Below are 47,057 nucleotides of genomic sequence, written 5' to 3' on the forward strand. Positions count from 1 at the left end.
CGGCGACCTTGTCCATACGGACATCGTTGGTCTTGGCCGTCTCGAGCATGCCGCCCAGGCCCGACAGTTCCAGACGGTCCTTCGGCGTGGTCGATTGTGCGGCGGTGGCGGCGTCGGTGGTCGGCGGCTGGATCGCCTGCGAACGGACCTGCTGGACGTTGCGGACTTGCGCGGTGACGGCGTTGTTGATCGGCGTGGTCATGTAGATGAATGTGTCTGAAGGTGTGATGAACGGGCGAGCGGACTTTCGCCGGGATGTCCCGATAAAAACGCCCTCCCAGTACTGTCATCGGCACACCGGCAAGTTTCTCTCCAGTCAAAACCGCTTCCGGCGCGTCCTGTAAACCACCAATCGAACCGACGTTACGACAAACGTCCGAGAAAAACGCGCAAAAAATGCCGATCGCGGGGGCGCAAATGTTGCCGAACGGTTGGGAGGCTGGGGAAAGGCCGCGAACCACAGCCACCGGGTCAATGCACCAGCGCCTCGCCGAGCAGCATCGCCCTGCCGAGCCGGGCCATCATTGCCTGATTGCTATAGATCAGCGGCAGCAGGAACGGCAGGTTCTGCTGCGGGCCGCGCAGGTAGTTACCGAGGGTCGCGCCCCACGTCCCGCGAAATGCTTGGAGCGGTTCCTGCGGATAGTCGGCCGACAGGGCCAGGCGGATCGACTCGGCCGCGAACGTCGCGCTCCACAGTCCGGGGTACAGCGACTCCCCGAACTCGCTCACGAAGCCCCCCGCCGGCCCGATCAGCAACGTCCGGTCGCCGACCATGTCCTGGCCGAGCGCCCCACCGAGCGCGACCTCGGTGCGGGTGATCTTGCCGGGCCGGCCGTCTTCCAACAGGCCGTGCATCCCGAGCCGCTCGCACCACTGGTCCATCATCGCTTCGGCGTCGGGCGTGGGCGTCGGGACGAAAAGCGTCGCTTCGGGCTTGCCGGCCTGGTCCACCAGCAGCCGTGCGACGGAGTTGGGGACCAAATCCAGGCCGGCAACAACCTCGGGCAGGTCCGCCGTCGCGTCGTTGCCGAACGCCCGGTACATCAGCGTGTGGGAAGTCCGCCGCGCGTGCAGGCCCAACGGGGCGAGGATGCGGTCGGGCATCGGGTCGGTCACGACCATCAACGTCGCCCGCCGCTCGGTCGCACCTTCCTTGAACCTCACACCTCCGCGATCGGTGCCGAGGATTTCGATCGGCCGGGTCCGGCTGACCGCGCCGGCCTTGCTCGCATGGTCGTCGATGACCTGCGTGAAAGCCTGTTGGTTTAGCGCCAGCGCCTGAGGCTCGTCGGCGTGCCAGAGGCCGTGCGTTTCGGCGTCCGGTCCGAGCAAACAAACCCCTGCCATCGGAGTGAGGTTCGGCAAATCGCCGAGCAACGGATGGAGCCGGGCAGCCGCGGGATTGAGCACTTCGAGGGTCGGCTGCTCGGCGAAGAACAGGTGTTCGGTCGGCCGAGCTGCCCGCAGCACTTTCGCCTCGCCGGCCAACAGCAACGCCAGAAACGCCGCCGAGGGATGGTCGCCCAGGATCAGAACATCAAAATCGGCATCGGCCATGTTCGGGACTGTACCGACTTCTCGGGGCCGCGCCATGGCGTGATACGGATCGGCCGGGCCTCACACGACCTGCTCCCACACCAGCCGGCCGCCGCCGATGAGCGCGAAAACACCGCCGATGAGCGCGGCGGGGATCGCCCCGGTCGGCACTTTCGCACCGGGGCCGCGGAGAATCACCTGGTACTCCTGGCCGCTGGTCACGCGCTGCCCCTCGGGCGTGACCTGGTCGAGCAGGTCGTTGCCGAAGGTGTCTTCGTCCCACACTTCCACCCGCTCGATCGCGGCGAGCGATAGCGAAGAGTCCAGGTTCCACGTCAAACCGCCGCCGACCGGCGTGTCTTCCATCGTGTCGGTTTGCAACGTTTCTCCGCCGACGATGACCCGCACGTACAAGTCCGGATTGCCCGGCGAGAGCATCGACTTCACGCCGGCCGCGTCGTTGACGATGCCGGGCCGGGTCTTGACGCGGACGCTACTCACACGGTCGCTCTGCACGGGGTTGGTCCATGACCAAAGGCCCCACGCACACGCCGCCCCGCCGATCAATAGCAGCGCGAGCCAAACGACGAAACGCCATTGTCTTGCCCGAAGTTGGACGGGGGGCGTGCTCATCGTGCCTCCGGTTTAGCGTCGAGTTTCACGAAGAACCCCGCGGCAATCGATAAAAGCACCGCGACGCAGAACAACACCGTCCCGCTACGGGCACTCACCTCGGCCATGCCGTCGAGTTTCACCACGACGATCATCACCGCGACCACGAGGATGTCGAGCAGCGAGTACTTGCCGGTAAGCACGGCAGCCTTGTGCAACACCGAACGGCCGCGATCCGACAAAGCCGTGAGTTTGCTCGTCGCGGCCAGGAGCGCGATCAGCTTGGCGAACGGGAACGCGACGCTGAACACCCCGAGCACCACCGCGAGTACGACGTTGTTGCGGCGGAACAACTCGGCGATCGAACCGAGCAAGCTGAACGTCCGTTCGTTGCCTAGCGTGTTCATCGTGATGAACGGCAACACCACCGCGGCGGTGAGGATGGCGATCGCGGCGACCGAGAGTAACGCGGCAACACCGTTGGAACGCAGGTCCCTGACGCGTGCCAGCAGCGACATCGGTGCCGCGCCGCAGTGCGGGCAACCCGCCCCGACCGGTGCCGGCCTCGGCAACGTGTACGCCTTCCCGCAACGGCGACAGTCGACGTTTCGCTCAGCGGACATCGTCCCATGTTACGACCGTCAGCCATCGAACCGGCAATGCTTGCGTAACGCCGTCGCCAGGCGCCGCATGTACACGTCGGCGGCGATGTCGACGCAGCCGAAACGTCGCAGGTGTGGCGTCGATGCCTGCGTGTCGAGCAACTCAAACCCCCGTGACTGCAATCGCTCGACCAACGCGACCAGCGCCACCTTCGACGCGTCGCGGACGTCGTGGTACATCGACTCGCCGAAGAACACCCCGCCGAGGGCGACGCCGTACAGCCCGCCAACCCTGCGACGCTCGACGCCGTCTTTTTGCCAGGCCTCGACGCTGTGCGCGTAGCCGAAGCGGTGCAATGTCGTGTAGCAGGCGATGAGATCGTCGCTGATCCAACTGCCGATCTCGCCCCGCCGACGCGCGAGCATGCAAGCCCGCATGGTGCCCTCGAAGTCGGCATTGATACGGATCTGGAACTTGCCTTGGCGGATCGTCGTCCGCAGCGTTTTGGGTATGTGAAAGCGGTCGAACGGAAGGACGCCCCGTGGGTCAGCCGTATACCAGCGCGTCACCCCGTCGGCGTCGGTCATCGGAAACGCCCCGCGGGTGTACGCCGAGAGGACCGTTTCGGGTTTCAGATCCGCGTCCGACATCTGCCGTACTTTACGCAGGGGTCGAAAGTGGTGAACACCACGTCACTGTCGAAGTGGCTGAAACAAACCGCCGCGATCATGTTCCGCCGTCGGTGTCCTCGTCCTCGTCGTCTTCGCCTTCTTCCTCGAAGTCCCACGGATCAAGCCCGGGCAAAGCCTGACCGTAAGTCGTGAGCGAAACGTGCGCGTCGAAGAAGAGGTAGTTGCTGCCCTGGTTTCGGCCGTGGCGGAACTGTTCGACGACGCGGTCGAACTCGCCTTGCTCCATGTACAGATCGCGCTCGTTGCTCAACTTCTCGCCGGCGACGATCACGTCGGACGAACCTTTCTTACCAAAACGCGTGGTGCTGGCCCGGGCACCCTCGTCGGTGAGATGCTTGTTGAGAATGTAGCTGAGCCCCTCGGCCCGGCCTTCCGGAATCTCCGCGTCTTCCGGGCACCAAAGCACCGGCGATACCCAGGGCAACGGATCAAACGTCACGGGGTCGTAGACAAACTGGTTGTACGCCGCCGGGTCGTACGCGGGCTCATCGGGAAATGCGGTGTCGAACACGTACACCGGCCAGCGCAAGTGTGGCGCGAGCTGACTGCCCAGCGTCGTCGCCTCGAAGCGATCGTCGAGCGGGTCGTACTGGGCCTCGCCCATCGGGAACAGGTAGTACCGGTTCTCGTTCTGGTACATGAACAGGTAGTTCCCCAACTCCTTGAGATTTGCCGCGCATGCGACAGACTTGGCCTGGCGCCGCGCACTTTGCAGGCTCGGCAACAACAGACCGATGAGCAATGCAATGATCCCGATCACCACGAGCAGTTCGACGAGCGAGAAACCGGTGTGACGTTCGTGTTTTCTAGCCATGACGTTGCATCCTCCTGTAATCACCCGAACGGGCGAAGTCGCAACTTCTAAGATCGAACGTTAATGCCCCTGCTGCTCAGCGCCAACGAAAAAGGCACCGCCGAACCACGCTTTTGGGTGTGGCTCATCCCCGCACTGCTCGGGGCGCTGGTCTTCCTCCAAACGCTCGGGGGGTCGGCCATCTACGACGACTCGATGGTCTTCAAGAACGACGACCGCCTGCGCGATGTCGCCGCTTGGGGTCGGTACTGGACCGAGGCCTACCACGACGGGCCCGACAACCTCTACCGCCCACTCGGCAGCATGACCTTCGCCGCCGTCTGGTGGCTCTTCGGTGATGCGTGGCTGCCGCAACACGCGGTCAACGTCGCTCTCCATGGCATATGTGCCGCGCTCACCGCATTGCTCGCACTGCGGATGCTCGGCAACGTCCATCTCGCCACCATCGCCGGCATCGCCTTCGCGCTACACCCGATCCACGTCGAGCCGGTCGCCATGCTCGTGGGCCGGTTCGAGCTGCTCTGCACCGCCGCGACGCTCGCCGGGTTGGGACTTCTCGTCACCGACAAAACCATCGGCTACGGACGCGCGCTGGCCGTCTTCGCTTGCTTTGTCATCGCGATGCTGAGCAAAGAACAAGGGCTGATCTTCCCACTGCTCGCCGGCGTCGTGGCGGTGACCTGTCGACCGATCCGCCGACCGGGGTACGGAGCCGCGCTGCTCATCGCCCTGATCGGCATCGGACTCGCCACGATGGTCGTCGTTCGCGAACAGGTGCTGGACCTGAAGTTCTGGTGGGATCGCAACTTCCTCGACCCGAACGTCCAACCGCTCATCCTCGCCGAGGGGGGCGACCGCTGGCTGATGCCTTTGGAACTGATCGGACGCTACGCATGGCTGCTGATCTGGCCCAACCCGCTCAGCATCGACTACGGAGGCCGCGTCATCGGACACGAGTGGTCGGCCACGAGTCCGTACTTTTGGCTCGGGACGGGGCTACTGCTGGCGTGGTTCGTCGGCATCGCCGCGACGGTGATCAAGCGCCGCTGGGTGCTGCTCGCGTTGCTGCTGCTCGTCGCACTCTCTTACGGCCCGGCGTCCAACATCGCTTCCCTCATCGGCACGATTTTCGGCGAACGGCTGCTCTACATGCCCAGCGCGTTCTTTGCGATTCTGCTGGCGATGGTCGTTGTGAAACTGCCGCGTAAGGCGTTGGTCGTGCCGGTCGTTGTCGCATTGGCGTGGGCCGGGCAGACGCTGCGGTACGCCGACCGCTGGACCGAGCCGTACACGTACTACCAGCAGGCGGTGATCGACCAGCCGTTGGGTATGCGGCTGCACATGCTGCTCGCCCAGGAACACCAGGCCCGCGGCAAGTTCGACGAAGCCCGCGCCAGCGCCACCGCCGGACGCGAGGCCGACCCCGCCTCGCACCTGGCTTGGCGTTGGTCGGCGATCCTCGCGTTGGAGCGTGGCGAACTGGAGGTCGCCGAGCGGTTCGCCCTCGAAGCCAACAGGCGTTTCCCCAACAGCGGCGGCGGCGTGCTCGAAGCGATCCACGAAAAACGCAGCGCCGAGTAATCACTCGGCCAGCACACGCAAGACGCCCCGCTCGCGCATCAGTCGCCGGCGACCCGGCAACTGCATCCGACGCGGGGCGGCCCGGTCGGTCGCCATCTCCGCCACCCGTTCCAGGAGCGCCGGCGACAAACGTCGTCCGGGTACGCCCGCCGCTTGCAACCATCGACGCAACGCGTACTCCGCGACCAACGGCGGCAAGCTCGCGATGACGTCCATCTCCACCACGCTCGGCAACGTCGGTGCATGGGTGGCCAGTTCATCCCGCAAACGCCGTGCGTCCTCCGACAGCCGCACCAGCGCTTCGGCCAGCGGGCGGTCGGCGGTCAACCGTGGGCGATGCCGGTTGCGCCGCTGGCCGGGGTCGGCGTTGCTGGAATCTTCACGCCATGACTGGCCGAGCCGCAGCAGGTAATCACGAAACGCGTCCGGCCAAAGTCTGAGCATCGGCCGCCACAGTTCGACGCCCGACAGCGTCGTGGTCGCCGCCATGCCGACGAGTCCGAGGTGGCTTCCGCCGCGAATAAGCCGAAGCAACACGGTCTCGGCCTGATCGAGCGCGTGGTGCCCGGTCGCCACGGTGCCGACCTCGGCGAAGAGTTTCATGCGTGCGTCCCGATGCCCCGCCGGCGTTGCGGGGAAGTCGCCGAGCTCCGACTTACGCCGACGCAGCAGCGGCAGCCCATGCGCCTGCGCGAGTGCTTCGACGAAGTCCGCATCCTCCGCGCTCGCGCCGGCGCGTGTTTCGTGATCCAGATGCACAACCGTCGGCCGATGCCCGGCGTCGAGTGCGAGCCGCAGCAGTGCAACGCTGTCGGCCCCGCCGCTGACCGCGACGCCGAACGAACCGCTCGGCCAGTTCAACGCGGACGTCACCGCCGGCACGTCCATCACTCCGCCTTGCTCTTTGGCTGGCCCGCGACCGCCGACTTCACGTCCTCCCACGCGCCGGCCCAGTCGTAGTCCTGCGCCGCCTCCCACGTTCGCGGCACCACGCCGGGGTCGTACGCCACGAATCCGCCCAGCCCGATCGCCGCCAGCAGCAGCACCGCCAGTGCAAGCCGTCGCTTGCGCCCGCGCGGACGATCGACCTTCACCGGCCCCGGCGGCTTGGCCGCTGCGGGCACCTCCGCGTTGATCGCTTCGGGCAAGGACCCGTCCGCGCTGACCCGCCAGGTGTTGGGCACCTTCGCCACCGGCCGACGCCGCACCGTTCCCAGCGCGAGCAATGCATCCGGATCGCCGGGGGGTACCTGGTCGGCGTTGCACTCGGGGCAGAGTTCGGCGGTCTTGGCGATGGACTCGCCGCACTGCCAGCAGAGGCCGAAGAGCCGCGACACGCCGCGAGCTTTCGAAGCCGGCACCCAGAGTTGGCCGGTCGTCGGGCCGCGCACGACGCTGCGCGGCTTGACCCGGCCCTGATCGATGAGCTGGCGGAGCGTGGTCCAGTTCATGCCCGGCGCTGCGGGGTTGCGGCGTTGGAAGACGAACCACGGCCCAAGCCGAGCGCTGGTCGCGGTGCGCGTCGCCGGCGTGTCCGGCAGGGAGCAACGCGGGCAGGCTTCGTCAGCCACGGCCGAACGGATCGCCGCGCAGAACGGACAAATGGTCGACGGCGCGACATCGGTGTCGCTGGTCAACCGGTCAGTCGCCGCGGTCCGTTGCGGGAGTGGGGTCATCGGCAGGGGAAAACGTAGCGTCTGTGCCGCCCCGACTCCAATGAGAAACGGCAAAGTGAGCTCGGAGGCGCTCAGGCTTCGGCTTCGGATGCGGCCGACTCGAGCTCGCCGGCGAGCAGTTTGATATGAACCCGCGTGATCCGGTGGGCCTCACCGTCGGTGACGGTGAAGCGGGCTTCCTCGTGGTCGAAGGTCGTGCCCACCTGCGGGATTCGTCCCAGGTGCGTCATGACGAAACCGCCGAGCGTGTCGTAATCCTCTTCCTCGCTCAGCTCCAGGCCGAACATGCGGTTGAGGTCGTCGATGTGGAGGCGTGCGTCGCAGTCGGCTTCGGTGTCGTTGAGCTTGTTGAAGTACGCCAGCTCGGCCGGCTCGTGCTCGTCACTGATCTCGCCGACCAGTTCCTCGAGCACGTCCTCGATACTGCACAGACCGGCGGTCGCGCCGTACTCGTCCTGCACCACGGCGAGGTGAATCTTCTTGAGACGGAAGTCCTGCAACAGGTCGAGCAACGGCTTGCGTTCGAAGACGAACAGCGGCGGCCGCATCGCTTCGGAGATGTTGAAGTCCGCCCCGCTCTTGGCCACCCGACCGATCAGGTCACGGGCGTAGAGAATACCGATGATGTGGTCGAGGTCGTTTTCGTAGACGGGAATGCGGCTGTGGCCGGACTCGATGACCAGATCGCGGATTTCGTTGAGCGTCGCATCGCGACGCAAGGCAACGATGTCGGGGCGGGCGGTCATCGCCTCGGACACTTCGCGGTTGCCGAAGACGATCGCACGCTCGATCATCTCGCGCTCGTGGTTGTCGAAGGCCCCTTCCTTCTCGCCTTCCTCGACGGCACTGAGCAGTTCGGCTTCGTACTCCTCCTCGACCTCGTCGGGATCCTCGTCACGCCCGCCGCCGGAAATGCGATCGACCGTCGCGTTGGTCAGATCCTTCAGGGCCGTGAGGGGTTTGAAGATCGTGGCCACCGCGAGCAGGGGTCGGCCGAAGAACGAGACGACCGACTCGCCGACATGCTCCGCGATGGCGTGCGGCAACAGGACGCTGCAGACCAACGCGATCAAGCCGGTGATGCCCAGCGCGTAGGCGTAATGCACCAACAGGCCGCCGACCCAGCCGGTCGTCAGATCGAACACGGCCATGAGTAACACGAGGTTGCAGAGCAGCCGCCCCACCGCCGCGAGGAACGCCATGTCGTCGCGGGCGTCGTAGATCGGATCAAGCATCGCCTCGCGGTCGCGTTCCTCGAGGACCGCTTCGAGCTTGGCCCGGCTCAGGTCGCGCGTGGCGAAGGCGATCGTCGAGAGCACAAACGTCAACCCCGTCGCGGCGATGGCAACGAGCCAGACCCACCAGACACCCCCGGTCGTCGCGGCAAGCATGGGACTCACGCGACGCCTCCGGTGCTGGATTCGACCGATGATTCGAAGACCGCCCCGACGCCGATCTCCGTGAGCAGCTCGTCTTCTCGCGCGTGCATGGCGCGGAAGTCGTCGGCCGATTGATCGTCGTAGCCGCACAGGTGCAGCGTGCCATGCAACGCATACAGCAGCAGTTCGTCGGCGAGGTCGGTGCCGCGCTCGGCGGCGGTGCGGCGGGCCTGGGCCACGCACACGATCACCTCGCCCTCGGTGCAGCGTTCCTGCTCGTCGTGGTCGAGTTCGAAGGTCAGCACGTCGGTCGGCGTTGGGTCGCCGCTGAACCGTCCGTGCAACTCGGACATCACCTTGTCCCCGACGAGCGCGACCGAAAGCTCGACCAGCACCGACTCACCACGCTCGGCCAGCAACGCCAGGCAGCGGTCGAGGTGCTCACGGACATGTTCGACATGCGCGCGTCCGGCGCGGGCGGTGACGGTCAGGTCGGTCATGAATGACGGGGTCATCAAGGACGAGCTCATCAGCGTCGGCAGTATACACCCGTGCATCGTCAACCCGCCGCCGCGATGGTGGGACCGGTTGTCTGGACCGGCACGACGGGCTCTTCCTTGTCGCTGGGGTACTCGATCCGGCCGTGGTAGATGCTCACCAGCGACTTCACCAGCGAGCGCTTGACCGCGTCGAGATCGCGCATGGTCAGGCCGCTGTCGTCGAACTGGCCGTCGAGCAGCCGTTTCATCGCCAGGTCGCCGACACGCTGCTCGATCTTGTTGGGCGTGTGTTCCTTCATCGCCCGCACCGCCGACTCGCAGGTGTCGGCGAGCATCATGATCGCCGTCTCGCGACTGCGCGGCTTGGGGCCCTGGTAGCGGTACTGGCTCTCGGCGACCGTCTCGTCGGACGCCTCGGACTTCTCCATCGCGTTGCGGTAGAAGTACTCGACGAGCGTCGTGCCGTGGTGCTCGGTGATGAAGGGGACGATCGACCGCGGCAGGTGATGCTGGCGAGCGAGTTCGACGCCGTCCTTGACGTGGCCGATGATCACGAGGATCGACACGCTCGGCGAGAGATTCAGGTGACGCGACTCGCCGCCGGACTGGTTCTCTATGAAGTACTCGCTCTTGTTGATCTTGCCGATGTCGTGGTAGTAGCCGGCGACGCGGCAGAGCAAGGCATCAGCCCCGACGGCGCGGGCGGCTTCCTCGGCAAGAATCGCGACCTGCATCGAGTGGTTGTAGCTGCCGGGCGCACGCAACTGAAGTTGGCGGAGCAGTTCGCTGTTGACGTCGGCCAGTTCGAGCAGCGTCATGCTCGTGGTGATGCGGAAGGCCTTCTCAATGAACGGCAGGATGCCGAGCACGACAAATCCCACGCCCAGCCCCGCCGCCCCGGCATACAACGCGTTACGCAGGATGAACGAGTAGGGATCGAGCTCGGTGAGCCCGACCGCCGTCGCGGTGAGCATCATCACGACCGCCGACGCACCGCCGACCTCGATGAGCTTGGAGCGGTTGCGGACCTCATCGAGCAGGACGACGACAGTCACCACGCCGGCCGCGATGATCAACAGCAGACCAATACCTTGTGACGTTGCCAGCGTGACGAATGCGGCGTGCACGATCGACGCGCCCAAGGCATACCGCCGGTCATACGCGATCGACAGGATCATCGCGACGAGCAGGGTCGGCGCGACGGCAAAGAGATAGAGCGGCGAGGTGCCGGTCGCGGCGAGTTGGGCCACGAGCACGGTACCGATGAACAGGCCGGCCAACCCAATCGCGCGGACATGGTTCTGGATGATCCGCGGCTGATACACCATCGTGTAGACGCCGAGGAACGCGGTGAGCAGCAGCGTCATCCCCGCGAGACCGCCGAGCTTGGCATAGACCGCATCGGCACCGAGCGATCCGCGATAGGCACGGGCTTCGGTGCGCAGCAGGGCCAGGTCGCGGAGGTCGATCTTCTTGCCGGCCGGGACGACGGTATCGCGGGCGGCGAAGCCGAGGTTACCCCGCACGGCCGCCACCAAATCACCGGCGACCTCCCTCGCGCGGGACGTCGCATCCTCGTCGAGCTCGTGTGTCGCCGAGATACGGGCAAGACTCAACAACGCGATCTTCCCGTACAGTTCCGGCGCGAACTCCTGCTCGCCGGTTTTGATCAGCAGTTCCTGTAGCTTGTCCGAACCGAGCGGGTAGACATAACTCAGGTCGAGCCGATCGACGCCCTCGGCACGGATGTCGTTCCGGGAATCGCCGAGGATTTCCTCGGGCCGGAGGATGACCGGGTTACGTGTTCGAAGGCGGCTGACGTATTCGTAGACCTCTTTGTTGTACGTCCGTGGCTGCACCCCGGCGATCGCCTGAAGTCGGACCATCGTCGCATTGTCCAGCACCTCTCGCAGTGCCGGGTCGAGATCTCCGAGATCCTTACCAACCAACTGGTCCGGAAGATCGGTCAGCCATTGCTCAAGATCGTCGAACGGATCGAGCTCGACCCGGTTGAACACGCGCGGCGTCGCCTCCATCTCGACGACTCGCTCCTGCTGATGCTTGGCCTGGTCGTAAAACTCGAACGGAACGCGGGCCACGACATCGTGGCGAACCGTCTGCCCGAGTCGGTACGGCACGACGTCCGGGCGAAGTTGGAGCATCAACCCCAACAGCATCGCGAACACCAAGCCGATGCACACCGACACCCAAGTCGAGTCGCGCGTGAGCCATTCCCGGACCCCGGTCATGTCTTCCTTGCGCAGTCGGCGGACCATGTCCCGGCGTTGCTCGACGGCGACCTTGCGGGGTCGCACCGCCTCGAGCGAGCCGGAGAAGTGGGTAGGCGTTTTGCTGGGTTTCTTGCCGTCAGGCATGAAGGTCGAACTCCGAAAGGGAGCGATCCATCGGGTTGGGGCTACGGCATGTCCTCGTGGCCGTAGGCGGTGATGATATTCTGCACGAGCCGATGTCGTACCACATCACCGCGTAAAAGTTGAACCGTCGCGACACCTTCCACACCTTCTAAGCGGTGAATGGCGTCGACAAGTCCGGAACGTGTTCGGGCATCGAGGTCATTTTGACGCACATCGCCCGTGACGATCATTTTGCTGTTGTGGCCGAGTCGGGTCAGAAACATGAGCATCTGCGACTCGGTGGTGTTCTGGGCCTCGTCCATGATGCAGGCGGCGTCGTTGAGCGTCCGGCCCCGCATGAACGCCAACGGCACCACCTCAATGACGTCGTTGACCATGAACCGCTTGACCTGCTCGAAGTCCATCATGTCGTTGAGCGCGTCGAAGAGCGGGCGGAGATACGGGTTCACCTTCGCCTGCAGGTCGCCGGGGAGGAACCCGAGCCGCTCGCCGGCCTCCACCGCCGGGCGGGCCAGGACCAACTTCTTGATCTGGCCCCGCTTGAGCATCGACACGGCGGCGGCGACGGCCAAGTAGGTTTTTCCCGTACCCGCCGGGCCGCTGCAAAACGTCAGGTCGTGGCTGAAAATCGCGTCCAGGTACGCTTTCTGCCCCGGCGTCTTGGCGAACACCCGCCGGCCCTTGGCGAAGACCTCCACCGCGTCGCCGCTGCGGGCCTGTTCCGCATCGGCCGCTTCGAGCACCGCATTGCCCACATCCTCGGCCGAGAGGTGATCCTTGCGGCGGAGGGTGTGCTGTAGGTTCTTGATCACCGCCGCGGCTTTCTCGACCTTGGCTGAGTCACCGTCGAGGCGGATCGTGTCATCGCGTGCCACGACCTTCACGCCAAGATTGCTGCGCAGCAAACGAAGATTCCGATCGGCGGTGCCGAAAAGGGCCAACTTCTTCGCGGGTTGGTCGATGGGAACGGTGAGCTGCACGGTGAGGGTCGTAGAACGTCGCACGCCTATCGGCGGTTTACCACTTTAGTCAGTCGGAATCGGAATATCGGACGCCCGCCGGAAATCCAAACATTCTACTTACCCGCAGTCCCCGCCACCCTTGCCGAAAGGGTCGCCATCGTCAGGATGATCCCCGTGCCCCGTCCTCAACTCCACGTCATCTGCGGCTTGCCCGGCAGTGGCAAGACCACGCTTGCCAAACGGCTCGAAACGGACCTGCCCGGGGTTCGCCTCAGCCCTGACGAATGGATCACTGCGGTGGTCGAGCCGGAGAAACACCTGCACGTCTCCGACACCTACCGCGATGCGATCGAGACGCTGCAGTGGGACCTCGGCCAACGGATGCTACGGGCCGGCTGCAATGTCATCATCGAATGGGGCACCTGGGGTCGCGGCGAACGGGACAAGCTCCGCGACGAAGGCCGGGCCGCCGGGGCAAGCGTGCATTTGCACTATCTCGAAGTCGATCCCGCCGAGTTGCTCCAACGCCTCCGCGCCCGCAACGCCAACCTCCCCGCCGACGAAATCTTCATGCCGCCCTCGCACTTGGAGGAGCAACTGGGCGCGTGGGCGAACCTGATCGAAAAGCCCAACGCTGCGGAGCTGGCGACGTGGGACAGGGTTTCTCCAAACACGGCGTAGCGGAGCGACGAAGTCGTCCGTAATGCCAACGTCACCGCAACACGGGCGACTTCATCGCCTCGCTAAACGTTGGAACCAAGAACTGACCGACGCAAGTGATGCCAGCACGGTTTTTTTAGCCGCTGGACTTTTCATTTGTTTGAACGTCGAGCAGGACGAGAAGCTCCCGCAACTCCGCTACGCAACCGCCGCGATATTCGCTCGCGAAGACAGAAGCGGCATCGTTGATCAACTCCGTGGCGATGTTTCGAACAACGTCGCTATACCGCTCGGGCAAACCCTCGATCGTCCAAGTATCGATCGCCTGCATGGACGCTTGTTTCGCGATGAACTCGCGGCAGAACGTCGGGTCACCGACCGATCGCCGTTTCAGTTGGTCGATCGGAATCCGATGCGGCGTACGATGCGTTGAGAACCAGATCTCGCCATTCTGCAATGCTATCGCGGGCGCTCCCATCGCTCACACCCCCGCCAGTTCGTCCATGTCGAACGTGCTACCGAGGTAGGTCCTGCGCACCGCTTCATCGTTCTTGATCTCGGCGGGGGTGCCCTCGGCGAAGACTTTGCCGTTGTCGATCACGAGCACACGATCGCAGGTCTTGAGCGTGAAGACCGCGTCGTGGTCGGTGATCAGGACGCTCTTGCCGAACTCATTTTTCAGGCGGATCACCTCGCGGCGCAGGTCGTCCTTGGCGATCGGGTCAACTTCGGCAAAGGGCTCGTCGAGCAGGATCAGCTTGGGGTTGGTGATCAGCGACCGGGCGATTTCGAGCTTGCGTTTTTCGCCGCCGGAGCAGAGGTGGGCTTTCTGATTACGGACCGATTCGAGCCCGAAGCGCCGCAGCAGTTCCTCGCCCTTTTCCCGGCGCTGGCTCCGATTGAACGGCATCGTCTCGAGGATCGCCTGAAGGTTCTGCCAGACGGTGAGCTGGCGGAAGATGGATTGTTCCTGGGAGAGATACCCGATGCCGCGACGGGCGCGTTTGTACATCGGCAGCTTGGTGATGTCGTCGCCGTCGAAGTGGACCACGCCCTGGTCGGGGCGGACCATGCCGAGAATCATGCGGAAGCAGGTGGTTTTGCCGGCCCCGTTGCGGCCGAGCAGGCCGACGATCTCACGCTGGCTGAGGGTGAACGAGACGTCGTCGACGACCCGCCGGCCGGCGTAGCTTTTGACGAGTTGGCTGACGGTGAGCAGGTTCATGGTCGTCGGCCGCCGGTCGGGTGACAGACCGGGCAGCGTGGCCAGCATCGGGCGGGCGTCGCCATTTGCAAGCGCGGTCCTGCCCGGGTGAGACACGGAGCCCCTCACGACCCCCTTCGGCCGATCGCGGACCGGTTGCAGCTTCAACAAGTGCGGCAATGTGGTCACCCCCGCCGGACGCCACCGGTCGACACCGCGTTTCGTCGATCAACCTGGCCGATCCGCCACGACAGGTCATGGGGAAACAATGGGGACAACCCCAAAGTCAACCTCCGCCGACTGTCAGAATGGCGGTTTTCGGCGGGAGCCGAGCCGGCCGGCCAAATCAGATCGTAACGGTTACGCGGACCACCCCGCCGCAACGGCAAATCGTTCCTAAATGCTTTTGAAAAGACTATTTAGGCAGAAATCACCCCGAAATCCTGTTCCGCGACTTGAATCTTTGTTGGCAACGCGCTAGCGACCCGAACGTTATCGGGCGGGAGCCGAAGGGTTGCCGACAACCTCGGGTTTGCTTGTGGATAACTCGTCGACAACTGCCCCGGCGGTTTTGTCGCGGGGCACCGGTTCGACCGGCATTTCAGGCTCGAACACGATGCGACGGATCGCGTGACGCTGCTCGTAGAACGACTCGGGCTTGCGTTCATCCCCGACCGCGAAGATCGGCGCGGGCTCGTCGTAAACGATCGTCGCCCCGGGGCACTCGGCATGCCCGGCCCCCTGCCAGTTCCAATACTGGCTCAGGCCCAAAATCCGGTCGCTCACAAGGATCGCCTCGTTGAGTTCGTGCGTGACGATCAGAATCGTGTGCGGCGGGCGCTTCCCGGCGGCTTTGGCGGCTTGATTCTCGGCGTAAAAGCCCAAAAGCATGTCTTGCAGCTCTTCGCGGGTCGCCTCGTCGAGTGCACCGAAGGGTTCGTCGAGCAAGAGGATGCTCGGACGAAGGATCATGGCCTGGGCGATGGCGACGCGTTGCCGCATGCCGCCCGAGAGTTCGGACGGGTACCGGTCGGCTGCGTCGGCGAGGCCGACCTTCGCGAGCCACTTGTCTGCCTCGCCACGCCACTTGCGTTTCATCTCCCGTGTCCGCAGCGGGTGCAGCAGGCGTTGCCAGAGGTGCGTCGAGTCAAGGATCGGTCCAATCGCAACGTTCTTCCGCGCGGTCAGGTACGGAAACAGCGTGTACCGCTGGTAGACGATCCCACGGTCACGCCCCGGGCCGTCAACCTCGCGACCATCGACTTTGATCGACCCCACGTTTTGCGGCACCGTTCCCAGGATCGCGTTCAGCAACGTCGACTTCCCGCAACCCGACGGCCCGACCAGTGCCGTGATCGACCCGGCCTCGATGTCGAAGTTCAGATCGTGCAGGACGTGCGTGTCGCCGAATGACTTGGAGACGCCGCGGATTTGGAGAAGCGTGTCGGTCAACTTTTCACTCCATACCACGGCGCGACGAGGCCACGTAGCTTGCGGACGACGAAGTCCAACGCGAACCCGACCAGCCCCAGCACCACCGCGTAGACGATCATCACGTTCACGTTCAACGGCCTGATCTGAAACCGCAGCTGGTAGCCGATGCCGACGTCGGCGTTGACGTACTCGGCGGCGATCAGGAACACCATCGCCGGCCCGATCTGCAAACGGGCCGCGTCGATTACGCGCGGCAGCACCGTCGGCACGATCACGTCCCACACGATCTCCGGCTGGCTCGCGCCCATCGTCTGAGCTTTGTGAACCAACTCGGCTGGCACGTCTTCTCTCACCGCGCCGAACACCGTCTGTGCGAGGATCGACACCACGCCGATCCCGATGCTCGCAACGAAGAAGTCAAGGTTTCCGAGTACGTCACGCCCAATCACGCTTGCCAGCCATTTCGGCATCCAGCCAGCGATGTCGAAGTCAAGCACCACGAAGAGAATCGTGAAGATCGCCGGCGGTGGGATTCGCGAGAGGAATGAAATCGGAAAATGTACCACCGCTTGCACCGCCGCATAACACCCCATCGCGATCCCGAGCACCACGCCCAGCGCGATGCCGATGCCAAGCCCCGCAGCGAGTCGGCCAAACGTTGCTTTGCCGTCTTCCCAGATGCGGATTTCGCCGGTCCGCTTGTCAGGCGTAAAGCTAAACCGAACACCGTCAGCGAGTTGCGACCAAGACGGGATAGTCTTGTCCTCGGGGTTCTCGGCTTTACGCTGCAACGACACCCCGGTGTACGCCAGCAGCAGCACGATCACCCCCGCCGCCGCGAGCAGCAGGTAGACGGGGCGTGGTATGGGCTCGCGGAGTCGGAACATGGGCGAAAGAACGCCCACGCCTTCAGGCGTGGGTCGGCGTCGAACACGCTCGCCGACTCACGGCTGAAGCCATGGGCGTTCGGTTCATTGGTTCAAGAAGATCAGATCGGCCGACGATGCCTTGACGCCGTCGAGGTCGCTTACCACTTCGACGCTCGGGTCGCCTTCCTCGATCAGGCCGCGGTCCTTGGCGAACTGTTCGACGAAGTCCATCGTCTGCGTGAGTTTCGCGTCGCCGAAGAATGCTTTTGCCGAGTCGGGCGTCATGAAGATCTGCGTCTGCTCCAGGCACTCGGCCATCTCGCCAGCGTCGAGGTCGCTGAACCGGGCACCGAGCGCGACCAACGTGTCGTCACGCTTGTCGCCTTCGAGCAGATCGGCCACGCCGTAGAACGCCTCGGCAATCGCGGCCACGGCGCGGTCGCCGCCGTCGCGCTCGAGGCTCGCCTTGCTCATCACGACCATGTCGATGATTTCGCCAGGGATCTCCGAGGAGTCGAACAGTCGCTTCGTGCCCGGCGTGTTCTTGAGCGTCTGCAGGACGAACGGGTTCCACACGGCGATCGCGTTGATCTCGTCGTCACCCGATTGCAATGCCGCAGCGGCGATCGCGGGGTCGCGGTTCTTGAAGCTGAAGTCGTCGGGATTCTCGCCGCGTACTTCGAGCACACGACGGAACATGTACTCGCTGACGCTGCGCTCCAGCCCGTAGGTGTCGGTCAGGTTCAACGCCGCGATGTCCGACACGCTCTCGTTCACGATCACCGCATCCGCCCCGACGCTCGTGCTCGTGGGCAACACCGCCACGCTCGGCACCGACAGCGCGATGCCCAACACGTCGATGTTCGTGATGCATACCGCGTCGAGCTGGCCGGCACCGTACTGCTGGAGACACGGGTCGTAGTCGAGCTGCTTGAGCACGATGTCGACGTTGTGTGCGAGCTCGGCGGAGCCCATCTCGCCCTCGGCCCCGTTGATGAAGCCGTTCTCCTCGGCGACGCCGAAGACGCTCCAGGACGGGTACTCCGACCAGGCGAGGGTGAAGACCGGCGCGTCGCCGGACGTGGCGGTGGTCGTGGTTTCGGTCGCGTCGTCGCCGTTGCAGCCGGCCTGCAGGCCGATGAGAAGAGCGAAACCGGCGGTGATTCCGGTGACAGTGGCGATCCAATTCTTGGTGTGCTTCTTCATGGGTCGGTTCCTTACTCCGGCAGTTTGGCGTCGATCTCGTTCTGCTTGGGGGCGGCGACACTGTCGGCTTCATCGGCGAGGCCGATGAGTTGGTCGAACTCGTCGCTGCTCACGCCCGTGCGGGCATACTCAAGGAACTCGCGCTCCTGCGCTGCGGTGTCGGTCCCGGCCATCTCGCGGGAGACGCGGGCCTGGGCCTTGGACTGATCGCGCAGGTCGCGCATCTCCTCGAGCTCCTTGCTCGTGCGGTCGTCGCTGATGCCGCTGAGCATGTCGGCGATCTCTTCTTCTTCCTTGGACGTGATCACGTCGGCCACCGTCGCGGCGGCCTCTTCCTTGATCTTGTCGATCTCGCGGAGCAACTGCTGGAGCTGCACCTTGTGGTTCTTCACGTTGCCGCTGATCTCGGCGACATCCGTTTCGAGCTCGGTGATGTGCTCCTGCTTCTCGGTGAGCGTCGAGGAGAAGTCGTTGAACGCCGCCAGACAACGCATGTAGTCATCGTTGCTCTTGATCTGCTCCATGCTCATGCCCTGGGCCTTGAGCTCTTGGACGGTGATCCGCGCCTTCGCGGCGGCACCTTCCTTGAGCTTCTCAAGGTGATTCACCTCATCGGAAAGACTTCGGAGCTTGGAGAGTTTCTTTTCCTCCTGCGTGATCATCCGCGCGACCGCGTCCTTGTACTGCTGGATGCGGGCCTTCTTTTCGTTGACGATCCGGTCGTAGGTCGCCTGAATCACGGCGGGGTTCTTCGACAGCTCCTTACGCTTCGCGTCAACCTTGCCGGTGAAAAGGTATCCGATGGCGCGGAAGAATTTTCCGATGGCTTTGAACATGGCGGAATGCTCCGGGAAACGAGGGGCGTTGTCTATTGGAAACGTGCCCATTGTTTGTAACCGCTCATCCGACATTTGCCGAACGGCGAATCACTCACGCTCGCGGTCGATTTCGTCGGACATTTTCGCCACGCGTTCCTCGACCCGGCGGGCGATGTCGAGCGTCGCATCGAGCTCCGCTCGGACCTTGCTCAGCCCGGCCGCGTCGCCACGGCTGGTGCGGACATCGTCCAGCGCCCTCTCCAAGGCCGCGACGCTGTGGGCAACTTCGCCGATGACTTCCTCGCGATCCGCAAGCAGCCGGCGATGGGCACCGACGCTGCGTAGCTGTCGGGCCGTGTTGACCATCTCCAACGTCTTGACCAACGACTGGACGCAGCCGTCGAACAATTCGTCGGCCTTGGCCCGGACTTCGTGGGGAACGCCGCGGGTCTCGCGGAGCGTCGTGTACACCGCACGCAGCCGACGCAGCAACCCCTCCGTCCGGCCGTCGCGGTCGGCACGCAACGCTTTGTCCAAACGGTCGAGCCATTTCTCCTGCTCGGCGTGGGCTTCCTTGGTAAGTTGTTCGTAGGACTTCTCGACGTACCCGTCGGCGTTGGCGAGCCACCGAGTCACCGTCAGCCCTGCCCCGGTCGCAAGCGTCGCAACACCGCCGAACGCGAGCAGCGCGCCGGCTCCGATCGACGCCGGCACCGCGACCGCCGCCGCCAACAACGACCCGCCGATCGCCGCCGGCACCAGCGCCCACGGGCTGGTCAGCACGTTCCACGCCGTGCGCTTCCGCAACGCTTCTCGACTAGGCGGGTCCACCCGGGGCATGGCGACACACTACTCCGCCCCGCGTTCGACGACGAGCAGGGCCGGCCACGCGCCCGGTGCTTGCGGCGCCTCGAGATAGTTCGCGCCGGCCGTGCGGAGGTAGCCGGGTATGGCAACGATCAGCGCGTCGTCGGGCGCGTCACCGGCGTACGCATCGAGAGCGTCACCGCTCTGCACATCGAAGATCGTGCGGTAGCGCACATCCCGCGGCGGGTAGAACCACGCCTCGCCATCGCCGACAAGCACGACCGGCCGGCCCAGCGCGTCGGCCGCCGTCACCTGCTCGGCCACCGGGCCACGCACGAGTTGGAGGACATCTTCCGGGTTCGTCACACCGATCAACGGCTGGTAGGTCGTGAGATGTTTCGGGATCGACACGAGCGTCGCCACGAGGCACACGGCCGTCACCGCCCCGCCGACCCACCACCGCGGCAACACACACAAGATCGCCGCGACGGGAATCGCCGCCGTGAAAAAGCGCGACTGCAAATGCGTGGCGAACAGCCAGAAAACACCCCAAAACAAGAGAAAACCGACGGATATCGCCGCGGCACGGCGTTGATCCTCGGTAACCCGAACCGCCTTGCGAAACAACGCGGCTGTGCAGCCTGCAACGAGCGCCACGATCGGCAACACGAACCCGTAACGCACATCCACAACCACCTGTCGTACAAGCTCGCCAAACGCATTCATGTCCGCGGCGGCACTATGGGCCATCTGCCAGCGATCCACTTGCAGATCAGAAAAGTGCCCGACGCCGAACAAGCCCAACGCTTGGGGGAAGACCGGGTTGCCGGTCCATGCGACATTGCGGATGAGCCACGGGCTGAACACGGCGAGGCCGACGAGCACGGCGACCACGCCGCCGAGCTTTGCACGCCGGAACACGACCGCCGCCAACGGCACCGCGAGCAGCAACATCGGCACCGCCGTGTACTTCACCCCGCACGCCAGTCCGATCAGCCCGCCGACGACCGCCCATTCGCGTGTCGTCCTGCTCCGCAACAACCAGCCGAGCGCGAGTGCCGTGTACAGCATCAGCCCGCCCTCGTTGTACGCCACGCCGCCGAGCAGCACCGTCCACGGCACGCACGCGGCAAGAACGCCGGCGACTGCCTTCTGCAATCGCGACCCCGGCACCGCGCCGTACACCGCCAACGGCATCAACGCCATGAACGCAAAGTGCATCAGCTTCGCGAGGTACATGCCCTCGTAAGCCCCGCCGCGCAGGTGCATCGCGAGCAGGCCGTGCATCTCGACCGCAAGCGGGAAGTAGCCGTACACGTTGTGCGTCGGCTCGGTGATCCGACCCGCGTCGTGCCATTCGCGCGGGAGTTGCATGTGGTACCCGGCCACGTCGTAGCCGGCCGGCTCGATGCCCCACGACATCTCCGGCCAGAGCAGCCCGGGATACACCGTCGCTGCGGCCAACGCGATGCCGAGTGGGACGGCCGGGATGAGCAAAACCCAGTGTGACTTCGCCCGGACGTCCAACCGCTTCTGCAACCGTTCGCGGTGGACGTATCCGTGCCCGACGGCCAACACGATCCCGACCGCGAGCAGCGCAAACCCCACGACCTGCGACAACACCCCCGCCAATCCGAGCAGCAACACCGCCAGCGAGATCACGCCCAACCCCAAGCCGATCGCCGTGACCTCGGCGAGCACGTCCGCCCTTTTGACCAACCACCGCCCAAGTCCGTATGCCGCCACCAACACCGCCGCCGCATACGGCGACTCCGCGAGCACCGTCACCAAGAACGCCGCCCACGACGATCCCGCCACGACGCCGCCAACGGCCACAGTCAAGATCGGGAGTGCGAGCAGGACGTACTTCATCCCCCCACGATAAGCATTGCCCGACGAAAACCCACGCGTCCGGCCGTGGGCGCTCACTCATTGTCGAGGTTGAACAACTCCGCCAATGCATGCTGATAAGCATGCCCCTCGCCACGACGCCGCAGGGCTTTCACAGGATCGTGCATGAGCTTGTTCACCAGTTTGCGGCGGAAGTCCTCGAGCCTTGCCCGCTGTGTCTCGTCCAGATCCGGCATCGTCGCCAGCAGTGCGTCAAGCTCCAACTTGCTGCGGTCGTGCTGCTTCTTGTACAGCGCGGCGATCGTCGGGCCGAGCTCGCGTTGGCGGTTCCAGACAGTGAATTGTTCGACGTGACGGGCGACGATCGCCTCGGCGTCGGCGAGCGCTTCCTGTCGCCCGGCGGTGGTCCGACTCACCACGCGTTGCAGGTCGTCGACGTCATAGCGGTACACCGATTCGAGCTCGCCGCAGGCAACCTCGACATTGCGGGGTACGGCCACGTCGATCAGAAACATCGGCCGATACCGACGCCTGCTCATCAACGGCTCGAGCATGTCGACCGTGAGGACCGCCGTGTCGGCTCCGGTGCCGAAGGCGGCGACGTCGGCTTCGACCAAGGCTTGTTCGAGGTTCTCCCATGGCACTGTTTCGCCGCCGTGGGCTTGGCGCAGCGATTCGGCCCGGTCGGCGCTGCGATTGCATAGCAGCATCCGCTTCGGCTTCTGGTCCACGAACGATCGCGCCACGAGCCGAGCCATTTTCCCGGCACCGACGACGAGCACGGTCTGCTTGCCGAAGTCACCGAAAATCTGCCGGGCGTAGTCGACAGCGACCGACGCGATGCTGACCCGCCCCTCGCCGAGCGCGGTCTCGTGGAGCACCTGCTTGCCGACTTGCAACGCGCGTTGGAACAACGGATGCAACCGTTTACCAATGGTGCCCTCGGCTTGCGCGGTGGCGTAGGCGGCCTTGACCTGCCCGAGGATTTGCGTTTCGCCCACGACCATCGACCCCATGCCGGCCGACACACGGAAAAGGTGTTCGGTCGCGGCCCGGCCGGCGAGCTGGTACACGCTCTGGGTCAACGCCGCCGGGTCCGCGCCGCGCATGGCCGCGAGTTCGGCGACGAGCCGGGCGTCGTCCCACGGCTCCTCGGCGGCGTGTACCAACTCCACGCGGTTGCACGTCGAGATCAGCACGAACTCGCCGTCGGGCTTGCGTTGCCGGAGCGTCCGCAACGCCTCGACCTGTTTGACCGGTGGGAACGCCATGCGCTCGCGCACGTCCAGCGCCGCGGTGGTGTGGTTCAGTCCCAGCAGGCGGATCTTGCGCATGAACTACATGAACTGGACGGTGACGAGAACGCCGAGCATGACGACGAAGCCGGCGATGGACAACGACGCCGCCGCCCGGCCACGAAAGCGCGGGTGCAACGGCGCGTGGAGCACGAGCAGATAAACGACCCACGCGGCGACGGCGAGTGTGATCTTCGTGTCGGCCGCCGCCGCATCGCCGAGGTAACGCCAGCGCCAAACACCGGTCAGCAGCCCGACGGTGAGCAACGCGAACCCGGTGACGGCGGCATAGAAGGTGACGCGCTCGAGGTTGCTCAACGACCCAAGTCCGGGCAGTGGATCGGCATGGTCGCGGAGGCGTTGACGGAGTACGAGGTAGGCGGTGCCGCCGGCCGCCGCGAGTGCGAACGCCGCCGCCCCGCCGTAGCTGCTCACGCGATGAACCCAGTGCCATAGCGAGTCCAGGTGATAGTCCTGCGGCCGAGTCGCGCCGAACACGCCCGCCGCGACAAGCAACACCGCCGCGACGACCGGCAGCGTCGCGTCGAGCCAGCCGAAACGTTTGCCGACGAGCCCGACGTGTAGCGGCAGAGCGATGGCGAACAACGCAAGGCACAACAACGCGTCGAAGTTGTCCCGCATCGGCAGCCAGTTGCCCCGCTCGGCCATGTGGGCAACGAGCGCGACGGCCGAGAGCGTCACCGCAACACCCTGCACCCAACGCAGCGGCGCGTCCTTGCCACGCAAACGAGCGAGGCCGGCCCATCCCGCCGACACCGACGCAAGCGCGGCCCCGCCGATGAGCATCAACGGCAGCGGATTGACGTGCGGTGCCGGCATCGAACCGTGACTGTACGCCACACCCCGAAAACTGCACGAATTGTCGCACGCCGCTAACGAATATGTTGGTCGACGAGACGGCGGACGGCGGCGAAGCCCACCGTGGCTGCATCGAGCGCATCGTCACGGACGAGCCGACGGAACAACGCCCGGCGGTCCTGCAAGGGGACATGCTCGATGATCCACGGCCGCAGTTCGGCCATCACCCGCGCCATCGCCGCGATCCGCGGATCGGGTCGCAACTCGTCGAGCAAACGTTTGCTCAGCGCCGGGCTGCCGGTGGTGGCGGTGATGGTGATGTCGCCGTCGGTGCGATGCGGCGGGGTCGAAAAGTCGGCACGGACCTGCCCCTCGCCGGGATCGGCGCGGTTGCAAAGCACGCCGTAGTCGCGGGCCGCCTTGCACACTGCGTCGTTCACGTCGGCCCGGTTGGTCGCGGCGAACACCATCCGCTTGCCGGCAAGGTGGACGGGGTTGAACCGGTCGACGATGCGGATGACTTCGGCCGGCACGTCGCCGAACTCCGGCGAAACCATCGTCACCCGAGCCCCGTGTTCCAACAGCCCCTCGGCCTTTCGAGCCGCGACGGTCCCGCCACCCACGACCAGCACCGGCCAGGTTTCAATGTTCAGAAGCATCGGCAACGGAAACACGCACACCAGTCTAACGTCTCCCATGGCCCTGCAACGACGAACTCTCGGTAAAACCCATCTCGACGTCTCCGTGCTAGGCTGGGGATGTGCTCCGGTGAGCTTTTTGAAGACCGATGCCGACCGCGCGGAAAGGGTCGCCCACACCCTCCTCGACGCAGGCGTCAACCTGATCGACACCGCGACGGCCTACCCCGGCAGTCACCAGTTCATCGGCAAGCATCTGGCCGATCGCCGCGATGAGTTCGTGATCGTGTCCAAGGTCGGCACGCCCGGCGGCGACGGTGATGCGTTCGCGCCGGAGAAACTCAAGAAGCAGGTCGACGCGGCGCTGGCCGGGATGAAAACCGACCGGGTCGATGTCATGCTCATCCACTCGTGCGATCTGCACACCCTTGAGATGGACGAGGCCCTGGGTGCGCTCGTCGAGTGCCGAGATGCGGGGAAAATCTTGCACGTCGGTTACTCCGGCGACAACGAAGCGGCGGCGTTCGCGTGTCGGCTGCCGGATATTGCCGTGCTCGAGACCAGCGTCAACATCGCCGACCAAGCCAACATCGACAGCGCGCTCGCCAAGGCCTCGACTCACAACGTCGGCGTCATCGCCAAGCGGCCCGTCGCCAACGCCGCGTGGAAACATGTTGACGATCGCGAGGGGCTGTACAAGAAGTACGCCGCGACCTACGCCGATCGACTCGACAAGATGAACCTCGACCCCGCTGCCCACGGCTTCGAATGGGCCGAGCTCGCGTTGCGGTTCACCCTCGCCCAGCCGATCACGTGCGCGATCACCGGCACGACCAACCCCGACCACGCGGCGGCGAACCTCGACCTCGCCGCCAAAGGGCCGCTCGATGACGACGTCGTGACCGCCATCCGGCGGGCCTTCGCCGATGCCGCCGACAACTGGACGGCCCAGATGTGACGGGTAAAATCTTGCCCGCCCATACCGGCGGCAACAACCCGGAGAGGTGGCCGAGTGGCTTAAGGCAACGCTTTGCTAAAGCGTCGTAGGGGTCAAACCCTACCGGAGGTTCGAATCCTCTCCTCTCCGCTGAGCAAACGCACCCGTGACCGTAAGGTCGCGGGTGTTTGTGTTTGCACGGTGTCGTTACACCTCAACACCCGATCGACATTCAGCATGGTCGCAATGCCCCGCTACACTCGACCCATGCGGGAACTCTTGTCGAAACTGATCGGTGGCGAGCATCTCACGGCCGAAGAGACGCGGTGGGCGTTTGAGCAGATCATGTCCGGGACGGCCGAGCCGATCGCGGTCGGGGCGCTGCTTGCCGGGCTGGCCTGTCGTGGGCCGGCCGCCTCGGAGTTGGTCGGTGCCGCGACGGTCATGCGTGAGAAGGCCCGCAAGATCAATGCGGGCGATTTTGATCCCGTCCTCGACACCTGCGGCACCGGCGGCGACGTGACCGGCACGTTCAACATCTCCACGGCCGCCGCCCTCATCGCCGCCGCCGCCGGAGTCAAGGTTGTCAAGCACGGCAACCGCTCCGCCTCCAGCAAGTCCGGCAGCGCGGACGTGCTCGAATGCCTGGGCGTTTACCTCGACGCGCCGTCACACGTCGAACGGCAGTGCCTGGAAGAGGCCAACATCTGCTTTGCCTTCGCCCGCAACCACCACCCGGCGATGCGCAACGTCGCGGAGATCCGCCAGAAGCTGGGCGTGCCGACCCTTTTCAACCTGCTCGGCCCGCTGACCAACCCCGGCGGTGCGGGCTACCAATTGCTCGGCGTGTTCGCGCCCGACCTGACCGAAATCATGGCCCACGCGCTCAAGGAACTGGGCACCAAGCGGGCGTGGGTCTGCCACGGACACTCCGGACTCGACGAGCTTTCCACCCTCAGTAGGACGCAAATCAGCGAAGTCCGCGACGGGCAAGTCACGACCTGGACGCTCGACCCGGCCGACCTCGGGCTAAAAACCCCTGAACTATCTGACCTGCAGGTCGACGGCCCGGCCGCGTCGGCCAAGGCGATCGAGGCGATTTTCGAGGGCGAAACCGGCCCACGCCGCGACATCGCCCTACTCAACGCGGCGGGCGCGTTGGTCGTGGTCGGCAAGGCGAACGACCTCGCCGACGGCATGACGCAGGCGGCCGCCACGATCGACGACGGCCGGGCCAAGGCGACGCTCCAAGCTCTGATCCGTGCATCCAAGTAACGACATTTGCACCCGAAACTAACTTTGACGCTACACTTGGCACATACGTTGCACATGCGCCGGCCCCATGTTGGTGCTCTCGACAGTGCGCCGTGTCGTGGTAGGGCGAACTGGCTTGGGAAGGACACCGCTCCCCTTTCAACGGACTAGCCCGTGACCAACGCACCAAAACGCATCGACCTGCACTGCCACTCCGACGCGTCGAACAAGACCGGCGAGGCGATGCTTAACATGATCTCCTGCCCCGAGAGCTACTCTCGGCCACAGGACGTCTACGCCCAGGCTCTGCGGCGTGGCATGGACTTCGTCACGCTCACCGACCACGACACGATCGCCGGCGCGCTGCGCATCGCCGACATGCCGGACGTGCTGGTTGGCGAGGAGGTCACCGTCCGTTTCCCCGAGGACGGCTGCAAGATTCACCTGCTCGTCTTCGGCCACACCCAGGCCCAGCACGACGAACTACAGGCGATGCGCGACAACATTTACGATGTCGCGAACTACCTCCTTAAGCACAACCTCGCCCACTCGGTCGCCCACCCGATCTACCGGCAGAACGACATGCTCTTCCGCTGGCATCTCGAGCGGATGCTGCTTTTGTTCAAGGGGTTCGAGTGCCTCAACGGCGCCCACTCGCCGGTACATCGTGAGGCGTTCGAGCCGTTGCTCGACAAGCTGACCGAGTCGGAGATCGAGCGCCTGGCCCACGTGCATGGCATCGACCCGCTCTGGCCCGAGCCACACGTCAAGAGCCGCACCGCCGGCAGCGATGACCACGGTCAGCTCAACATCGGCCGCACGTACACCGAGTTTCCCGCCGACACCGAGACCGTCGAGGACGTCCTCGAGGCGCTCCGCACCGGTCGCACGGCCCCCGGCGGCGAATCGGGCTCGACGCCGAAACTCGCGCACCAGTTCTACGGCGTCGCGATGCGGTACTACGCCGCCGAGCGGAACAAGGAACGCAAAGCGTCACTCGCCAAGGACCTGCTCAACACGCTCACGGGTCACGCCCCGATGCCGAGCAAGACGCGCCTCGCCTGGACGCTGGCCAAGAGCAAGGTCCGCAAGTCGCTTGCCCTGCGGAAGGAGCCGGACCGCGGCACCAAGAAACTCGGCGGCATGTTCTTCCGCGCCGCCCGACGCCACTCCGGGGATCATCCCGAACTTTGGACCGCCCTGCGTGAAGGCCTGCCTCCGTTGGGCGAGCACGAGAAGTTTTTCGAGCTGGTCAACTCGATCAACCGCGACGTCAGCAGCGATCTCGTGGAGGAGCTTTTCGACGCTTTCCGCAACGGCCAGTTCGCCCGGCTGTTCGACGGCTTCGGGGCGGTGCTGGCCCACCAGTTCGTGCTCGCGCCGTACTACTTCGCGCTGTTCCACCAGAACAAGGAACGCAAGCTCCTGCCCGAGATCACCCGGCAGACCAAGCCGATGACCGCCGGGAATCTCAAGGTCGGGCTTTTCACCGACACCCTCGACGAGATCAACGGCGTCGGCCGGTTCATCCGCGACATGGGCGTGCAGGCTGGCCGCATCGGGCGCGATCTCACGATCCACACCTCGGTCGCCAAACCCGTCTTCGACGTGCCCAACCGGCGGAACTTCGAGCCGTTGCTGTCGCGGCCGATGCCGTATTACGCCGAATCGGACCTTTCGCTCAACATTCCACCGCTGCTGGAGATGCTCGAGTTCGTCGATCGTCAGCAGTACGACGTGATCCACATTTCCACCCCCGGCCCGGTCGGCATTGTCGGCTATGCGGCGGCGAAGATGCTGCGTGTGCCGGTGCTGATGACCTACCACACCGACTTCCCCGCATACGTGCAGGAACTCACCGGCGACCATCGCATCGCCGGCAACTGCCGCCGGGCGATGTCGTGGCTCTACGGCCAGGCGGCGGCTGTCTTCAGCCGCTCGGTCGCGTACCAGTACAACCTCCGTGAACTCGGCGTCGCCGAAGAGAAACTCCGCCTCATCACGCCTGGCATCGACACCGAGAAGTTCAGGCCGCAACCGACCGACCTGTGGGACACCCTGCCCCACGCGGACCGGCCGAACAAGCTCTTGTACGTCGGCCGAGTGAGCGTCGAGAAGAATCTGCCGCTGTTGGTCGAAACCTTCAAGCAACTCGCCGCCGTGCGAAACGACGTCCGGCTCGTGGTCGCGGGCGTCGGCCCGTACCTCGAAACGATGAAGGCCGAGTTGGCCGGGCTGCCGGTTCACTTCACCGGCGGGCTCGACGACGAACAACTCCGCCCGCTCTACGCCGGGGCCGACCTGTTCGTCTTCCCGTCCCGCACCGACACGCTCGGCCAAGTCGTCATGGAAGCGCAAGCGTCGGCGCTGCCGGCGATCGTCTCCGAGACCGGCGGCCCACGCGAAACCATCGAGGACAACATCACCGGCCTCGTACGCCCGGCGACCGATCCAACCGTCTGGACCAACGCCATCAACGAATTACTCGATCAGCCAGGGAAACTGGCCGCGATGCGTGTCGCTGCCGAGCAACGTCGGTCGCGTTGGAGCCTCGAACGGACGTTCGAAGGATTTTGGGCCGAGCACCTCGCGGCCGTCGTTCCGCCGCCGACGAGCGATCACCACGCGGTACCGACCCCGGTCCAGCCACCCATGCCGGCCTAACGCCGACGACGGAGTAGCAACCCGCCCAGTGCCATCACCGCAAGCCCGCCCGGCTCCGGCACCGGATCACCCGGCACCAGTTCCAACTGCAACGAAGCGTTGTCGAACCCGGCGTCGATGTACGTACCAAGCACGAGTTCGGTCCGTGCCCAGAACGAGATGTACCGCGTGTTTTCGGGGATGATGACCTCGTCGGTCACGACCTTGTTCACGCCATTCCACGGACCTTCATTGATCTCGGGCTGGTACCCGTGCTTGCCGAGGTCATCGACACGAAGCACTTGGCCGTCTTCGTCGAGATACCGCAACTCGAACTCGACGGTGTCGTAGCCGTAGATCGCCTCGACCGACACGTTGAGCCGATCGGTGGGCACGAGTTCGATCTCGACCGGACCGTTGTTGGGTCCGTCGCCGGGGTCGGGGCCATCGCTTGGCGCGGGCCCGTCGCCGGGTGGGACATAGCCGGGGATGTGATACGGCAAGTTCGCCTGATCGGTCGAAGGGAAGACGACGGTTTCGACGTTCGAGCGGTTTTGCGATGCGTCACCGCCGACGATGATCGTCGGGAAGGTGAGACTATCCAGGTCGATCGCCTGAAGCAGTGTCCCCCACGGCATCGAAATCGGCCCCGCGTTGAACGGCGTCGCGAACTGCGACTCGTCCGTTGGCACCATGCCCGACGCACCGAGCGGCCCGGTGACAACCTCCCATTTGCGGCCGCCGTAAGCGTTGTCCTCTTCCCAACCGGTGTAATCACCGGTCTCGAAGTTGCCGTTGACCAGCAGTTCCTGGAAGAACTCGACCTGCCCGAAGGCGGAGGATGCCGTGATTGCGGTGCCGACAGCGAGAGCGGCGGCGAGGTGGTGCGATCGTGCCATGTGTGTTTCCGTTGATCCGGCGGCGGGGTTCGGAGAAAACATGTCGCGCGAACCAGACCCCGGCAAACGAAAACACCCTGTTTACGAGGCTAAATGCATCGTCAACACACGCGGCCTGCGAGCCAGATCACGCACGATCTGCCGGTCAGTAAAACTGGGAAAGCCCTGCGCCAATGCCAAAGCGTTTTCGCCTTGGTCAAATGCAATTTCCAGCGCGAGCAGTCCGCCGGGTTCGAGAAAGCTATCGGCCTCGGCGAGGATGCGTCGGTGCGGGTCGAGACCGTCAGGCCCACCGTCCAGCGCGAGCATCGGCTCGTGATCGCGCACGTTGCGATCGAGTCCGACCAACTGATCCGTCGCGATGTACGGCGGGTTGGCGACAACGGCATCGAACGTGCAACCCGCCACCGGCGCGAACAAGTCGCCGGCAACCACCTCGACGCGGTCGCCAAGCCCGTGCTTCTCGACGTTCCGACGCGCAAGCGCGACCGCCTCGTCGGCGATGTCGACCGCGACCACACGTGCCGTTGAAATCTGCATCGCGATCGCCAGCGCGACACTTCCTGTCCCCGTGCAAAGGTCCAGCACCGTCGGCGACTCGACCGGCTTCAAGTGCGCTATCGCCTCTTCCACGAGCGTTTCGGTGTCCGGCCGCGGGATGAGCACGCCCGGCTCAACGTCGAGTTCGAGGTTGAAGAAGTACGCTTTGCCGACGAGGTACTGGATCGGCTCATGCTCGCCGGCACGCTTCACCAGATCGCGGAACTCGGTGAGTTCGTCGGTGGCGAGGGGACGGTCGTGGTCGGTGTAGAGCTGAATCCGCCGGAGCGAAAGCACGTGCCCGAGCAACATCTCCGCCGAGAGCCGGGGGCTGTCGATACCCTTGCGATCGAGGAATGAGGTTGTCCATTCGATGAGTCGGCGGACCGTCCATGTCTCCGTTGCCGGCATGGCGTGAGCGTAGCGCATGACGAGCCGAACGCCCACGGTTAGGATGACGGCGATGCCCTCCGATGCCTCACCCCTCGGCCAACGCATCCGCGACGCGCGGCAAGGGCTCGGGCTCACACTCGACGAAGTCGCCGGACGCACGGGCATCTCCAAGCCCTACCTGTCGCTCATCGAAACCGGCCGTGTGAGTAACCCGCCGAGCACGGAAAAACTCGAAGCACTCGAACGGGCTTTGGGACTGCCGCCAAGAGTGCTGGTTCATCATGCGGAGTTGATGCGGACGCCGCCGCATGTGCGGAGTGTGTTGGCGAAGCTGCTCAAGGCCGGCGAGAACGACGAAGGCCTCGACCTGGACGCGGCATACCTTGACGGCTTGCTCCACGATGCGGCCGAGTCGACCGGCAACGTCGGCGAACCCGTCGAGCTGCAGCGCGGCGTGCCGATCATCAACAAGGTCGCCGCCGGCTATCCGCACGACTTCACCGACCTCGACTACCCGCCACGCGTCGCCGACGACTACCTCGCCGTCCCCGGGCTCAACGACCCCGACGCCTTCGCCACCCGCGTCCACGGCGACTCGATGCAGCCCAAGTACAACGAGGGCGACATCGTCGTGTTTTCCCCCGCCCTCGCCCCCCGGCCCGGCGACGATTGCTTCGTCCGCTTCGCCGACGGCACGACCACGTTCAAGCGCGTTTTCCCCGAAGACGACGCGGTCCGCCTACAACCACGCAACGAGAAGTACCGATCGCAGACGATCGCGATGGGTGAAGTCGCCGGCATATACCGCGCCGTCTACCGCTTCGAACGCGTTGACAAGTAACGGCGGCTTGGCACGTTCGCTTCAGCGAACACGCTCGCCCTACCATTACCCTAATGGCTAAAACCCGCTCCCAGTTCCTCTGCAACTCGTGCGGCAGCGTGCATCCGAAGTGGATGGGCAAGTGCCCGGACTGCGGGACGTGGGATTCGCTCGAAGAGTTCAAGGAGGCGAAGACCGACGCGCGGGACGCCGTGGGTGTTCGCAGTACGGGGGACTTGGCCGGCGGTGCGGAAGCGTTGACGCTCGACGCGATCGACACGGCCGACGCGCCGCGAATCACGACCGGCATCGGCGAGTTCGATCGCGTGCTCGGCGGCGGGTTCGTCGCGGGGTCGGCGGTGCTTGTCGGAGGGGAGCCGGGAATCGGGAAGTCGACGCTCCTGCTACAAGCCGCGGCAGAGCTCGCCAAGCACGGCACGCCGGTCATGTACGTCACCAGCGAAGAGTCCGCCCGACAGACCAAGCTGCGTGCCGAGCGGCTCGGCCTGGCGAAGACCGACAGCCTACGAATCTTGGCCGAGACCAACCTCGAACGCGTCCGCCATCAGCTCGACAAGCACAAACCCGCCGTCGCGATCGTCGACTCGATCCAGATGGTGTACAAGCCCGACCTCCCCGCAGCGCCCGGTTCGGTCACGCAGCTGCGCGACGGATGCATGGACCTGGTCTACCACGCCAAGCGGACCGGCTGCGCGATCGGCATCGTCGGCCACGTCACCAAGCAAGGCACCCTCGCCGGCCCGAAGATCATCGAGCACATCGTCGACACCGTCATCTACTTCGAAGGCGACCGCTTCCACAGCCACCGCATCGTCCGCGGCATCAAAAACCGCTTCGGCTCCACCCACGAAGTTGGCCTGTTCGAGATGACCGGCACCGGACTCGCCGAGGTCAAAGACCCCGCCGGGCTGTTCGCGACGCAGCATCCCGACGGCGCGCCCAGCGGCTCGGTGCTGACGTGCGTCTCGCAAGGCTCACGTTCGTTGCTTGTCGAAGTTCAAGCACTCACCGCCAGCAGCGTCGTCGGCGCCGCACGTCGCAAGGTCAGCGGCATCTCCGCCGACCGCGTGTCGATGATCATCGCGGTGCTCGAAAAACGCTGTGATGTGCGTCTCGCGGCAGACGACGTGTTCGTCAACATCGCCGGCGGCGTAAAGATCGCCGAACCCGCGGCCGACCTCGCCGTCGCCCTTGCCATCGCATCGGCCCACTTCAATCGCCCACTCCCGCCCGGCACCCTCGCCCTCGGCGAGCTCGGCCTCGGCGGTGAAGTCCGCCCCGTCCCCCAGATCGAAGGCCGCCTCAAGGAAGCCGCCCGCCTCGGCGTCGGCCACGCCGTCGTCCCCCCACTGCCCACCAAACCCGCCCTCAAAGGCACCGCCCTCCACGAAGTCCGCCGCCTCCAGCAGGCGATGGGCGATCTGGTGTGAGTGACTCGATGACCGAACTTCCGTTAGGATCAAACACGCATGACCATCTCGGGGGCAAAGCTCGGTAAGACCATTCGGGGGTTTGGCATCGTCGGACTCGTGGGCGGGGTCGCGACGTCGCTCGGCATCGATATCGCCGGCTTTCTCGGAACCCCTGGCGATCCCAACCTACTCGCCGGCTCGATCGCCGGACTCGTCGGCGGGTCGGCGGCGGTGGTCGACCTCTTTAACCAATCCTCACAAGGCAAAACGCTGCAACGGGCCGCGCGCTATCTGAAGGCGCTCGGCCGTGAACGGGCGGTGGATCTCGAGGCAATCGCCGACGCACTACGCCAAGCCGGCGTTGCCGAGCATATCGTCGCCGACCACACCAGCAAGGGTCCGCTGCACGGCATGCTCGTCTTGATCCACCTCGATCAGAAGAAGCAGCTCGACGCATTCCTCGACAAGCACCGCGAGCTAGCCAACGAACTTACCAAAGCCCTGGCCGATCGTGTCGAACAGCTGCGGATCCTCGGCTCGATCGCTCTCAGCGAACTGCTCGCGCTGCAGAAGGTGCAAGACGAGCGGCACGAGCAGGTCATGACCGCCGTCGCGGAGCTGCAACGGTTCGCGCGTGAATCGAAGAAGCGCCCCGTCCTCGACCTTGTCGACTTACGTTGGGACGAGAAGCGTCGCGACATCGACAACCCCTTCGTCGCATCCGCGCGGCGTGTGCCGATGGTTGGAAGATCCGCGGAAATGGCTGAGCTCTGGCATTTCCTCAACGAAGACGACGGACCGAACACCCGTTGGTGGCTGTGGCATGGCCCGGGCGGCTACGGCAAAACGCGTCTCGCGCTCGAACTCTGTTTCGAGGCGGCCGCGCGTAGCTGGTATGCCGGCTTTCTGCCCCGAGACTCGAAGTTTGAAGCATGGGACGAGGCCACGTTCGACAAGCCGACGCTCATCGTCGTCGACTACGTCGCCGAGCGACCGAAGGCGGTGGCCAGTGCGATCGCGGCCCTGTGCAAACGTGCGAAAACGATCGGCCAACGCATTCGCTTCCTACTGCTGGAACGCTCACCGGACGATCAGTGGCGAACGACGTTCAACACCGAGCCCGACTCGACCGGCGAGGTGTTGCTGCGCCAAGCGAACTGGCAGAACGACCCCAACGACAACAGCGGCCGACGAATCGAGACAATCGCGACGAAACACCTCTGGGACGCGATGCGTTATGTCTTCGATCTCCGTGAGATCGAAACACTTGCCGCCTTCCAGACGCTCCGCGCTTTGCAGCGAATCGACCCCGAACGCCGACCGCTGTACGCGGCCCTCGCCGCAGACGCGATCGCCGATGTCGGCTTGGACAAAGCCCAACAGTGGGACGGCTCGCAGCTACTCAACCACCTGCTGCGGCGCGAACTCAAGCGCCTGCACAAGCTCGGCGTCACGAAGCCGGAGTTGAACGCGCTCACCCTGGCAACGCTGATCGGAGGAATCACCCTTAAGCCGGAAGGCAACCCCGAACCGATCGCCAAGCTCATCGAATCCAGGATGTTCCCCGATCCAAACGCCCATCACGACAAGCCCGACGAAGCCGACGCACACAACAACCGCTGGTCCGCATTACATCGCTTCGCCGGATCGGATGACACATCTTCGCCCTACACACTCCCGCCGCTCCAACCCGACATCTTCGGCAGCTATTTCCTCCTCCAACGCCTCCGCGGCCGCAACCCCAACGCCTTGCCCAACGCGAAACCCGACCCGCAGGTCGAGCGCGACACAGCCGAACTGGTTCAAGCTGCATGGTCGACCGACCCGTTGAACACCGCCATCGTCATCTACCGCCTGGGCCGCGATCATCCTCTCGAAACCGCCACCATCAATCGACTTGAACCACGGTCGAACCTTCTGCTGTGGTCGATGATTTGTGTCAACTTTACGAGCCGGCTTGGTGATCGCAGCATGATGGACGAAGCCCAGGTCCTACTCGACCGACTCCACACACGCGTCCGGGATGATGACACCGACGACATACGTCTCGAACTCACCAAAACCTCCGCGAACGTCGCGACCGCATGGGTCAAGGCTAACGAGCCGGAGCATGCCCAAGCCGTACTCGACCGACTCCACATACGCGTCCGCGACGATGACACCGACGACATACGCCTCCAACTCGCCAACACCTCCGCGAACGTCGCGACCGCATGGGTCAAGGCTAACGAGCCGGAGCGTGCCCAAGTCGTACTCGACCGACTCCACATACGCGTCCGCGACGATGACATCGACGACATACGTCTCGCGCTCGCCAGAACGTGCATCAAGGCTGTTGACGCTTGGATGGAAGATGAGCACCCGAGTGATGCAGCAAGAGCAGTCGAAATCGTTCGCTCAAGGTTTATGCGTCCGGCAAACGAGGATGTGCGGTTCCATTTTGCTCTTGCCCGCTTTGGCGTTGCATGGAGTTGGGATAATGCCGGCGAAAAATCGAAAGCATGCGAGGCGTGCCGCGAAGTCGCAGGGAGCATGCACGAACTCGCGGGTGTTGATGCCTCCTACCTTAGATATTGCGTCTCTACTCTTGCCTTCGCCCGACGACTCGGCTGCGACTGGGTCGAGGGGTTCGCGGCGGAGCATGGGTATGAGTTGCTGCCGCCCGCGTCGCCGGAGGATGACTAGTCGCCCTGCACTTCGCGTTTGACCATCTCCGCGTACGGCTCGGCGTAGAGGTCGGTGTAGAGTTGCCAGATGCCGCTGCGGAACGCGGCGCGGTCGATGCGGCGGTGGCGGTCCCAGAGGCGGACGCTGTCCCAGAGCGCTAGGCCGTCGGCACCGGCGGCGACGCTGCCGTGAATGTGGGCGACGGCGTCCTCGGCGTCGATCGGGGTGAACGCCTTGGCCGCGTTGGAGGGGTGGTACAAGCCCCAGACGTAGGGGATGACCTGGCGATCGCCGCCGTCCTCGGCATTGGCCAGGTCGGCGAGTCGGCGGGCTTCGCCGACGTTGAGTTCGACGTAGCCGCGACCGTCGTTGCCGCCGTTGTGGTAGAAATTGTAGATCGTCGGAAAGAGGATGTCGGATGCCCGCACCGTCGGCATCGACGCCTCGTTGCGTTCGCGCCATTCGTCGGCGCGGGCGTCGGTTTTCTCCCACGCGTCAGGCCAGGTCCTGCGCTGCACCGTGAGGCCGTAGTAGCCGACCCTCGTGCCGGGGATGGTCTCACGGACGACCTCGGCACTGCGGACGAAAATCTCGTTGGCCCGGCGTTCCCACTCGCGGGCGGTAAGCGCTTCGACCTGTTCGTCGGTCATGTGACGCACGGCATCGGGATTGCGCTCGCGGATCTGCTCTATCGCAAGAGCGCGGTACTTGGCGTCGACCCGTTCCCAGGCGATCGGCCACGCCTCGAAATCGAAACAAAGCACGCCGGCCGCCCGAACGCGATCGCCGATGAACGTCGGCTTGGCATCGCGACGGGTCAGTTGCTCGCGGAGCTTGGCGAGGTGGAGGTTGAGATTGTGGCCGATCGGCGTACCACCGTAGACAGGCGTGCCGTCCTTCTCGATCCGAGGCCAAAAACCAAAGATATGCTCGGCCATCGTCGGGATCACGCCGACGATCGGCACCCCCTCTGGCACCGGGAACACCTCGGGCGATCCCGCCCAATACAGCGGCAACGGGTTGTCCCTTGCGACCAGCTCAACGACCGGCCGACGCGTCACGTCGGTCACCGACCAGCGGTCCACCAGCGACCCCGGCTGACCGGCCGACTGAACGAGCATGAGCACCGACAAGACAAGAAGTTTCATACCGACTCCACCGTGTTACACCCGGGTGGGCTGATCGCGAAACAAAAAATCACCACAGTTCGGGCTGACGCCAGCGCAAGGCAGCGAGCGTGACGGCGTGGGCATAGTACTCGGTCCGGCCGATCGCATCGCCACTGAGCAAACCGACGGCGCCGTTGGTGCGCTTGCTGTCCTTACGACCGAAGACCTGATCATCGGCGTCGCCGAGTTCGACGCCATCGGCGACGAGGCGGGCGACCGCCGGCGGCAGCGAAAATGTCGCTGTTCGTGCCGACCCGATTTGTCCGTCACGGTCCAGCGCGACGACCCACGCCATCGCATCGAGAATATCGCCACGCCAAACCACGCCACCCTCGATACCGAACGCCAGAACAGCGTCGGCCGCCGAAGCACGGACGGCATGGGCACGGTTGAGCGCGCCCTGAAACGTTTCGTCGTCACCGACGGGCTGCGCATCGACGCCGCTGGGCACGTCGATACCGACGACGGCGACATCGAACCCCAACGCGACCAGGCCGTCATGGGTGGCGTCGATCTTGACGGGATTGGCCGACCCGACGGCGACGGTGCCGGTCATTCGAACGCCTCATCGAGCCGGGCAAGCGTGGCTTGCGTTTCGGGTTCGAGATTGCGTCGCCCCGCCGCGAGACGTTTCGCTTCTTCCCAGTTCGGGCGGGCGGCATCGGGGAGGTTTTGCTCGAGTTGCACCTCGGCGAGGTTGGCGAACCAGCGCGGGTTTTGCGGCTCGGCACGCGTCGCCTCGTACAACGATCGCGCCGCATCCGAGAGTTCACCACGCGCCCGCTGCACACTGGCGAGGGTATCGAGGAAGTACGCGTGGGCCGGATGATCCTCGATCGCCGCGACCCGCTCGGCGTGTGACAACGCTTCCTCGAGGGATCCGTCGGTGGGCTCCTCGATCAACTGCATCGCGAGGTTGTTCAGGGCGATCGGGTTCTCCGGATTGACCGAAAGCGCCTTGCGGTAAAGCGCGGTCAACTCCTCGCGGCTCAGCAGGTCGGTGCCGAGCATGGCGGTTTCGACGATCAGCCCGTCACCCACGGTTTGATCCGACCCGAGCATCTGCGTTGCGGCGGCGAGGACCAGCGTATCGAACTCGTTGTTCTCAACGCCCCGCCGCTCAAGATCCTTCCACCCGCGAGCGAGAAGAATCATTTCGGCCGGGCCGCTACGCCGCATGACCGGGTCGATCGCGGCGAGCTTGTCCGCGGCATCGGCGGCGTCGGGCCATTGCGAGCCGAGGATGCGGATGTAAATGCGTCGGGCGAACGGCATCTCCTGAACCAACGGCTCGAGCAACGGCAATGCCTCGCTGCCGCTGTTGCGCTGCAAGAGCGCTTCGCTGTACACGGCGATAACCTCGGCGTAGGCCGCGGGATCTTCACGCATGCGCTCTCGGTAAGGTCGCAAAAGTGCGAGTGTTCGAGATGCCTGATCCTGAGCGAGCCGCGCACGGGCCCGGAGCAAGATCGCCGGCAACGGGTTGGACCCGGCCGAGATCGAGCGCTGCTCCCAACGCCGGGCCAGGTCGATCACTTCATCCCACTCTCGCGCTTGCGCCTTGGCCTCGGCAGCGAAGCGTGCCGGCTCGATGCGGATGGGATCGAAGCGTGCCGACCGCTCGGCCGCCTCGTAAGCGATATCCCATTTGCTCGCCAGCATGGCGATGCGGGTCAGCAGGTCCTGCACTTCGTAAAGCCGCGGCGCGTCGGCCGCGATCACCGCCAACGCCTCGGTCAACTCGTCGAGTTGTTGGTCTTGGGTCCGGGCGGCAATGAGCGTGTCGACCATCCGCGCGGCCGCCTCGTTGTCGGCGTCGTTGACCAACAGCGTCGTGAGCACTTCGCCGACCTGCGGGATGTCGCGCAGCAAGTTTTCCGACGCGTCGGCCGCGGCGAGTTTCTCGGCAAACAGCGCGTAAGCACCGCCGTTCTCGAGTTTGTCCGCAGCCTCGGCAGCGGCGGCGATGGCGGCGGGAATGTCGCCGAGACTGAAGTTGGCGATCACGAGACGACGCCAGGTTTCACGATTGCTCGGGTCGTCGGCAACCGAGGCCCGGTAGCTTTCGAGCGCGCCGGCCAAGTCGCCGGACCGCGCCGCCGCATCGCCTCGCACCCGCGCGAGCTCCGCCGGGCTCAGCTCGCTCGACGTAAGCCGGTCGAGCGCGGTGGCGATGCCTTCCTTGTCGCCGCGGCTGGCGAAGTAGTCGATGACGAAGAGCAACTGGGCCGTCTCGCCACTTTCGAGGAGCTTGGCGATAATCTCGGGGTCCATCGCGCCCTGCCGGCGGTAGAGCTCGAGCAGTTGCATGTCCGGCAGGTCGCCGGTGCGTGGAAGACCTTCGAGGACGGCCACGGCTCGCTCGGCCTGGCCGGCACCGGTGAGCAGCTGCGCGAGTAGTCGACGCTCCCCGTCCGACGCCCGGACCGATGGCCGCGCGACCAGTTCCTCAACCGTGCGCAAGTGCTGATCCGCGCGGCCGAACTCGCCCTCGCGCTGCAGCATCTCGGCAAGTTTGAGCCGCAGCGGAATGTTGTCGGGAACCGCGCGGGTCGCCTCGGCGACCTGCTTGATCGCTTCGTCGCGGCTTTCCAGCCGGGTGAGCACTTCGGCCAACACGAGCCGAGGTTCGACGGCATTCTCATAGGCCCGCGTCACGGCCGACACCCGCAACGCCAGCTCGGACAGTTCTCTTTCCGGCAACGTCTGACCACGCTCGTCGGCTTGCTGCAACACCAGCACCGCCGCAGTCGTCGGCCAGTTGAGTCCGTACGGCTCGACCAGACCGACCAACCTTTCGACCGCGGCCCGGCGTTGGGCGATCGTCGCCGAAGCGGCGGCGGCACGCTGCTGGATGTCGATACGGGCCGGGTATTGCTCGGCCAGCGCGGCGATCCGTTCGCCGACCGCCGTGCGATCGTCGCCCATGGCGAGACGGAGGTCGATCTCGGAAAGCGCGACGGACGCTCCGCCGCCGGTCAGTTGCATCGCTTCGATCGCCGCCTCGGATGACGCAGCACCGACCGCGCGTTCCCGGGCAAAGGCGATCCGCGCATCCTCGCCCGGCCATGTCACGTCGTTGAGCAACCTTTGCGCGTCCATGTCGAGCCGCCGGGCGAGCTGACTGGCACGCAACCCGGCACGCGGGGTGTCGGCGAAGACGTTCGGGTCTTCCAGCAATGGCGCGAGCAATGCGCGGGCACCATCGACATCTTCCCGCTCGGCCAGCAGGTTGGCTTTGAGCACGATGGCCTCTACTGAACCGGGATCAATCTCGAGCGCGTCTTCGAGAAGTTGGAGCGCGTCGTCGATGCCTTTGGAGTTCGCATCACCGCTGAGCCGAGCGATCGCCTCGGCGACCACGGCGAGCGTCTCCGGATCGGAACGTCCGCGCTGCAGGAGCACCCGCGCGGCCCGGACCGATTCGTTACCCCGGCCGCTAGCAAGAAGCGTTCGCAGATGATCCACGGCGGGCGCTTTCCACGAAGGCGCGAGTCGGGCTGCGACTTGCAGATGCTCGGCCGCCGCGATCGGCTCACCGGCGCGGGCCAATGACACGCCGAGCAGGTACTCGAACGATGCGTGCTGGCCCAACGAAAGCGCGGCGCGTGCCGCGGCGATGGAGTCAGCGACGTCGGCAGTCGCGACCGAGAAGAGTCCACGCTCATCAGGCCAGACCGGCAGGATCGCCGCCCAGGCGTGGCCGCGTGTGCCTTCCGGACGTTCGAGCAGTCCGGCCACGATCGGCGCGACCTCGTCACGCCGGCCCTCGCCGATCAGTCCGAGCCCGCGCAGCCCCAGCAGACGTGCATCGGCGGTCGGATCGGACGGATCAAGGTCTTCAGTCAGCCCCAGCAACGCCGCGTAGCGACCGCCCTCCCACAATCGTTGGGCGAAACGAATGCGGGCGTCGAGGTCGTCGACATCGGCCGCGTTTTCGAGCACGGCAAGCGACAGCTCATACTCGCCGTAGCCGTCGAGCAGGTTTACCAGCGGCGCGACGAATTTCACGTCGGTCTCGGGGTCGGCGGCGGCTTGCTTGGCAAGCTCGACCCCGCGTTCGTGGTTGCCGAGAATCCGCTCGGCAAACCCCCGAATCACCGCGGACCGGGCCGGCGTCATCGGTGCGGCGACTTCCTCGGCGCGGGCCCGAATGACTTCCTCGTCGGCGCGGCTGGCCCGGAAAATCTCGAGTGTGCGGACATGGCCGAGCAGGTCGGCCGGCAGTGCCTGGTTGTACGCCCGGGCGTAGGTGAGTGCATCGTCGAGGTCACCGGTGGCGGCGAGCGCGAGTGTTCGGGATTCGAGCAGCACCGGGTCCGACATTGGTTCGGGCGGAAGGTCGGCCGTCATCCGCAACACGTCGTTGTTCAGGCCCAGCAGCACCGAAAGCTCGACCAAGTCACGCTCGGCTTCGGTGTGGTTCGGGTCGGTGTTGAGGATCTGCCGGAGGAAGCCGATGGTTTCGATGATGTGCCGGCCGTTGGGCTGCTCGACTTGGCGGTTGGCCCGGGCGTAAGCATACTTGGCCTCGACATCGTCGGGGTTGGCTTGAACGAAGGGGCCGATCAGGATTCGGGCCCGGTCGGGTTGGCCGGCTTCGAGCAGTTCGTAGCCCTCCTGCAAATCGGCGAGCATCGCGCGTTGCACACGAGCCTTGCGGACGACAACGAACGACGCCCCGACCACCGCGATCACGAGCAACAGCACACCGAGCCCGATGAGCAGCTTCCACTTCGGGCCGCGCTCTTGTTCGTACGGGGCTGGCTCGGGGACGCGTTCTTGCTTGGTGGTCGGCTTGGCTTGCTCGGTCATCTCACTTCTCTGTCGGTCCGACGTCAATGCACATCATTGGAGTGCGAATCGGACGGGCGATTCAGTCAGGGTCACCGGGCAGTTTCAGTCCGGCCTCGGGCTTCTCGGGATCAACGTGACCGTTCCTGGAATAGTCCGGGGCCTCGTCGTCGTGGCTGCCGTGGATCGAAGCGTCCGCCACCCGCTCGACGCTGCTGCCGTTGCGCAACACGCGATGTGGCAGCCCGTGATGCTCGCAGAAGTAGAACCACGTGCCCTCCACGATCGCCCGCAACTGCTCGCGGAAGTTGGCTTCGCTGAACTGCTCGGCTCGTGCGCGAACAACGGCGTGGTCGATCGTCGCGTTGTCCTCGAACGCATGGACCGCATCGGCGATCGCCTGCGGGGTCTGCTCGTCGAAGAAGACACCGGTTTCACCCTCGACGACGCTCTCACGAACGCCGCCCCGTCCGTAAGCGATGACCGGCGTGCCGCACGCCATGGCTTCGACCGGCACGATGCCGAAGTCCTCCTCCGCCGCAAACACGAACGCTTTGGCAAGACGGAAGTAATGGAGCATCTGCTTGCCGTCGACCCGGCCGACCAGCTTGATGTTGTCGGCCTCCTCGGCGATCCGCTGAATCTTGGCCCTGTCCGGGCCGTCGCCGATGACGACCAACCGCTTGTCGGGCATCTGCTTGAATGCTTCGACGACGAGATCGATCCGCTTGTACGGCACGAACCGCGAGGCCGTGACGTAAAAGTCACCGCGTTCGCCGTATTGCGCTTCGTCGCCGGGGCTGAAGAAGGTCGTATCGACCGGCGGGAACAGCACCGTGCTCTTGCGGCGGTAGGTCTTGAAGATCCGGCGACCGACGTAGGCGCTGTTGCTCAAGAACTCATCGACGCCGGTCGCGCTACGCACGTCCCAGTTGCGGATGTAGTGCAACAACGCTCGGGCCATGAACAGCTTCGGCGTGGCGATCGGGCCGCTGCGATGGAGCTTGCTCTCGGACAGGTACTGGTTCTGCAGGTCCCACGCCCAACGCGGCGGCGAGTGGCAGTAGCTGATGTGCAACTGATCCGGCCGGGTGATCACGCCCTTGGCCGCGAGGTAACTGCTCGACAGAACCACGTCGTAGTCGCTGACGTTCAGCTGCTCGATCGCCAACGGCATCAGTGGCAGATACGCCCGGTGCTTGCTCTTGGCCAACGGCAATCGCTGGATGAACGACGTCTTGACCGGCTTGTTGCGGATGAACTGCCGCTTCTCGGCCGGAACGAAGTCGATCAGCGAGAACAGATCGGCATGCGGGAACACCTCGAGCATCTGTTCGAGAACCCGCTCGGCACCCGCATAAGTGTAAAGAAAGTCGTGGACGATGGCGACGCGTGGCTGATCGGTGGGCGCTTCCTCGGAACTCATCAAATCGGCCTCGCTCGGTGCGTCTTCCGAGGTATTAGAAAATTCAGTCGCCGCCTTTTCAAAGCGATTCAGGGCATGCAGCGAGTAGTCGCTGAGCAGACGTGACATGAGCGACAGGCGGTGGGCGGCCGACTCGATGTTTGAGCCGTCGAGCTTGTCCGCCGGGATCACGATCGAAAGCCGCATCTGCTCGCCCAACCGGCGCTGTCGAACCGGGAACTCGGCGGTGAGCGGTGCGACCGTCGGATTTTCGTTGCTCTCGGCGTGTCCGGGGCGATCCCAGCGCTGCGCGAACGGCTCGCCGTCCCGATGCAGACCGCTGAGCGTCATCCGCCGTACGTCGAGCATCTCCGCGGCAGCAATCAACTGCACCCACCACTGCTCGAAGGTGCGGGCCTTGCCTAGTTTGAGTTGGGCGTCTTCATACTTCTTGGTCCAGTAACTCGAATCACGCTTGGCCGCCCGGTTGCGACGCAGGGCTCGGAAAGTCTCACGCGCCCGCACCGACCCAGCAAGTCGGAACAGTCCCACCATCAACGGGATCAACAGCGACAATCCGCCGAGCGTGGCCCAGCCGTTCCCGAAGCCCGCGACCAGCGCGACAATCGCCGCCGTGGCCGTGACGCCCCAGATCAGGAACACCGCATAACGGTGGGTCAGGCCGACATGCAAAAGCCGGTGGTGGATGTGCTCCTGCTCGGCCGCGAAGATGCTGCGGCGGTGTAGGATGGGCCGGCGGATCATGGTCAGTGCCGTGTCCATCAACGGCACCGACAGTGCGATGGCCGGCACGATCAGGGCGTGCAGCGTGCCGATCCGCGCTGCCCCCTCGGCCGCGTTCGGTGGCGACGCGTGCAGCACGGCCAAGGCCGAGATGCCAAAGCCGAGCGACATCGAGCCGCAGTCACCCATGAACGTCTTGGCCGGGTGAATGTTGAACGGCAGGAACCCGAGCAAGGCACCGCACCACGCCAACGAGATCACCGCCACCATGACCGATCCGTCGCTGATGCTCATCGCCGCGATGACGCCGAAGACGATCAACGAAATGCCGGCAGCCAGGCCGTCGAGCCCATCGATGAAGTTGACCGCGACCACCACGGTCACGATCCACAGCATCGTCAACGGCCACGCCGCCCAGCCGAGTTGGATCACTTGCGTTCCGTCACGCCAAACGATCTCGTCGACACGAATGCCCGCCCCGCAGAGCGTCGCCGAAGCTGCCAGGAGGACGAGCAGCTTGTACTTGCCCGGGATGTTGAACGCATCGTCCGCGAGCCCCAACGCGAAGATCGCGACCGACGCGAGTAAGAACGTCCAGCCCCGCCCCACGGACACCATGTCGTGAAAAACGTCTTCGCGGAGCAACAGCAGCACTGGCACGGCCGCGACGGCGACCGCGACGAAAAAAGCGATCCCGCCGACCCGAGGCATCGGCATCGCATGCACTTTTCGCGCGTCCGGGTTGTCGATCAGGTTCCACGCCCAAGCCAGCCGGCGCGTGGGTAGCACTAACATCGCGGCAACACCCGCCGCAACAAGTAACGCAATGAAGTAGGCCGCAGTCGCGGTCATGGGGTTCCCGTGAGTTCGAATGCCCGTGCGGCCCGAGCGAGACCGCAATGATTATCGGACGCCACAGCGTGTGACCGGGCGGGGTTGGTTCACAACACTGTACCACACCGAATAAGCCGCTGCGATCGCCAAGTCAAATTCACGCGTCCTTTACAGTCGCTCCGTGACCTAGCATCGGGCCATGGCAGCACATACATCGCCGGAAGCCGCCAAACCGGTCGTTATCGGTTTGGGCGAGGTCCTCTGGGACGATCTTCCCGGCGGACGTCGGCTCGGCGGCGCGCCGGCCAATGTTGCCTATCACGCCCGGCTCCGCGGGGCTGACGGACAGTTGATCTCGGCGGTCGGTGACGATGATCTGGGTCGGGAGGCCCGAACCAAGATCGCCCGCAACGGCGTGAGCATGGACGGGCTCAGCGTCCTCGAAACCCACCCGACCGGCATCGTCGACGTCACCCTCGACGGCGGCGGCAGTGCGACTTACGACATCCGTGAAGGCGTTGCCTGGGATCACATCCCGGCCACGCCCGCCGCGCTGGACCTGGCCCGCCACACGCGCGCGATCTGCTTCGGCACCCTCGCCCAACGCCACGACGTTTCCCGTGACACGATCCATGCCCTGTTCGACGCCGCCGGGCCAGACTGCCTGCGGGTCTACGACATCAACCTCCGTGCCCCGCATTTCACGGCCGAGATCATCCGGACGTCGATCCAGCGGTGCGACGTGCTCAAGCTCAACAACGACGAGATCTCCGACGCGGCCGACGCATGTGGCCTGGAATCGGACGAGGCGGTGTTCGCCCGGGAACTGTTGAGCCGGGGCCTGCGAATGGTCGTGGTCACCCGCGGTGGCGACGGCTCGGCCCTCTACACCGCCGACGACACCAGCGAGCTCGACCCGGAACCCGTCGACGTGGTCGACACCGTCGGTGCCGGCGACAGCTTCACCGCTGCGGTCATCATGGGCCTGCTCAACAGCGAAGATCTGCGGACCATCCATCGCAAAGCGGCTGCCGTGGCGAGTTATGTTTGCACGCAGAACGGCGCGACGCCGGAGGTGCCGGAGGACGTGTTGAACGCGCGTTGATCAGAACACAACCGCGTTGCAGAGCAACGCGGCTATGCGCCGTTGTCGCTGTCCGCGAAGCGGCGTTGCTCCGCAACGCGGTTCGAGAGCCGATCAGTGTCGGAAGTGCCGACGCCCGGTGAACACGAGCGCCGCCCCGCGTTCGTTGCACAGGTCGATTGTTGCCTGATCGCGGACGCTGCCGCCGGGCTGGACGATGGCGGTGACGCCAGCGTCGAGGAGGATTTGCGGGCCGTCGGGGAACGGGAAGAACGCATCACTCGCGGCGACGGCACCCTTCGCCCGTTCGCCCGCCTTGTCGACTGCCTGCTTGGACGCGGCAACACGATCGACCTGTCCGCCGCCGATGCCGAAGGTGCCATGCGGCCCGCCGATGACGACGGCGTTGGACTTCACATGCTTGACCGCGAGCCAGTTGAACTTGAGGGCGGCAAGTTCGTCGTCGGTGGGCTGGCGCTCGCTGACGACTTTCCACTCGCTTTCGACGACGCCGGCGGTGTCGCGTTCCTGGACGAGCTTGCCGCCGACGATGTCGTGGCTCATCGTGCCGCCCTCCGGCCAATGGACGTTGCCGCCGACGCTGAGCAGCCGCACGTTCTTCCACCGCTCGGTCAGCACCTTGAGTGCATCGTCGTCGAAGCTCGGCGCGACGATGACTTCAAGGAACTTCTGCCCCTCGGCCATCGCCTCGGCGGTCGCAATGTCGATCGGCTTGTTCAACGCGACAACGCCGCCAAAGGCCGCGAGCGGATCGGACGCGTGGGCGTTGAGGAAGGCCGCGAAAAGCTCCCGTTGGTCGCCGCTCAACGGGGCGATCCCCACCCCGCACGGCGTCGCGTGCTTCACGATGCAACACGCCGGCACGTCCCACTCACGCACCACGTTCAACGCCGCGTCGGCGTCGAGGAGGTTGATGTATCCGAGTTGCTTGCCATGATGCTGCGTGGCATGGGCGACGGAGGCGACGTCGCAGGATTCGGCGATCAGGCGGGCGGATTGGTGCGGATTTTCGCCGTAGCGCAGTTCGGTCATGCCGCACCTTATCCCCTTTGAGCGGCGACCAACGGGAGCTTCCCCCGAAGCTCC

Annotated in this window: 39 protein-coding genes and 1 tRNA gene; 10 read left to right on the plus strand and 30 right to left on the minus strand. The window is 65.0% G+C overall.

The features are described 5' to 3' along the window. From AAGD32_08990 to AAGD32_09015, 6 genes are all read right to left on the minus strand, one after another. A partial coding sequence (locus AAGD32_08990) for a hypothetical protein (protein MEM8874382.1) occupies positions 1-202 on the minus strand: 202 nt, incomplete at its 3' end. Positions 203-471: 269 nt separating this feature from the next. Continuing rightward, a complete protein-coding gene (locus AAGD32_08995; protein ID MEM8874383.1) occupies positions 472-1,560 on the minus strand; it encodes a hypothetical protein in 1,089 nt (362 codons plus the stop codon). 60 nt (positions 1,561-1,620) lie between these two features. Continuing rightward, complete coding sequence (locus AAGD32_09000) at positions 1,621-2,172, minus strand: C2 domain-containing protein (protein MEM8874384.1); 552 nt, start codon at positions 2,170-2,172, stop codon at positions 1,621-1,623. Then, positions 2,169-2,774, minus strand: coding sequence for a paraquat-inducible protein A (locus tag AAGD32_09005; GenBank protein MEM8874385.1), 606 nt, complete (start codon positions 2,772-2,774; stop codon positions 2,169-2,171). Before AAGD32_09005 ends, AAGD32_09000 begins: the two co-directional genes overlap by 4 nt. A gap of 18 nt (positions 2,775-2,792) precedes the next feature. Then, complete coding sequence (gene aat, locus AAGD32_09010; GenBank protein ID MEM8874386.1) at positions 2,793-3,404, minus strand: leucyl/phenylalanyl-tRNA--protein transferase; 612 nt, start codon at positions 3,402-3,404, stop codon at positions 2,793-2,795. 76 nt (positions 3,405-3,480) lie between these two features. Then, positions 3,481-4,260, minus strand: a complete 780-nt coding sequence (locus tag AAGD32_09015) for a DUF1559 domain-containing protein (GenBank protein ID MEM8874387.1) — start codon at positions 4,258-4,260, stop codon at positions 3,481-3,483. Between the two features lie 63 nt (positions 4,261-4,323). Between AAGD32_09015 and AAGD32_09020 the strand changes: the two genes are divergently transcribed. Further along, on the plus strand, positions 4,324-5,841 hold the full coding sequence (locus AAGD32_09020; protein ID MEM8874388.1) for a tetratricopeptide repeat protein: 1,518 nt from the start codon (positions 4,324-4,326) through the stop codon (positions 5,839-5,841). On the opposite strand, the gene tilS is transcribed toward AAGD32_09020, so the two are convergent. The 6 genes from tilS to AAGD32_09050 all read right to left on the minus strand — a co-directional run bounded on the left by tilS (position 5,842) and on the right by AAGD32_09050 (position 12,751). After that, positions 5,842-6,729 carry a tRNA lysidine(34) synthetase TilS gene (gene tilS / locus AAGD32_09025; GenBank protein ID MEM8874389.1) on the minus strand — a complete coding sequence of 296 codons (888 nt, stop codon included), beginning with the start codon at positions 6,727-6,729 and terminating at the stop codon, positions 5,842-5,844. Further along, on the minus strand, positions 6,729-7,517 hold the full coding sequence (locus AAGD32_09030) for a hypothetical protein (protein MEM8874390.1): 789 nt from the start codon (positions 7,515-7,517) through the stop codon (positions 6,729-6,731). The genes tilS and AAGD32_09030 overlap by 1 nt, the downstream gene beginning before the upstream one ends. A gap of 71 nt (positions 7,518-7,588) precedes the next feature. Then, the gene (locus AAGD32_09035; protein MEM8874391.1) at positions 7,589-8,908 is read right to left on the minus strand and encodes a hemolysin family protein; all 1,320 of its coding nucleotides are present in this window, start codon (positions 8,906-8,908) and stop codon (positions 7,589-7,591) included. 5 nt (positions 8,909-8,913) lie between these two features. Then, positions 8,914-9,426, minus strand: coding sequence for an rRNA maturation RNase YbeY (gene ybeY, locus AAGD32_09040; GenBank protein MEM8874392.1), 513 nt, complete (start codon positions 9,424-9,426; stop codon positions 8,914-8,916). A gap of 29 nt (positions 9,427-9,455) precedes the next feature. Beyond that, a complete protein-coding gene (locus AAGD32_09045; GenBank protein MEM8874393.1) occupies positions 9,456-11,771 on the minus strand; it encodes an HDIG domain-containing metalloprotein in 2,316 nt (771 codons plus the stop codon). 41 nt (positions 11,772-11,812) lie between these two features. Next, on the minus strand, positions 11,813-12,751 hold the full coding sequence (locus tag AAGD32_09050; protein ID MEM8874394.1) for a PhoH family protein: 939 nt from the start codon (positions 12,749-12,751) through the stop codon (positions 11,813-11,815). A 156-nt stretch (positions 12,752-12,907) separates the two neighbouring features. Between AAGD32_09050 and AAGD32_09055 the strand changes: the two genes are divergently transcribed. Continuing rightward, a complete protein-coding gene (locus AAGD32_09055; GenBank protein ID MEM8874395.1) occupies positions 12,908-13,414 on the plus strand; it encodes an ATP-binding protein in 507 nt (168 codons plus the stop codon). Between the two features lie 115 nt (positions 13,415-13,529). Here AAGD32_09055 and AAGD32_09060 read toward each other — a convergent pair whose 3' ends face one another. From AAGD32_09060 to AAGD32_09110, 11 genes are all read right to left on the minus strand, one after another. Then, entirely contained in the window at positions 13,530-13,724 is a 195-nt protein-coding gene (locus AAGD32_09060; protein MEM8874396.1) for a hypothetical protein, read from the minus strand. A gap of 150 nt (positions 13,725-13,874) precedes the next feature. Continuing rightward, positions 13,875-14,618, minus strand: coding sequence for an LPS export ABC transporter ATP-binding protein (lptB, locus tag AAGD32_09065; protein MEM8874397.1), 744 nt, complete (start codon positions 14,616-14,618; stop codon positions 13,875-13,877). Positions 14,619-15,089: 471 nt separating this feature from the next. After that, positions 15,090-16,049, minus strand: a complete 960-nt coding sequence (locus AAGD32_09070) for an ABC transporter ATP-binding protein (GenBank protein ID MEM8874398.1) — start codon at positions 16,047-16,049, stop codon at positions 15,090-15,092. Then, positions 16,046-16,918 (minus strand): ABC transporter permease subunit, encoded by an 873-nt coding sequence (locus AAGD32_09075; GenBank protein ID MEM8874399.1) that lies wholly within the window; start codon positions 16,916-16,918, stop codon positions 16,046-16,048. Before AAGD32_09075 ends, AAGD32_09070 begins: the two co-directional genes overlap by 4 nt. An 84-nt stretch (positions 16,919-17,002) precedes the next feature. After that, positions 17,003-18,106 (minus strand): hypothetical protein, encoded by a 1,104-nt coding sequence (locus AAGD32_09080; GenBank protein ID MEM8874400.1) that lies wholly within the window; start codon positions 18,104-18,106, stop codon positions 17,003-17,005. Between the two features lie 11 nt (positions 18,107-18,117). Beyond that, positions 18,118-18,942 carry a hypothetical protein gene (locus tag AAGD32_09085; protein ID MEM8874401.1) on the minus strand — a complete coding sequence of 275 codons (825 nt, stop codon included), beginning with the start codon at positions 18,940-18,942 and terminating at the stop codon, positions 18,118-18,120. A gap of 90 nt (positions 18,943-19,032) precedes the next feature. Beyond that, positions 19,033-19,764, minus strand: a complete 732-nt coding sequence (locus tag AAGD32_09090; GenBank protein ID MEM8874402.1) for a hypothetical protein — start codon at positions 19,762-19,764, stop codon at positions 19,033-19,035. 9 nt (positions 19,765-19,773) lie between these two features. Then, the gene (locus AAGD32_09095) at positions 19,774-21,603 is read right to left on the minus strand and encodes a hypothetical protein (protein ID MEM8874403.1); all 1,830 of its coding nucleotides are present in this window, start codon (positions 21,601-21,603) and stop codon (positions 19,774-19,776) included. 53 nt (positions 21,604-21,656) lie between these two features. Beyond that, entirely contained in the window at positions 21,657-22,916 is a 1,260-nt protein-coding gene (gene hemA, locus AAGD32_09100; protein MEM8874404.1) for a glutamyl-tRNA reductase, read from the minus strand. Between the two features lie 3 nt (positions 22,917-22,919). Next, positions 22,920-23,717 (minus strand): cytochrome c biogenesis protein CcsA, encoded by a 798-nt coding sequence (ccsA, locus tag AAGD32_09105; GenBank protein ID MEM8874405.1) that lies wholly within the window; start codon positions 23,715-23,717, stop codon positions 22,920-22,922. Between the two features lie 53 nt (positions 23,718-23,770). Further along, entirely contained in the window at positions 23,771-24,355 is a 585-nt protein-coding gene (locus AAGD32_09110) for a bifunctional precorrin-2 dehydrogenase/sirohydrochlorin ferrochelatase (GenBank protein ID MEM8874406.1), read from the minus strand. A gap of 37 nt (positions 24,356-24,392) precedes the next feature. Here AAGD32_09110 and AAGD32_09115 point away from each other — a divergent pair, with 37 nt between their 5' ends. The 4 genes from AAGD32_09115 (at position 24,393) to AAGD32_09130 (ending at position 29,189) form a co-directional block, all read left to right on the plus strand. After that, positions 24,393-25,292 carry an aldo/keto reductase gene (locus AAGD32_09115; GenBank protein ID MEM8874407.1) on the plus strand — a complete coding sequence of 300 codons (900 nt, stop codon included), beginning with the start codon at positions 24,393-24,395 and terminating at the stop codon, positions 25,290-25,292. A 40-nt stretch (positions 25,293-25,332) separates the two neighbouring features. Next, positions 25,333-25,421, plus strand: a tRNA-Ser gene (locus AAGD32_09120). A gap of 117 nt (positions 25,422-25,538) precedes the next feature. Then, complete coding sequence (gene trpD, locus AAGD32_09125) at positions 25,539-26,546, plus strand: anthranilate phosphoribosyltransferase (GenBank protein MEM8874408.1); 1,008 nt, start codon at positions 25,539-25,541, stop codon at positions 26,544-26,546. 153 nt (positions 26,547-26,699) lie between these two features. Then, positions 26,700-29,189 carry a glycosyltransferase gene (locus AAGD32_09130; GenBank protein ID MEM8874409.1) on the plus strand — a complete coding sequence of 830 codons (2,490 nt, stop codon included), beginning with the start codon at positions 26,700-26,702 and terminating at the stop codon, positions 29,187-29,189. On the opposite strand, the gene AAGD32_09135 is transcribed toward AAGD32_09130, so the two are convergent. Both AAGD32_09135 and prmC read right to left on the minus strand, forming a co-directional pair. Then, positions 29,186-30,067, minus strand: coding sequence for a hypothetical protein (locus tag AAGD32_09135; protein ID MEM8874410.1), 882 nt, complete (start codon positions 30,065-30,067; stop codon positions 29,186-29,188). The two genes, AAGD32_09130 and AAGD32_09135, sit on opposite strands and share 4 nt — an antisense overlap. Positions 30,068-30,148: 81 nt before the next feature. Further along, on the minus strand, positions 30,149-31,018 hold the full coding sequence (gene prmC, locus AAGD32_09140; protein ID MEM8874411.1) for a peptide chain release factor N(5)-glutamine methyltransferase: 870 nt from the start codon (positions 31,016-31,018) through the stop codon (positions 30,149-30,151). Positions 31,019-31,070: 52 nt separating this feature from the next. Between prmC and AAGD32_09145 the strand changes: the two genes are divergently transcribed. From AAGD32_09145 to AAGD32_09155, 3 genes are read left to right on the plus strand one after another with little or no spacing between them, the layout of a single operon-like run. Next, entirely contained in the window at positions 31,071-31,841 is a 771-nt protein-coding gene (locus tag AAGD32_09145) for an XRE family transcriptional regulator (GenBank protein MEM8874412.1), read from the plus strand. A gap of 53 nt (positions 31,842-31,894) precedes the next feature. Further along, the gene (gene radA / locus AAGD32_09150) at positions 31,895-33,271 is read left to right on the plus strand and encodes a DNA repair protein RadA (protein MEM8874413.1); all 1,377 of its coding nucleotides are present in this window, start codon (positions 31,895-31,897) and stop codon (positions 33,269-33,271) included. Positions 33,272-33,310: 39 nt separating this feature from the next. Continuing rightward, positions 33,311-35,938: a hypothetical protein gene (locus tag AAGD32_09155; GenBank protein ID MEM8874414.1), complete on the plus strand. Its 2,628-nt coding sequence runs from the start codon at positions 33,311-33,313 to the stop codon at positions 35,936-35,938. Here the strand turns inward: AAGD32_09155 and AAGD32_09160 are convergent. From AAGD32_09160 to AAGD32_09175, 4 genes are all read right to left on the minus strand, one after another. Next, positions 35,935-37,068, minus strand: a complete 1,134-nt coding sequence (locus AAGD32_09160) for a hypothetical protein (protein MEM8874415.1) — start codon at positions 37,066-37,068, stop codon at positions 35,935-35,937. The two genes, AAGD32_09155 and AAGD32_09160, sit on opposite strands and share 4 nt — an antisense overlap. Positions 37,069-37,117: 49 nt before the next feature. After that, positions 37,118-37,645 carry an inosine/xanthosine triphosphatase gene (locus tag AAGD32_09165; GenBank protein ID MEM8874416.1) on the minus strand — a complete coding sequence of 176 codons (528 nt, stop codon included), beginning with the start codon at positions 37,643-37,645 and terminating at the stop codon, positions 37,118-37,120. After that, positions 37,642-41,904: a tetratricopeptide repeat protein gene (locus AAGD32_09170; protein MEM8874417.1), complete on the minus strand. Its 4,263-nt coding sequence runs from the start codon at positions 41,902-41,904 to the stop codon at positions 37,642-37,644. The genes AAGD32_09165 and AAGD32_09170 overlap by 4 nt, the downstream gene beginning before the upstream one ends. Before the next feature lie 61 nt (positions 41,905-41,965). Next, positions 41,966-44,884, minus strand: a complete 2,919-nt coding sequence (locus AAGD32_09175; protein MEM8874418.1) for a glycosyltransferase — start codon at positions 44,882-44,884, stop codon at positions 41,966-41,968. 181 nt (positions 44,885-45,065) lie between these two features. Between AAGD32_09175 and AAGD32_09180 the strand changes: the two genes are divergently transcribed. Continuing rightward, on the plus strand, positions 45,066-45,971 hold the full coding sequence (locus AAGD32_09180) for a carbohydrate kinase (GenBank protein MEM8874419.1): 906 nt from the start codon (positions 45,066-45,068) through the stop codon (positions 45,969-45,971). A gap of 93 nt (positions 45,972-46,064) precedes the next feature. Here the strand turns inward: AAGD32_09180 and AAGD32_09185 are convergent, their stop codons facing one another. Beyond that, the gene (locus AAGD32_09185; GenBank protein MEM8874420.1) at positions 46,065-47,003 is read right to left on the minus strand and encodes a hypothetical protein; all 939 of its coding nucleotides are present in this window, start codon (positions 47,001-47,003) and stop codon (positions 46,065-46,067) included. Between the last annotated feature and the right edge of the window lie 54 nt (positions 47,004-47,057).

The sequence above is a fragment of the Planctomycetota bacterium genome (assembly GCA_039182125.1).
Classification (GTDB): domain Bacteria; phylum Planctomycetota; class Phycisphaerae; order Tepidisphaerales; family Tepidisphaeraceae; genus JBCDCH01.

Coding starts and splice junctions, on each gene's coding strand:
- AAGD32_08995 (MEM8874383.1), bottom strand. CDS start 1,560: ATGGCCGATGCCGATTTTGATGTTCTGATCCTGGGCGACCATCCCTCG.
- AAGD32_09000 (MEM8874384.1), bottom strand. CDS start 2,172: ATGAGCACGCCCCCCGTCCAACTTCGGGCAAGACAATGGCGTTTCGTC.
- AAGD32_09005 (MEM8874385.1), bottom strand. CDS start 2,774: ATGTCCGCTGAGCGAAACGTCGACTGTCGCCGTTGCGGGAAGGCGTAC.
- aat (MEM8874386.1), bottom strand. CDS start 3,404: ATGTCGGACGCGGATCTGAAACCCGAAACGGTCCTCTCGGCGTACACC.
- AAGD32_09015 (MEM8874387.1), bottom strand. CDS start 4,260: ATGGCTAGAAAACACGAACGTCACACCGGTTTCTCGCTCGTCGAACTG.
- AAGD32_09020 (MEM8874388.1), top strand. CDS start 4,324: ATGCCCCTGCTGCTCAGCGCCAACGAAAAAGGCACCGCCGAACCACGC.
- tilS (MEM8874389.1), bottom strand. CDS start 6,729: ATGGACGTGCCGGCGGTGACGTCCGCGTTGAACTGGCCGAGCGGTTCG.
- AAGD32_09030 (MEM8874390.1), bottom strand. CDS start 7,517: ATGACCCCACTCCCGCAACGGACCGCGGCGACTGACCGGTTGACCAGC.
- AAGD32_09035 (MEM8874391.1), bottom strand. CDS start 8,908: ATGCTTGCCGCGACGACCGGGGGTGTCTGGTGGGTCTGGCTCGTTGCC.
- ybeY (MEM8874392.1), bottom strand. CDS start 9,426: ATGAGCTCGTCCTTGATGACCCCGTCATTCATGACCGACCTGACCGTC.
- AAGD32_09045 (MEM8874393.1), bottom strand. CDS start 11,771: ATGCCTGACGGCAAGAAACCCAGCAAAACGCCTACCCACTTCTCCGGC.
- AAGD32_09060 (MEM8874396.1), bottom strand. CDS start 13,724: ATGCAGGCGATCGATACTTGGACGATCGAGGGTTTGCCCGAGCGGTAT.
- lptB (MEM8874397.1), bottom strand. CDS start 14,618: ATGAACCTGCTCACCGTCAGCCAACTCGTCAAAAGCTACGCCGGCCGG.
- AAGD32_09075 (MEM8874399.1), bottom strand. CDS start 16,918: ATGTTCCGACTCCGCGAGCCCATACCACGCCCCGTCTACCTGCTGCTC.
- AAGD32_09080 (MEM8874400.1), bottom strand. CDS start 18,106: ATGAAGAAGCACACCAAGAATTGGATCGCCACTGTCACCGGAATCACC.
- AAGD32_09085 (MEM8874401.1), bottom strand. CDS start 18,942: ATGTTCAAAGCCATCGGAAAATTCTTCCGCGCCATCGGATACCTTTTC.
- AAGD32_09090 (MEM8874402.1), bottom strand. CDS start 19,764: ATGCCCCGGGTGGACCCGCCTAGTCGAGAAGCGTTGCGGAAGCGCACG.
- AAGD32_09095 (MEM8874403.1), bottom strand. CDS start 21,603: ATGAAGTACGTCCTGCTCGCACTCCCGATCTTGACTGTGGCCGTTGGC.
- hemA (MEM8874404.1), bottom strand. CDS start 22,916: ATGCGCAAGATCCGCCTGCTGGGACTGAACCACACCACCGCGGCGCTG.
- ccsA (MEM8874405.1), bottom strand. CDS start 23,717: ATGCCGGCACCGCACGTCAATCCGCTGCCGTTGATGCTCATCGGCGGG.
- AAGD32_09110 (MEM8874406.1), bottom strand. CDS start 24,355: ATGCTTCTGAACATTGAAACCTGGCCGGTGCTGGTCGTGGGTGGCGGG.
- AAGD32_09115 (MEM8874407.1), top strand. CDS start 24,393: ATGGCCCTGCAACGACGAACTCTCGGTAAAACCCATCTCGACGTCTCC.
- trpD (MEM8874408.1), top strand. CDS start 25,539: ATGCGGGAACTCTTGTCGAAACTGATCGGTGGCGAGCATCTCACGGCC.
- AAGD32_09135 (MEM8874410.1), bottom strand. CDS start 30,067: ATGGCACGATCGCACCACCTCGCCGCCGCTCTCGCTGTCGGCACCGCA.
- prmC (MEM8874411.1), bottom strand. CDS start 31,018: ATGCCGGCAACGGAGACATGGACGGTCCGCCGACTCATCGAATGGACA.
- AAGD32_09145 (MEM8874412.1), top strand. CDS start 31,071: ATGCCCTCCGATGCCTCACCCCTCGGCCAACGCATCCGCGACGCGCGG.
- radA (MEM8874413.1), top strand. CDS start 31,895: ATGGCTAAAACCCGCTCCCAGTTCCTCTGCAACTCGTGCGGCAGCGTG.
- AAGD32_09155 (MEM8874414.1), top strand. CDS start 33,311: ATGACCATCTCGGGGGCAAAGCTCGGTAAGACCATTCGGGGGTTTGGC.
- AAGD32_09160 (MEM8874415.1), bottom strand. CDS start 37,068: ATGAAACTTCTTGTCTTGTCGGTGCTCATGCTCGTTCAGTCGGCCGGT.
- AAGD32_09165 (MEM8874416.1), bottom strand. CDS start 37,645: ATGACCGGCACCGTCGCCGTCGGGTCGGCCAATCCCGTCAAGATCGAC.
- AAGD32_09170 (MEM8874417.1), bottom strand. CDS start 41,904: ATGACCGAGCAAGCCAAGCCGACCACCAAGCAAGAACGCGTCCCCGAG.
- AAGD32_09175 (MEM8874418.1), bottom strand. CDS start 44,884: ATGACCGCGACTGCGGCCTACTTCATTGCGTTACTTGTTGCGGCGGGT.
- AAGD32_09180 (MEM8874419.1), top strand. CDS start 45,066: ATGGCAGCACATACATCGCCGGAAGCCGCCAAACCGGTCGTTATCGGT.
- AAGD32_09185 (MEM8874420.1), bottom strand. CDS start 47,003: ATGACCGAACTGCGCTACGGCGAAAATCCGCACCAATCCGCCCGCCTG.